This is a genomic window from Enterobacter cloacae complex sp. ECC445, assembly GCF_021892025.1.
GTDB classification, from domain to species: Bacteria; Pseudomonadota; Gammaproteobacteria; order Enterobacterales; family Enterobacteriaceae; genus Enterobacter; species Enterobacter chengduensis.
On the sequence record NZ_JAKLRZ010000011.1, the window covers coordinates 115343 to 173013 of the forward strand.

47 protein-coding genes and 5 pseudogenes (1 of these 52 cut by a window edge) are annotated in these 57671 nt (G+C 52.0%); 24 read left to right on the top strand and 28 right to left on the bottom strand.

Annotated elements, in window-relative coordinates:
* The first annotated feature begins 621 nt into the window (after window positions 1-621).
* From sopA to L6R44_RS11970, 3 genes are all read left to right on the top strand, one after another.
* Window positions 622-1788, top strand: coding sequence for a plasmid-partitioning protein SopA (gene sopA, locus L6R44_RS11960; RefSeq protein ID WP_237424331.1), 1167 nt, complete (start codon window positions 622-624; stop codon window positions 1786-1788).
* On the top strand, window positions 1788-2741 hold the full coding sequence (locus tag L6R44_RS11965; RefSeq protein ID WP_237424332.1) for a ParB/RepB/Spo0J family plasmid partition protein: 954 nt from the start codon (window positions 1788-1790) through the stop codon (window positions 2739-2741). The genes sopA and L6R44_RS11965 overlap by 1 nt, the downstream gene beginning before the upstream one ends.
* Window positions 2742-5382: 2641 nt before the next feature.
* Entirely contained in the window at window positions 5383-6204 is an 822-nt protein-coding gene (locus L6R44_RS11970) for a helix-turn-helix domain-containing protein (RefSeq protein ID WP_237424333.1), read from the top strand.
* A 588-nt stretch (window positions 6205-6792) separates the two neighbouring features.
* Here L6R44_RS11970 and L6R44_RS11975 read toward each other — a convergent pair.
* Window positions 6793-6972: an SHOCT domain-containing protein gene (locus L6R44_RS11975; RefSeq protein ID WP_237424334.1), complete on the bottom strand. Its 180-nt coding sequence runs from the start codon at window positions 6970-6972 to the stop codon at window positions 6793-6795.
* Between the two features lie 177 nt (window positions 6973-7149).
* Window positions 7150-7674, bottom strand: coding sequence for a phenolic acid decarboxylase (locus L6R44_RS11980; protein ID WP_237424335.1), 525 nt, complete (start codon window positions 7672-7674; stop codon window positions 7150-7152).
* Between the two features lie 586 nt (window positions 7675-8260).
* Between L6R44_RS11980 and L6R44_RS11985 the strand changes: the two genes are divergently transcribed.
* Both L6R44_RS11985 and L6R44_RS25015 read left to right on the top strand, forming a co-directional pair.
* Entirely contained in the window at window positions 8261-8872 is a 612-nt protein-coding gene (locus tag L6R44_RS11985) for a hypothetical protein (protein ID WP_237424336.1), read from the top strand.
* A 191-nt stretch (window positions 8873-9063) separates the two neighbouring features.
* Window positions 9064-9228: pseudogene (locus L6R44_RS25015) on the top strand (type II toxin-antitoxin system YafO family toxin); the annotation flags it as partial.
* Between the two features lie 212 nt (window positions 9229-9440).
* On the opposite strand, the pseudogene L6R44_RS11990 reads toward L6R44_RS25015, so the two are convergent.
* The 6 genes and pseudogenes from L6R44_RS11990 to L6R44_RS12015 form a co-directional block, all read right to left on the bottom strand.
* Window positions 9441-10584 (bottom strand): annotated as a pseudogene (locus L6R44_RS11990) (IS3 family transposase).
* A gap of 924 nt (window positions 10585-11508) precedes the next feature.
* Complete coding sequence (locus L6R44_RS11995; RefSeq protein WP_237424337.1) at window positions 11509-13506, bottom strand: heparinase II/III domain-containing protein; 1998 nt, start codon at window positions 13504-13506, stop codon at window positions 11509-11511.
* A gap of 20 nt (window positions 13507-13526) precedes the next feature.
* Window positions 13527-14798: an MFS transporter gene (locus tag L6R44_RS12000; protein ID WP_237424338.1), complete on the bottom strand. Its 1272-nt coding sequence runs from the start codon at window positions 14796-14798 to the stop codon at window positions 13527-13529.
* 281 nt (window positions 14799-15079) lie between these two features.
* Window positions 15080-16063 (bottom strand): annotated as a pseudogene (locus L6R44_RS12005) (PTS glucitol/sorbitol transporter subunit IIB).
* Complete coding sequence (locus tag L6R44_RS12010; RefSeq protein WP_237424339.1) at window positions 16054-16434, bottom strand: PTS glucitol/sorbitol transporter subunit IIA; 381 nt, start codon at window positions 16432-16434, stop codon at window positions 16054-16056. Before L6R44_RS12010 ends, L6R44_RS12005 begins: the two are co-directional and overlap by 10 nt.
* A complete protein-coding gene (locus L6R44_RS12015) occupies window positions 16434-16952 on the bottom strand; it encodes a PTS glucitol/sorbitol transporter subunit IIC (RefSeq protein WP_237424340.1) in 519 nt (172 codons plus the stop codon). The genes L6R44_RS12010 and L6R44_RS12015 overlap by 1 nt, the downstream gene beginning before the upstream one ends.
* Window positions 16953-17282: 330 nt before the next feature.
* On the opposite strand from L6R44_RS12015, the gene L6R44_RS12020 reads away from it, so the two are divergent.
* Window positions 17283-17798 carry a helix-turn-helix domain-containing protein gene (locus tag L6R44_RS12020; protein ID WP_237424341.1) on the top strand — a complete coding sequence of 172 codons (516 nt, stop codon included), beginning with the start codon at window positions 17283-17285 and terminating at the stop codon, window positions 17796-17798.
* 570 nt (window positions 17799-18368) lie between these two features.
* On the opposite strand, the gene L6R44_RS12025 is transcribed toward L6R44_RS12020, so the two are convergent.
* From L6R44_RS12025 to L6R44_RS12050, 6 genes are all read right to left on the bottom strand, one after another.
* Entirely contained in the window at window positions 18369-19151 is a 783-nt protein-coding gene (locus tag L6R44_RS12025) for a retron system putative HNH endonuclease (RefSeq protein ID WP_237424342.1), read from the bottom strand.
* A gap of 3 nt (window positions 19152-19154) precedes the next feature.
* Window positions 19155-20774 (bottom strand): AAA family ATPase, encoded by a 1620-nt coding sequence (locus L6R44_RS12030; protein ID WP_237424343.1) that lies wholly within the window; start codon window positions 20772-20774, stop codon window positions 19155-19157.
* A gap of 2 nt (window positions 20775-20776) precedes the next feature.
* Complete coding sequence (locus tag L6R44_RS12035) at window positions 20777-22363, bottom strand: restriction endonuclease subunit S (protein ID WP_237424344.1); 1587 nt, start codon at window positions 22361-22363, stop codon at window positions 20777-20779.
* 132 nt (window positions 22364-22495) lie between these two features.
* Window positions 22496-23914 carry a class I SAM-dependent DNA methyltransferase gene (locus tag L6R44_RS12040; protein WP_237424345.1) on the bottom strand — a complete coding sequence of 473 codons (1419 nt, stop codon included), beginning with the start codon at window positions 23912-23914 and terminating at the stop codon, window positions 22496-22498.
* Between the two features lie 75 nt (window positions 23915-23989).
* Entirely contained in the window at window positions 23990-24196 is a 207-nt protein-coding gene (locus tag L6R44_RS12045) for a hypothetical protein (RefSeq protein WP_237424346.1), read from the bottom strand.
* Window positions 24197-24298: 102 nt separating this feature from the next.
* The gene (locus tag L6R44_RS12050; RefSeq protein ID WP_237424347.1) at window positions 24299-24619 is read right to left on the bottom strand and encodes a YagK/YfjJ domain-containing protein; all 321 of its coding nucleotides are present in this window, start codon (window positions 24617-24619) and stop codon (window positions 24299-24301) included.
* Between the two features lie 565 nt (window positions 24620-25184).
* Here L6R44_RS12050 and L6R44_RS12055 point away from each other — a divergent pair.
* The 3 genes and pseudogenes from L6R44_RS12055 to L6R44_RS12065 all read left to right on the top strand — a co-directional run bounded on the left by L6R44_RS12055 (window position 25185) and on the right by L6R44_RS12065 (window position 27285).
* Window positions 25185-25595, top strand: coding sequence for a hypothetical protein (locus L6R44_RS12055; protein WP_237424348.1), 411 nt, complete (start codon window positions 25185-25187; stop codon window positions 25593-25595).
* Window positions 25586-25852: pseudogene (locus tag L6R44_RS12060) on the top strand (AAA family ATPase); the annotation flags it as partial. The gene L6R44_RS12055 and the pseudogene L6R44_RS12060, both read left to right, overlap by 10 nt.
* Before the next feature lie 530 nt (window positions 25853-26382).
* Window positions 26383-27285, top strand: coding sequence for an HNH endonuclease (locus tag L6R44_RS12065; RefSeq protein WP_237424349.1), 903 nt, complete (start codon window positions 26383-26385; stop codon window positions 27283-27285).
* Between the two features lie 75 nt (window positions 27286-27360).
* On the opposite strand, the gene L6R44_RS12070 is transcribed toward L6R44_RS12065, so the two are convergent.
* The gene (locus L6R44_RS12070) at window positions 27361-27522 is read right to left on the bottom strand and encodes a hypothetical protein (protein WP_237424350.1); all 162 of its coding nucleotides are present in this window, start codon (window positions 27520-27522) and stop codon (window positions 27361-27363) included.
* Between the two features lie 296 nt (window positions 27523-27818).
* On the opposite strand from L6R44_RS12070, the gene L6R44_RS12075 reads away from it, so the two are divergent.
* The 8 genes from L6R44_RS12075 to L6R44_RS12110 all read left to right on the top strand — a co-directional run bounded on the left by L6R44_RS12075 (window position 27819) and on the right by L6R44_RS12110 (window position 37086).
* Window positions 27819-29603, top strand: a complete 1785-nt coding sequence (locus L6R44_RS12075) for an ATP-dependent nuclease (RefSeq protein WP_237424351.1) — start codon at window positions 27819-27821, stop codon at window positions 29601-29603.
* Window positions 29596-31377 carry an ATP-dependent helicase gene (locus L6R44_RS12080; RefSeq protein WP_237424352.1) on the top strand — a complete coding sequence of 594 codons (1782 nt, stop codon included), beginning with the start codon at window positions 29596-29598 and terminating at the stop codon, window positions 31375-31377. The genes L6R44_RS12075 and L6R44_RS12080 overlap by 8 nt, the downstream gene beginning before the upstream one ends.
* A 287-nt stretch (window positions 31378-31664) precedes the next feature.
* The gene (locus L6R44_RS12085) at window positions 31665-31988 is read left to right on the top strand and encodes a type II toxin-antitoxin system RelE/ParE family toxin (RefSeq protein WP_117147622.1); all 324 of its coding nucleotides are present in this window, start codon (window positions 31665-31667) and stop codon (window positions 31986-31988) included.
* A gap of 45 nt (window positions 31989-32033) precedes the next feature.
* Window positions 32034-32336 carry a NadS family protein gene (gene nadS / locus L6R44_RS12090; protein ID WP_237424353.1) on the top strand — a complete coding sequence of 101 codons (303 nt, stop codon included), beginning with the start codon at window positions 32034-32036 and terminating at the stop codon, window positions 32334-32336.
* Between the two features lie 578 nt (window positions 32337-32914).
* Window positions 32915-33355, top strand: coding sequence for a hypothetical protein (locus L6R44_RS12095; RefSeq protein ID WP_237424354.1), 441 nt, complete (start codon window positions 32915-32917; stop codon window positions 33353-33355).
* 55 nt (window positions 33356-33410) lie between these two features.
* The gene (locus L6R44_RS12100) at window positions 33411-34301 is read left to right on the top strand and encodes an SIR2 family protein (protein WP_237424355.1); all 891 of its coding nucleotides are present in this window, start codon (window positions 33411-33413) and stop codon (window positions 34299-34301) included.
* 1094 nt (window positions 34302-35395) lie between these two features.
* Window positions 35396-35815 (top strand): translesion error-prone DNA polymerase V autoproteolytic subunit, encoded by a 420-nt coding sequence (locus L6R44_RS12105; RefSeq protein WP_237424356.1) that lies wholly within the window; start codon window positions 35396-35398, stop codon window positions 35813-35815.
* A 2-nt stretch (window positions 35816-35817) separates the two neighbouring features.
* Window positions 35818-37086, top strand: a complete 1269-nt coding sequence (locus tag L6R44_RS12110; RefSeq protein WP_237424357.1) for a Y-family DNA polymerase — start codon at window positions 35818-35820, stop codon at window positions 37084-37086.
* Between the two features lie 106 nt (window positions 37087-37192).
* Here L6R44_RS12110 and eamB read toward each other — a convergent pair whose 3' ends face one another.
* Window positions 37193-37780 carry a cysteine/O-acetylserine transporter gene (eamB, locus tag L6R44_RS12115; protein WP_237424358.1) on the bottom strand — a complete coding sequence of 196 codons (588 nt, stop codon included), beginning with the start codon at window positions 37778-37780 and terminating at the stop codon, window positions 37193-37195.
* Between the two features lie 111 nt (window positions 37781-37891).
* Between eamB and L6R44_RS12120 the strand changes: the two genes are divergently transcribed.
* A complete protein-coding gene (locus tag L6R44_RS12120; RefSeq protein WP_004120999.1) occupies window positions 37892-38770 on the top strand; it encodes a LysR family transcriptional regulator in 879 nt (292 codons plus the stop codon).
* A 186-nt stretch (window positions 38771-38956) separates the two neighbouring features.
* A pseudogene (locus L6R44_RS12125) lies at window positions 38957-39139 on the top strand (type II toxin-antitoxin system VapC family toxin); the annotation flags it as partial.
* 58 nt (window positions 39140-39197) lie between these two features.
* Here the strand turns inward: L6R44_RS12125 and L6R44_RS12130 are convergent.
* Window positions 39198-40118: a LysR substrate-binding domain-containing protein gene (locus L6R44_RS12130; protein WP_237424359.1), complete on the bottom strand. Its 921-nt coding sequence runs from the start codon at window positions 40116-40118 to the stop codon at window positions 39198-39200.
* 215 nt (window positions 40119-40333) lie between these two features.
* Between L6R44_RS12130 and L6R44_RS12135 the strand changes: the two genes are divergently transcribed.
* The 4 genes from L6R44_RS12135 to L6R44_RS12150 are packed head-to-tail and all read left to right on the top strand — an operon-like array spanning window position 40334 to window position 44307.
* The gene (locus L6R44_RS12135; RefSeq protein ID WP_237424360.1) at window positions 40334-41665 is read left to right on the top strand and encodes an MFS transporter; all 1332 of its coding nucleotides are present in this window, start codon (window positions 40334-40336) and stop codon (window positions 41663-41665) included.
* 36 nt (window positions 41666-41701) lie between these two features.
* The gene (locus L6R44_RS12140; RefSeq protein ID WP_089598166.1) at window positions 41702-42451 is read left to right on the top strand and encodes an SDR family NAD(P)-dependent oxidoreductase; all 750 of its coding nucleotides are present in this window, start codon (window positions 41702-41704) and stop codon (window positions 42449-42451) included.
* A 12-nt stretch (window positions 42452-42463) separates the two neighbouring features.
* Window positions 42464-43309 (top strand): transketolase, encoded by an 846-nt coding sequence (locus L6R44_RS12145; protein WP_237424361.1) that lies wholly within the window; start codon window positions 42464-42466, stop codon window positions 43307-43309.
* Window positions 43309-44307 carry a transketolase family protein gene (locus L6R44_RS12150; RefSeq protein ID WP_237424362.1) on the top strand — a complete coding sequence of 333 codons (999 nt, stop codon included), beginning with the start codon at window positions 43309-43311 and terminating at the stop codon, window positions 44305-44307. Before L6R44_RS12145 ends, L6R44_RS12150 begins: the two co-directional genes overlap by 1 nt.
* Before the next feature lie 941 nt (window positions 44308-45248).
* Here the strand turns inward: L6R44_RS12150 and nikR are convergent.
* From nikR to L6R44_RS12195, 9 genes are all read right to left on the bottom strand, one after another.
* Complete coding sequence (nikR, locus tag L6R44_RS12155; RefSeq protein WP_237424363.1) at window positions 45249-45650, bottom strand: nickel-responsive transcriptional regulator NikR; 402 nt, start codon at window positions 45648-45650, stop codon at window positions 45249-45251.
* A gap of 11 nt (window positions 45651-45661) precedes the next feature.
* Window positions 45662-46462, bottom strand: a complete 801-nt coding sequence (nikE, locus tag L6R44_RS12160; protein WP_237424364.1) for a nickel import ATP-binding protein NikE — start codon at window positions 46460-46462, stop codon at window positions 45662-45664.
* The gene (gene nikD, locus L6R44_RS12165; RefSeq protein ID WP_237424365.1) at window positions 46459-47223 is read right to left on the bottom strand and encodes a nickel import ATP-binding protein NikD; all 765 of its coding nucleotides are present in this window, start codon (window positions 47221-47223) and stop codon (window positions 46459-46461) included. Before nikD ends, nikE begins: the two co-directional genes overlap by 4 nt.
* Window positions 47223-48056: a nickel ABC transporter permease subunit NikC gene (nikC, locus tag L6R44_RS12170; RefSeq protein WP_237424366.1), complete on the bottom strand. Its 834-nt coding sequence runs from the start codon at window positions 48054-48056 to the stop codon at window positions 47223-47225. Before nikC ends, nikD begins: the two co-directional genes overlap by 1 nt.
* On the bottom strand, window positions 48053-48997 hold the full coding sequence (gene nikB / locus L6R44_RS12175) for a nickel ABC transporter permease subunit NikB (RefSeq protein ID WP_237424367.1): 945 nt from the start codon (window positions 48995-48997) through the stop codon (window positions 48053-48055). Before nikB ends, nikC begins: the two co-directional genes overlap by 4 nt.
* Window positions 48997-50568, bottom strand: coding sequence for a nickel ABC transporter substrate-binding protein (gene nikA, locus L6R44_RS12180; protein WP_425340228.1), 1572 nt, complete (start codon window positions 50566-50568; stop codon window positions 48997-48999). The genes nikB and nikA overlap by 1 nt, the downstream gene beginning before the upstream one ends.
* 173 nt (window positions 50569-50741) lie before the next feature.
* A protein-coding gene (locus L6R44_RS12185; RefSeq protein ID WP_237424368.1) for an IS3 family transposase occupies window positions 50742-51862 on the bottom strand; the annotation gives its coding sequence in 2 pieces (ribosomal slippage) (window positions 50742-51604 and window positions 51604-51862; 1122 coding nt in all).
* A gap of 95 nt (window positions 51863-51957) precedes the next feature.
* A complete protein-coding gene (locus L6R44_RS12190) occupies window positions 51958-52914 on the bottom strand; it encodes a D-2-hydroxyacid dehydrogenase family protein (protein WP_237424369.1) in 957 nt (318 codons plus the stop codon).
* A 1405-nt stretch (window positions 52915-54319) separates the two neighbouring features.
* Window positions 54320-54799, bottom strand: a complete 480-nt coding sequence (locus L6R44_RS12195; protein WP_337249843.1) for a DUF2778 domain-containing protein — start codon at window positions 54797-54799, stop codon at window positions 54320-54322.
* 215 nt (window positions 54800-55014) lie between these two features.
* On the opposite strand from L6R44_RS12195, the gene pagP reads away from it, so the two are divergent.
* Entirely contained in the window at window positions 55015-55590 is a 576-nt protein-coding gene (gene pagP, locus L6R44_RS12200; RefSeq protein ID WP_046889208.1) for a lipid IV(A) palmitoyltransferase PagP, read from the top strand.
* Here the strand turns inward: pagP and L6R44_RS12205 are convergent.
* Window positions 55587-56552, bottom strand: a complete 966-nt coding sequence (locus L6R44_RS12205) for an acyltransferase (RefSeq protein ID WP_237424370.1) — start codon at window positions 56550-56552, stop codon at window positions 55587-55589. The genes pagP and L6R44_RS12205 overlap by 4 nt on opposite strands.
* On the bottom strand, window positions 56549-57671 hold the final stretch of the coding sequence (locus L6R44_RS12210; protein ID WP_237424371.1) for an efflux RND transporter permease subunit. It continues 1940 nt past the right edge of the window; 1123 of the gene's 3063 nt are visible here — the last part of the coding sequence; its start codon lies off the right edge, out of view; the stop codon is at window positions 56549-56551. The genes L6R44_RS12205 and L6R44_RS12210 overlap by 4 nt, the downstream gene beginning before the upstream one ends.

Genomic DNA, 57671 nt, shown 5'->3' on the forward strand with positions numbered 1-57671 from the left:
TAACGAGCATAAACCAGTTCTCACCTGAAGATCCTATAGCGATCAACACTAAATGCGCAGATGCGAATCAGACCTTCTTCCTGAACACACTGCGCATCGCAGTCATCTCTCTTCCATACCGTAGTCAATAAAACCAACAGCGTTTTGCTAACCTCCTGTATTACCTGATATCACGAAATCAAATCATGACTGCGGTATGTAATAGAATGCTGGTATCGCAGCCTGCTTCCACCCGGAACGCATACCTCAGTCAATAAATCCATCGCCATTCTTATTTCCTATCCAATAAATTTTGCATATCGCAGTCATAACACGATGCGAGAATCGCCAGAATGCGCCCTTTATCCCCTCAACTCATACGTACCGCAGTCACTGAAGTGACCTTCTCCTCACTTCGCAGTAAAGAAGACATCATTTTTTCTTCACTACGGTATGCAAAATGATGACTCAGGCATGACGTACCGTTCTGGCAGATACGGTAAAGTGTATAAAACGCGATCAACTTTGCAGCTTTGAATGAACTTTGCAGTTTTATTGATGGTTTGCATATAAACTGATGCTTTGCATTAATATCCAAGATTTAATAAAATGGCGCAAAGCGATGATTAAAGGATGTTCACTATGGGACTGATGGATACTCTGAACCAGTGCATTTCTGCTGGACATGAAATGACAAAAGCGATTGCTGTTGCACAATTTAACGATGACAGCCCGGAAGCCAGAAAAATCACCCGACGCTGGCGTATCGGCGAAGCGGCCGATCTGGTGGGCGTCTCCTCCCAGGCCATCCGGGATGCGGAAAAAGCCGGGCGTCTCCCCCACCCTGATATGGAAACCCGCGGCCGCGTCGAACAGCGCGTCGGGTATACGATCGAACAGATCTACCACATGCGGGATGTGTTTGGCACCCGACTGCGACGCTCTGAAGATACCTTTCCCCCGGTGATCGGGGTCGCTGCCCATAAAGGCGGGGTCTACAAGACGTCGGTTTCCGTTCACCTTGCTCAGGATCTGGCGCTGAAAGGATTGCGGGTTCTGCTGGTGGAAGGAAACGATCCGCAGGGCACCGCCTCGATGTATCACGGATGGGTACCCGATCTTCATATTCATGCCGAAGATACCCTGTTGCCTTTTTATCTGGGCGAACGGGACGATGCCAGCTACGCCGTAAAACCCACCTGCTGGCCGGGTCTGGACATTATTCCTTCCTGCCTGGCGCTTCACCGTATCGAAACCGAGCTGATGGGCCGCTATGATGAAGGCAAACTGCCCACCGATCCTCACCTGATGCTGCGTCTGGCTATCGAAACAGTGGCCCACGATTACGATGTGATCGTGATTGACAGCGCCCCTAACCTGGGGATCGGGACCATCAACGTCGTCTGCGCCGCGGATGTCCTCATCGTCCCGACGCCGGCGGAGCTGTTCGACTACACCTCTGCCCTGCAGTTCTTCGACATGCTGCGCGATCTGCTGAAAAACGTGGATCTGAAAGGGTTCGAGCCGGATGTCCGTATTCTGCTGACCAAATACAGCAACAACAACGGATCCCAGTCTCCGTGGATGGAAGAGCAGATCCGCGATGCCTGGGGCGGCATGGTGCTGAAGAACGTTGTCCGGGAAACTGATGAAGTCGGTAAAGGCCAGATCCGAATGCGCACGGTCTTTGAACAGGCCATCGATCAGCGTTCTTCGACCGGAGCCTGGCGTAACGCGCTGGCCATCTGGGAGCCTGTCTGCAATGAAATTTTTGACCGTCTGATTAAGCCTCGCTGGGAGATGAGATAATGAAGCGTGCACCGGTGATCCGTAAAACAACCGTTCCTGCAACCCCTGTTGAAACGGAACAGGCGCCAGCAGCACCCATGGTGGATTCTCTGATTGCACGCGTCGGGGCGATGGCGCGTGGAAACTCCATTGTGATCCCCGTTTGTGGCCGTGATGTCAAATTTACGCTGGAAACGGTTCCGGGCAATGCCGTGGAACGTACCACCCGCGTCTGGGCAGGCAATGAGCGCGATCAGGATTTGCTTACCGAAGAATCTCTGGATGACCTGATCCCCTCCTTTCTGCTGACCGGCCAGCAAAATCCGGCCTTTGGTCGCCGGGTTGAGGAAGGCATTGAGGTCGCGGACGGCAGCCGTCGTCGCAAAACGGCGATCCTGACCGCCAGCGATTACCGGGTTCTGGTCGGCGATCTGGACGATGAGCAGATGGATGCGCTGTGCAAACTCGGGAATGATTATCGCCCGACCAGCGCATACGAACGCGGTAAACGCTATGCCACCCGTCTGAGCAGCGAGTTTGGCGGGAATATTTCATCCCTGGCGGCGGCAGAGAACATCTCGCGTAAAATCATTACGCGCTGCATCAACACCGCGAAACTGCCGAAAGAGCTGATCGCCCTCTTCTCTCATCCGGGTGAACTGTCTGCCCGTGCCGGGGATGCCCTGCAAAAAAGTTTCAGTGAGAAAGAGGACCTGCTCCAGGAGCAGGTACGCCAGCTTGCCGAACGGAAAACGGCCGGGGTGATTTTTGAAGCCGATGAGGTCATTCAGGCCCTGAATAACAGCCTGAAGGCGGAGCCCGTTAGGCGCCCTTCCGCCTCGACCCGTCAGGAGATTGTTAAAGGCGCAACGGCCATTTATAAAGGCAATAAGGTTGTGTTCCAGCTGGACCGCTCACTTCTGCCGGAGCATGTTATTGAGCAGATTGAGACGCTGCTCAAGACGCTGAAATGATTCCGTAAACCTTTATAAAGGGGCCCTGAGGGCCCCTTTTTTTCTGCCCTGAAAAGATGCTAATTTCTTTCTTCGCCCGATTGCCTGACAGGTTGGGACCGTGGTCCCACATGTTCCCTCCCCTACTACCCTTTGGATTTTTCAGAGACAGAAATGCTCACTCTCCAGGCAAGCCTGGCTATGCGATGCGTAATGCCTGTATAAAAATGCCATCCTCTTCATGGACTTGCCTGTCTCACGCCTGCACACGCTGAGAATATATGCCGTTGGGACCGTGGTCCCAGCGGCAACCTGATCTGTCTTCCTGGCAGGTGATTTCCACGGTGATTATGCGACGATAACCTTCACCTGGGGAAATTCTCAGGTCTCAAGGGTTACCCTCTTACACGTTGGCTGGAACCACCCAGAATTCAGATATCCGGAGAATGAACCGGGGCAATGTGCTGCACGCCCTTCTCTTCACCGTCTTAACAGTGAGTCGACTTTCACCCGATGGTGCCGGGACCACGGTCCCAACAGCCTGCCACATACTCTTTTATTATCAGAACGCCAGGGACAGCGAACCGGTGGCAAAGGCGAGCTTGCCTCATCCCTGACAGAACGGCAGAACGACGGTTATTGAGACCGGTGTCCACTATCCTGTCTGACGGCGAAACGGCAATCGGCTTATTCACACTTTCCCTGCCAGGCGATGCCGGTATCCGGGAATGCTGAAAAAAAAAGCAGATCCTTACCACCCAATTGGGACCGCGGTCCCACTCGATGTTGATGGCATATATACGCGCTTTGCGTTTCTGCTCGTCAGAAATTTCGGACTTGCGGTCGGTCATCCGCTTGAGATGAAAATGAACCAGAGCTAAATATCATTACGGGTGATGCGTAATTCAGCTTGTCCTGACAGTGGCATCTCATTTCTGTAAGAGTGACGCTGATGATTTTGTCAGATGCCTGGGACCATGGTCCCAGGTACTTCCGCTGACATTCCGGGATTCAAACGCGATTTGTGCGGAGGTGTCGCTAAACTGATTTCCGAGATCAACAAGGCGTGCGAATGGTAACCGTATAGTCAAGCCAGGGTTACCACACTTTTCCGGGGACTGGCGAGGGTAGCCAGTATCCTTTCACGGTCTTCCTCAACGTCGATTTCTTTGTCTCAACGTGACACATCAAAAAACACGGCGTGTCTTAATCCACTGGGACCACGGTCCCAGTTTTAGGCTCGGCTATTCTGGTGACGACTAGACCTTGTGAACATTCGGGATGAACGGTTTTACGGTCCAGGAAACACTTTTACCGTGTCCGCGTTATGAGCTGAACCTGGAACCAGAAGATATGTGAGGTGGTGTGAGAAACCATACCACCTGTAGAAAATGCTCACTACAGGTTTGCCTGCTGCCGGGACCATGGTCCCGGCCGTAAAACCGTGTTCAGAGTGGATTGGCTCTTCTGTCTGACGGCAACACTGGTCTGTCTGTGATGACTCGCGGGAGAGTCCCGCCTCTTTGAGAACGATTAGACACAGCACAACCGGGCTGGTTTTTGTCGTCACAAACTGGCCGCCATCTGTTATTTTCAGGCGACCTGCCCATACGGTATGAATCACGACCCATAGATTAACGCGAGATATCATTACCTCATGGTCATATGGGGGAAGGCTGGGACCGTGGTCCCACCTGAGAACCAAAGGTTCATTCCCTCTGAAAATCCGTCTGCTTTTGCCTGTATTGACCGCTGATTTGCTACGCTGATGCATATTATGCGAGCCAGCCGGTATCTATTGTACAGGGGGCACTCCTGAAAAGCGGAGACGTGAACAGCGATTTTGCTTCGGATAAGCGTCCGCATTTGCCGCTGACGAACGTGGCAGGATACGCCCGGAATGCGGTAAACGTAGAGGTTCATTCGCCAGGAGGGAGGTGAGGGGAGACCGGGTTCCAGCACTAAGTACAGGATATATTTTATATGGGCTAATGCAGTTCAGATGACCTTGTCAGGTCTCTTTAAAAGACAACACGTCGCTGGGACCGCGGTCCCACTTTTGGATTGTCTTCAACACAGCCGATGAACACTCACGCTGAGGAGCGTTGCCCGAAACAGGGGAGTCCAGTACGAGGGACTTTCAGAGCAGGATACCCCAGATATCGGTCAGGGAGGGGCAGCCGGAACGGGCTTTCGGGTTTGACCCGGTGTGTTGTACGGCCAGGAGTCAGGTCAGTAATGTCTTATCCCGTTCCCGCCTGAATTCTGGATAATTATGTTCCTTATCTTATTGAATTTCATAGTAATGATGTGCAATTTTTCATCAGGGTGCAGGGCGTAAGCTTCAGTTGCTGCCCTCAGCCGGATGACGGCCACGACACCGGCTCTCCGACGCGGACACGTCTGTGACCGTGCCGGTGCTCCTGCGTGTTGGCGGGATGCAGGGAAGGGGACTGAGCGCGATACCCGCGATGACACTGCACCATCATGACTGGTTACAACTTCCGGTCTCATGCCCCCTGACTGTTTAGAAAGGGTTTACCTGCGTTTTGCTATCTCTGGGACGTTTTTTGTTTCGTTAGAAATAAAAATTAGGCTAATGATTTCTGTCCCTGTTGGTCATTATGGTGAAGTTTGAGATGTCGATGTGAAGGGGATAACTGTGTTTATATCGAAGGCTATGGCCGCGTTCGTGACGGTCGCGCAGGAAAAGAGTCTCAAGCGGACGGCAGAGAAACTGTGTCTCACCGTGCCGCCTGTCTCCAGAATGCTGAAAAATACCGAAAACTGGTTCGGTGAAAAGCTGGTCATTATAGAACGTAACAGCGTGACGCTGACCCCGTTTGGCATCAACATCTACCGTCAGATATTGCCGCACTATCTGTCCCTGCAGAATCTTTCGAAGCGGAAAAGCCGTGCCCCCGTCACCATCTCCTCGCCGGTGGTGCATGCCGCATTTTTTGATGAAATCCTGCAGATCGTGGTGCCGGACATCCACGAATGCCCCGTCATCAAATACGCCGAGCACATTCATGAAGACGACGATCTCTTTATCCATCTGAATCCGGTGGTCTGTCCGGCCTGTTTTGAAGAGTCGGTTCGTTGTCTGGAGCTGTACCTGACCTGCCACAACGCCACCGAGACGCGCTGGCCGGAACTCAATCTGCTGGTCGGAAGTGAACTACTCTTTTCCGAGGCGTTCCATGATGCGCTTGAGAATTTACGGGCGCAGGGGTTTAAGGGAGAGGTGAGGTTACTGGATAATGCGAAAATACGGGCGCTGCTGCAGCAGAGTGGGGCGGGGTTAACCTTCCGCTGCAAACCTGATAAATGTGAAACGGTGCGTCGCGGGGATCCGGTCTGTTACCGGCAGCCCTTTTACGTCTACCGGAATAAATATTCACGTGTCGGACTCCCGGCAGCGGACAGGTGTCTGCCGGTCCGGATGGAACACCCTGTCGAAGGGGCCGGGAATAATAGCTGAAAAGATAAGGCGAAGTGCGCAGCCTGTCGTCAGGCCTGGTACACCCCTGTAACCCTGCCTTCTGACAGGCTGCGCAGTTTGTGAAATCAAAAGTTAATATCGTAATTTTATCATAGCCGATAAAAGATCCTGTGTGTTTTCTGATTGTTAAACATCAGAATTACTCTTAATTCCGCCTGCCTTCCGACACCAACGTCAATATCGGCCGGACCTTTATCGGGGCGCGGGCGTTGTCAGCAGGTGAGCGATTTTACGAACGGTTCGGGCGATACGACGATCAGGTCATCCGGGCAAAAAAATGGCGATGCTTAGAGGCATGATGGCGGTACGTTCACCGGAAAGCCACGCACGCATTGCTGTATGTACCGCTTTACTCCGCCGGAACATCCGCCTTCAGAATGGCAAGAAGCGTAGACCCTCTCGCAGAAGCAGCCAGCCGCTGCGCAGCGATGTGACTGCCCTCAGGATAACATTCTGCGCTAATGCGGGAGTGGAAGTGAAGCCCGTGTCAGGCGGGCTGTCAGAAGGATTACGCGATCCGGGCGGCGCAAATCCATAATGCTCCGCGGTTAACCCGGGGAAGGGACGTTAAATCAGCTCCATTAATTTGCTTTTTTTCGCCTGGAATTCTTCTTCCGAAATAATGCCGCTCTCTTTTAGCCTGGAGAGCTTTTTGAGCTGCTCATAAGGATCCAGATGAGCCCCAGCCGGTTCGGCTGCAGGCGCTTCTGCCTTTATCCCGCGCCCGGCTTCGATGACCTCATACATGGCCCGTTCCTTTTTTCATTCTTGAATAGAATGTGATGTACATCACAGATCTTACTCTATATACTCGCCGAAAAATTAAGCAGTAACCTTTGACGGCAGAGCGATGATGTCACTCTGCCGTTTTTTTATCCCTGAACCGACGACAGCCGTGCTGCTGTCTGCCGCTCCGGTTAAGCCTCATTTATTGTCAAAATAGTCCGCCGGAAGCTGCCCGGGCGGCATATTGATCACGGCATCATTGTCAGGCCCTTCGTTTTTCATGTAGGTGACGGTCGCAAACTCGGGGATCACCACATACGGGTAGGCCGGGCCTTCATCACGAAAACGGTGCATATCCTCAATGAACTCATTCTGGTAGCAGATGGTTTTCTCGGGATGCTGGCCTTCGCCCGCGATCCACTGCGGGAAGAAGATGGTGCCGTGGATCACCTTGCGGTGAAGATCAAAGAGGAGGCTGACGCAGGTACCTGTCGGCTCATGCCAGTCCACCTTGTAAATGCCCGGTGCAAACTGGACGGCGTGCATTTTCTGGTGGGTCACCCAGCGTCCGCCGACCAGGCCCTGATGGATCCGGTAATCACAGGTGGTGTCGTTCCGGGCGTACCATTCATACTTCCAGCCGTTATCATAGGTATAGACAAAGTGGGTGCCGGTGAAGGCGGAGAGATCGCTGGCAATGCTGAGATCCGGTTCGTGACTCATGGTCTTTCCTTTTTGGTGGTACAGGAAGCTTAACCATAAGAGACGGTGACGGTTATCGCCAGTATGCCCGGCGCAGATGTCTGGCCCAGTCGAACCGCTTCAGGGCGAGGATCTGTGTAATGTTCTGAATAGCTTCGTTTTGTGCAACCGTTCGACGCCAGACCGCCTGCATAACTAAATGATGACAGAGTGTTACCCGTCAGGCGACGTGTCGGCAACGGTATTCCTGTATCCGGGCATCTGAGTCAGATAGTTTTGGTACAGGGAGATAATCAGGCCGGATTAGTCGGTAGGCAGGATGATCGCAGATCGGGAGATATCGTCTGCTCTCGGGGAGTCTGTGGGTTGGTATCGCTATGACACGCAGGCGTGCCGGTTCGGACTAAACAGGGTGAGCCAGGCCTTAAAGTGAATGGGCAATAACTCGCGCAATCGCTCTTCAGAAGAGTAACGGTCGTGACGAAAGCGCTGCTTTTTTCAGCGGTCTGTTATACAACCCAGGTTCAGTCAGGGTTTGCTGAAAGTTGTCGCTTTTTCCGTCAGAGCGTATCCTTAGAGGCTCGGGGGATCGCCATTAAGAGGTTTTATGCGTTTGGATAATTGTTGTGAAGACTTAAGTCTTATCAGCAGAGTGATTGCTGGTGTGACTTGGGATGCTTCTCAGTATCTGAACAAACCCTCCAGACATGTACACTCTGCCGGGTACAGACTGCCGCGCCCTGGCGCACCTGTTAAGCAGGTGGCTAAGCTTTCAGGCTTCTCTGAGTGGGAAGCCCGCGAGCGACCTCATATCGATTCCTTGCCAGGTCGTCAGCCTGACCGGAATGAAATTCAAAAATTTCACCATTACGCGGAAAAACTTCATCAGATGATGGTCAGCCATATCTGGCTGATACACCAGATTTCTGATTACAGTGCCGAACAAATGCGTGGTTGCGTGGGTAGGTACCAATACCCTCAGCTGCAGAATATTAAACTTATGATCCTCGGGCTGGAGGGACTGGTTTCAAACATTTTACGCAACCAGGAGCGCCCTCACACCAGCTTTGTGAACCTTGCAAAGGCCATCACCGACTATCGTGTGGCGCTTTCCGATCTTCTGATGATCCTTGACCAGGCATTTGTTGAACGTGAAGTGGTGGAGTCACGTACAGAATGTGTTGATCAGGACATATTTGCCGGTTTTTCCTTTCACTAAGGATGAGCAATGAAGGCCAGCTGGAACACGGAAAGTTATGAGAAATTCCTGGCACCGACGTTCCGAATCAAGCCTGACTGGGAGCGTGACCTTCTGCATGACTTTATTACGCTGAAAAGCAGCACCTTTGGCGTGATACCGGCCATCTTTGGAAAGGATGGCCCCTATACCGAGGACAAAAAGGATCTAATCAGCGTAATAAAACCAGTAATAGCGCGCTGGTGTACACAAGGCATATACGTGTTCAGGATGTGTACAGTCTGTTAGCGATTTTCCCGGTCAATGCACATGCCTTTGGCAGGGATCCGGTCATCATGACGGAACTGGCGAGGTACGCAAAAGCTTCCAGACTCTGACGTGCCCCCGAGCATTCCGTTCTGAACTACCCCCATTTATCCAGTCTATTTTTCGTTAGCGAGTATCTCTTCAACTTCCTCAGTGCTATCAGATGCTAAACCTCATCATTTCATAACATCGGGTGAGCAGTTGTGTTCGGAGTCAATGCCGCTAAAGGAGAAAATACTCGAATTGAGTGGACTGACCCCACAACAGTAGACATTTCCTGTCCTCACGACGAGGCCTGTTCAAAGGCCTCCGGACTGACGCCGCCGAGGTGGTTGTGACGCCGGGCCCGGTTGTAGAACACTTCAATGTAATCGAAGATATCCGCCCGGGCCAGATCCCGGGTTTTTTTAGATCCTCTTCCAGATGCGTTCTTTTTTCAGCGAACTGAATAACGACTGGGCCACCGTATTATCCTGGCAGTTGCCACGCCGGCTCATGCGCGGCGCCAAGTTATTGGCCCGGCAGAAGTGCTGCCAGTCGTCACTGCCGTACTGGCTGCCCTGATCGCTATGTACGATAACCTCGCCGTCCGGTTTTCGACGCCACACGGCCATCATCAGCGCGTCCAGCGCGAGTTCGCGAGAGAGAGTGGGCTTCATCGACCAGCCAACCACGTTACGCGCGAAGAGATCGATAACCACCGCCAGATACAGCCAGCCCTGCCAGGTGCGGATATAAGTAATATCGGTGACCCAGACCTGATTGGCCCGGACAACGGTAAACTGCCGCTGCACACGATTAGGCGCAACCACTGAGGGTCGGCCAGCGATACGACGCGGAACTTTATAGCCGCGTACGGCTTTAATCCGGTTCAGTTGCATCATATGACCCACCCGGTTTTGCCGCAGGTTTCATCGATTTCATTCAGATCGCCATGAACCCGGCGAACCCGACGATAGCCATATACGCCACCACTCAGGGAATATAAATCGCGGATGAGGGTCAGAATACGCTGGTTATCTTTATCCCGCGTGGAGACCGGGTTATGCAGCCACGCATAAAACCCAGCCCGGGCAACGCACAACACCCGACACAGCGTCATGACACCCCATACAGTGCGGTGCTCATTGATAAAGCGGTGCTTCAGTCGGGTTCCCTTGAAAAGTACCACGCGGCCTTTTTCAGAATGTCCCGTTCTTCCTCAGGGAGCTTCAGCTGCACCCTGAGCTTCAGGATCTCGCTTTTGGCTTCCAGTAAATCCCGGGCATGCTGTTCGCTGTTATCAGGCTTGATAGCCCGTAACCACTTGTAGAGGCTGTGCGCAGAAATGCCCAGACGGTAGGATACTTCGGCAACGGAATAACTGCGCCCGTTATCTGACGGACGGCTTCTTCCTTAAATTCAGGTATAAATCGCGGTGTGCCAATACGCTCCTCCTGCGCTCAAACTATAGGGCAGGATCGTCTACAGGACTGGGGTCAGTCCACACAATCAATATCGTCGTCGCCCGGCAGACCATCCCGTATTTTTATCCTGGCTACAAAGACGCTTTCAAGGGTTGAGGTCACATCCTGTAGAAGCGGGTTTTCTGACTGAATCACTGCGGATGCTCCTGAAGAAAATGTTTTTTTCTTAGATTTTCATCATAGTTTATCTGTACAGCTACGAAAAACAAAAGCGCTAATACTTAGAGTAAATGCATTCCTTATCTGTTCAGATAAGGAATGCATAATGTATAAGGAATACACGCAACAAGAGAGGTTTCATCGCGACGGCCACGTATACCTTCCCGCCACGCCAGATTGTCGGGCTGGCATCGCAACCCGATAGCCGATGAAGGTTCAGGGGCCCGTCTTCTTTAGCTGCGGTTATGATGATGAAGTCGGCCGCGAGTACCCGCGTCTGCTTTTGGTTGTGAGCTCAACTGATGGACGCAACCCCCTTGTTGAAGGGACCTGCGGTCATTCATGGTCCATTGATGGGGCTCTCTCTCCGGGTAAAAAGTTAAAAATGCGCGATGTCTGTGACTTTTATAGAAGCGCCGGATGATGCCGTCATGACCCACCCGAACAGATAGACCCTTTTATTCCCTTCGGTGTTCCGGAGATGCTCTCTGATCAGGCCCTTCTTTGCCCTTGCGTCTGACGTCATAAAAGGCGCTTTGCGTCTTTCGGAAGGCAGTGCATTCATGACCACGCGTGTCCATATCGTTAACGTCATGCCAGTCTTCACTCTCATAAACCGGAGCCGCAGAGAACAGCGCTCGCAACAAAGACCGCGGGAGCCATATGTTTCCGGGCCGGTATTTCCCCCTGTTCTGTTACCTCCGGCCCGGACGTCGTGCTTCGGAATCAGATAGGGTGGGTGATGATGTTCTCCTGCAGATCGGAGGCAATGTTGACGGTATTCTGGCGCAGGGAGATAAAGACGTTACGCATCCGCTCCTCCTCAGGATGGAGATCGATCACGTACACGCTGACGACCGTCCGGGCCCGGGAACGGATTTTCAGGTAGCTCAGGGAGCCGATGGGCGGGTTAGCCGGGCCAATCAGCTGATGGAGCTCCGCATACGGATCGCTGCAGGCACAGTGGATCTGGATTTTCTTTTCCGTCAGGGTACGGAACGGCACGCTCACGGTGCGCCCCATCCGGCTGACAAAACACTCCCTGAAGTAGTGCATCGGATCGTGCGGGTCACAATTGTGCAGGGGCGTGTACGCCCCGGTGGTCAGGAGCCGCTCTCCGTCAACGTGCAGACTGTTATCCAGCTGGCGGTCGTGCGGGTTGGTCACCCGGGTAATATCAATCACCATGTGCTCATACACCACCACCTTTCGCCGGTAGACGATATCCCGGTAGGCATCGGCATTCCACTCCACGCGGGTGAGACTCGGGACGTCGGCCGGGGGTTCACGCCAGTCCACCTCGACCGTGACTTCTGTGTACTCATCCGTTTCCGTGAAGCTCAGGGTCTGGGGATTGACGGGGGGCTGATTAAACCCTTCCACGCACAGCACGTTGTGGGTGAGCGTGTTTTTGTAATAGCTGTAGTGCATCGGCGCACCGTAGCCGGTGGTCCCCATGTCCGGGAGGATCGGCACATGATGGTCGTAGATAATGAGCCCGGGTTTGTCGTAGTGGTCGTGTTCGCCCCCGTACGGCGTGTGCTTGAGCACCACGGCACGGCCGTGTTCCGGGCGGCGGATGATGGTGATGCCGTTGTCCGGATCGTGATAGTTCCCGGTCTCCCGGACCGGCTCCGTGAGGCGCAGGCGCGGGTCGCCGTAGAGGAACGCCGCCAGGCCGGTGCGCGGCTCCCGGTCATAGATGATGGAGAGCATTCGGGCGCAGGTCTCGTCCCCGGTACAGGCGTAGGCAAATTCATACAGGTCCGGGTACCTCACGGTGTCCTTGAGCGGGATACAGTCGTTAAAGGCAGGCTCGGTGTCATCGGGCATGAGCAGGTGCAAGGGCAGGGTGAGCATCTTCCGGTACTGCGGCATGCCCATCAGGCTGTACTCCTGATGGGCATAGCGGATCATGCGCTCAAACTCGAAGAAGCCCTGCAGGGCATAGTGGTGGTAGTGCAGGGAGCCTTCGAACCACAGGCCGCCCTTCAGCACGCCGCAGCGGAGCTGGTCCCGCAGCCCCCATCCCTCGTTCACCCCGACCTCGAGATAGTGCGCGTCGTCCAGGACTGCGCCTGCCATGGCCAGCGCGCTGTTGATCCGCACCTCATGGTTATGGAGCTGCTCCCAGCGCTTGCTGATAAGAAACTCGGCGCAGGCGCGAAGCAGATCCCGCTCGATAACCAGCCGCTCGTTCTCCGTCAGTTCGTCGAAAATCAGATCGTACCCCTTCACAAACTCGCACAGACACAGCGCGTCGCAGAGGGTCTGGGCGTTCATCTTGCCGGGGCCGTTGTAGGGGATCCCCCCGTGTTCGGCGTAGCCGGGGTAGTACCGGGCGTACTGCATGAGGATCTCCCGCACCCGGTTAAAGTAGGTTTTGTCGCCGGTGAGCATCCAGGCGATGCCGAGCTGGTAGCAGGCCCGGGCGTTGAGATCGTTGAGCCTGCGCCACCATCCTCCCCGGAACGGCTCGCCCGTCAGGACCTCGTCACCGACCGGGCAGCGGTAGTGCTCGGAGGCGTGCCGGTCCCAGATAAGCGGCACGCCGTGCGTGGGGCAGAAGTAGAAGAGCTCCCAGCTGGCGCAGCCGGTTTCCGGCACCAGGACCGGATTGTTCAGGACCACGTCATTGTCCTCGCGGATTTTCGTGAGGATGCGGGGATCGTCCTGATACGCCTGTCTCAGGCGCTGGATATCGGCTTCACTGAACTGTTTCATGGTGGTTTCTCCCTGTGGGGTTACAGACCTGGAATAAACGCGCTGTCGCGCGCGGGGGCGGGACGGGGCTGCCGGAGCAGCGTCCAGAGCAGGGCGGCCCCGATGAGATCGAGGAAGCCCAGCACGTCAAAGACGAGGTTGTAGCCGATGCTGGCCACGGCCGCGCCGATGAGCAGCGTGCCGGTAAAGCCGCCCACGCCGCCGATGAGCCCGGCAAAGCCGGTGACGGTCCCGACCTCGCTCTCGTCGAAGTAGTCCCCGGACATGCTGATGACGGTGATGGAGGCGCTCTGGTGGGCGAACCCGGCGACGCAGAAAAGGGTGATGGCCATCCCGGCGCTGGTCACGTGGTTAATGAGCGGCACCAGGGTCATCAGGAGGGCCGCAAAGGTGAAGGTGATCCGCTTGGCGTTGACCAGGGTTACCCCCCAGCGGTTGAGCATTTCCGCGCAGAACCCGGCGAAGAGGCAGCCCACGTCGGCGGTGAGGAACGGCAGCCAGGCGAAGAGGGCAATCTGCTTCAGGTCAAGATGGCGGACGCTGACGAGATAGAGCGGCATCCAGAACCCCAGCGCCGCCCAGGTGGGGTCGGCAAACATCCGGGGCAGCGAGATGGCCCAGAGGTCACGGCGGGGCAGCAGGCTTCTGATCGAGACGCGGCGGCGGACCACCGGTGACGTGTCCCGGCCGATCAGGGCGAGCTCAGCGCCCGACATCAGGGGATGCTTCTCCGGGGAGCGGTAGGCCACAAACCAGAGGACGGCCCAGAGGATGCCGAAGACGCTGGCAATGACGAAGGCGACCCGCCAGTTGTAGTGCAGGATGGACCAGGCGACGACGGGCGGGGCGAGCATGGCCCCTGCCGAGGTGCCGACGCTGTAGACCCCGCAGGCGAGCCCGCGCTCCCGGGCGGGGAACCACTGGGTGGAGACCTTCATCCCGGCGGGGTTGAAGGTGGATTCGGTGAGGCCGATGCCGAGGCGCAGTATCATCATGGGGATCCAGGAGCTGAAGAACCCGGTCAGGGCGTTAAACACTGACCAGAGGATAGCCATGAGGGAGAAGACCGCGCGCACCCCGAACCGGTCCATGATATAGCCGGCGAAGACCCCGCCGACCGGATAGGCAAAATTGAAGGCGGCGGTGATCCAGGAATACTGCTGCTCGGTAAAGCCGATGTCCTTGAGCATCGTCGGGGCGGCAATCCCGAGCGTGTTGCGGGACAGGTAGTTGGTGATGGTGCCCAGCATGACCAGGACAATAATGTACCATCGCAGATTCTTGATTTTCATGGTGTAGGGCCTCCTTATCTGAGGGGTAAGGAACAGATTTTGTTGTTATTTCCGGGCGCGAGCGGCACCCGGCATATGCCGGGGGACCGCCAGACACCGGCGTCGGTAAACACAGGCCAATCGTGAGAATCAGGTTCCTCCCTGTTGTCGGGTGAGCTGAATTCAGGCAACAGTCATCCCCACCCGGTGAAGGATGTTGTCAACGCGTGCTGTCAGGCCCTCGCGGGCACCCGCTTCGGCGACGTCCGGTCCGTCAGGCCCGAACCGTCACCTGCCCGGCGTCAGGTGAAGAGCCCCGTGGCGCAGGCCCAGCCGATGACCACTGCCAGGGGGCCGGTCAGCTGGCGGGAGAGCAGGAAGGCCGGGACCCCGGCGGCAATCGTGGCCCGGGTGGCCCCCTGGGTGGCGAGCCCGACGGGGATGAAGTCGCACCCGACCTAGACGTTGATGGCGAACAGCGCGGGCAGGGCCAGGGCAGGGGGCAGCGTCCCGGCTCCGATCTGCGTCCCGATGACGACCCCCACCACCTGGGTAAAGGCCGCACCGGGGCCGAGCAGGGGCGAGAGAAAGGGAAAGCTGCAGATGACCGAGAGCAGCACCAGCCCCCAAACCGAGCTCACCAGGGGGGTGAGCAGGTGCGCGAGGGCGGTTCCGACCGTGGAGTCCTCGGCGAACGCCATCAGCAGGGCAATGAGGGCCATAAAAGGGAGAATATCCCGGAGGGCCACCTGGATCGCATCCCGGGCGGCGTCGCGCAGCAGGGGCAGCATCTCCCCGAGCAGGGCGGCGAGACGCACTTCGGTGGCCACCACGCGCCGCACGCCCCGGAGGGGTTCCGGCTCCTGATGCACCACCGCGTCGTTCACCGGGAGGGTGAGCGGCTCCGGGTCGGGAAGGGTCTGCCAGTCCGCCTGGGCCAGCTCGGTGAGGGTGACGCCGGAAACGAAGGTGTCATCGTCGATGAAGCAGGCGAGGCGGCCCCGGTAGCTGCCCGGCCGGACGTTGATGACCGGGATATGCTTCTGCGGATACAGGCCGCAGAGGAACGACCCCGGATCGTCCAGGACCACGCAGAGGACCTGCTCGTCCGGGGGCAGGATGGCGTAGCCGTTGACCAGCTCAGACTCGGTTAGGGCGGCGAGCTCGATGGCCACCGGGTGAAAATCACCTCCGGTGAGGCTGAGAATGACGCGCCCGCTGCGCACCGGCAGCCAGAGGCCGGTGCCGGTTCCGCCGGGGCCGGGCCGGACGTGGATCAGTTCCATGGGTATCCCTCCTCGATGATAAAGTCGCCCCGCAGGTCGCGCATGTCCGGGGCTGGGCCGCCCAGGTGCAGGGCGGCGTCATGCAGGGGTGTCAGGGCGTGGTCGAAGCACATCACCAGCAGCCCGGTACTAAAAAGTGACTCCCGGACCCGGTCTCCGGTGGCGGTGATGAGAAACAGCCGGTGGCCGAGGCGCAGCGCGTCGCCGGGCCCGAAGGGCTGCTGCTCGTCCCGGAAGGTGCACTCCAGCGGCAGGGCGTACGCCCGCAGCCGCCCGGTCATGCTGTCCGGACAGGCAATCAGGATCCCCCGGGTGAGCCAGCGTTCGACATACGTTCCCGGCTTGCGAATGCGCGCGCGATAGAGCTGCATCAGGCTTTCCTCCTTGCCGAGAGCCGGAGGAAAATCCGCTCGGTGACGATGCCCCGGATGAGCCCCACCACCACGGCCGTGAGTACGTAGCGCAGGGCCAGCTGGGTAACGGAGAGCCCGTGGGCCCGGAGCCCGGCGCAGATGCTGAGCCAGGCGACCAGCTCGGGCGTAACCACCCCCGGAAAGGCGGTGGACATCGGATGGGCCAGGGTGGTAAGCGCATCCTCAAAGCCGGGTTTGCTCTTCTCGGGCAGCACGAACCCGAGCGCCAGCGCGCCGGGGGCCCGGAGCAGCAGCCAGCCGATGACGGGCAACAGCCCGTAGGTCAGGATGCGCGAGCGCCCGAAGGTTCTGGCCAGCGCTTCGGTCCGGGCGGTCCCGGCGAGGCGCAGGGTGACCGTCAGGAGGATGCGCAGCAGCACAAAGGCGGGCAGGACGGTCACCGCCAGGGTGATCAAATGGCCGTAGGCGCAGTGGATAAAGCCAAACACGCCCCCGGTCAGGCTGAGCAGTGTCATGTTCAGTCCTCTCTGGATGAAAAAAAATCCGGGGTGCCCGGGCTAACCGGACGGGAGGAGCGAGCATTGACGGCTACAACAGTCAGAGCCCCCGGGAACAGTGGCGGTACAGACTTCGCCTGCTTAGTTTTTTCAGGGCGAGCGCAGGCGTGGCATTTCAGCCCTGTTTATGCGATTCTCAGGAGTTAAATTTGCAGAGTTTAAGTGCCTGCATTTTATACAAGACAGTTTATCGAAAAATAATACGATTTAAAACCATGAATCGCATCATTTTTCGATTCATTGGCATTCAATTGTTGAAATCTATTCAAAAACAAAAGGTTGTTGATAATGGATATGACGAAGAAAAACACTCAGGAACTGCCAAGCGGTAGTGAGGACTCTTTCGGAGTGAGATTATCAATAGCTATGAAACTTTCAGGTGATACTAAAAGTTCTTTAGCTCGAAAGTCTGGTCTTTCAGAAGCTGCTATTAGGGGTTATTTAAAAAACGAATCATCTCCAAGTATTGCCCAACTTCTTAAGTTATCTAAAGCTTTGGGTATTAGAGCTTCTTGGTTAATAGGCGAGGGTGAAGACCTTCAATCAAAACCCGATCTAGAACAAGATGTATCTTTACTGGTAATGTTGTTCAGGCATTTGTCAGGAATGCATCGGCGTATGACCTTAAAGCTAGTGTTATCGGCATTAGCAAATCAATATCATGATGTGAGCGAGAAAGATTTAGAAAACCTCACATCTCCGGTTATTGACATGGCAGTAAAGATCAATACTCTGAACCAAGCTGATAAAGAAAAACTCATACAAAATCTCGGAATTGATCTTAATTTTGATACAAAGTCATAAATAGTACTACTAATGCTATTAAAAAATAGTTTCTAGATCGGCTTATATTTCATGATGATGATGGAGGACTATTCCAGCATGTCGATAAAAATAAGATGGTATTTTGAATTACTTAACAGCATGTCATCTCGGTGACATTATGACAGTGCACAAGAGTATTAAAACGTGTACTTGACGGCGTATCTGCTCAGCTGGAAAGCGATGTGCGAGAGTGGGGAAGGGGTATTGCTTAGACTTCAAGAATCTTAGGTTCAATTCCGGCCTTCGGCACCAAAAGCATGTAAATGGACCTCAACTGAGGTCTTTTTTTATGTCTAAAATCCAGCATTATTCATGACTTTCTTAATAAAATATATTATTTCCCGTATTTTTCAGATAATAAGAGCCAATGGCTCTGTCATTAAATGAAGATATGAATCTGTTTTATCTGCAATGATTCTCCCATTTATTATATCTAATATTTTATCCATAGCCTATAACCCAAGCCGGTGTTTCATCCGGCAGATACTTATGCTTGCGCAGTGTATGGCGTGCCAGAATACGCAACTGTGCGCGGATAGAAGAGCATTTTCAGGCCGAGCGAAGCAAATTATCAACCCACAAAATATCTCGGTGACCGGCCACAATTCTTCGAGCAAAGGCCGACAACTCCGCACTCTCAGAAATATAATCAGCAAGAGCACGCACATGTTCTGAAAACGAATTATCGATATCCACATTTCCAGATTCTGTTAGCGGGAATAACCTATCGGCGGCATCAATCTTTCGCGTTATTGAAACAGCGAGCGTCTTGCGTTTGTCAACAAGATCAGAGTGATCCAAGTGGTAAAGCCTGATTGATTCAACTGCTCGCCGATTTCGACCGCCATGTTTTTCCTCCGAATATGTCGGTATGGGCCTTCCAGTTTCGTCAAAATCTATAAGGCCAGGTTCGTCTGGCTTGCATGGGTCCAATAGAATTGGTGCCTCATTTGCTTCATCTGCACAGCAAGTTGCCCGCTTATTCTCATCATGGAGGGGGAAATTATCTCCTTTTCCCCCTGTCTTCTCGCTTTCTTTATCCGAGCGCACACTGTTGCAGAATGTACATGCGAATCTATAATTGGAATGGTTAAAAGCCGACCACGGATATTTGCTCTTTGGACGAAAGTGATCTACTGCTCCATCAGACCGTTCCTGCACAATCTCGCAATAAAAACATTTATTATGAGAAAGCTTCATTAATGGTCGCTTTAGATCGCGCCATATATCTGAATGATCTTTAATTTTTCCAGGCCCATTTGCGATAGCGGCGTTTGCACGTACCTGCCAGCCATCTGGTAATTCCAATAGCTCCAGATTAATATAGCGCACGTATCAATCCCCCTTCTTATTCAAGGCATTCTGAACTAGACGGCGAGCTTTCTCAGCTTCGTCAGGCAGCTCTTCCCTTTCACTTACTGGCATCTCCTCCTGATCTAACCTTCGCAATGCCTCTTTAATTTCGGGATCGCGCACTTCATAGCGGAACCCATAAGTTTTGAGCTCTTCGTTGATTTCCTTCAGCGTTTTCCTGTCATCTTTACTTAACACATCCTGTCCACTGAGATGTCTCTTCCTCGCAAGCAGATCTTGGGTATGGGTGTCTAGGGCCGCGCTCAGTCCAAACATTTCACTTGTCATCACACCCGCATAGCCCATTCCACGCGGGTGCGTGTCCGGCTCTGCGGCCGAAATCGCCTGAGTATCCTTATCACGCGTAAGAATCTGAACTTGCTCCTTCTCAAGCTCAGCTACGGCAACTGGATTGTGCGTTGCCAGAAGAACATGACTACTCTGCTTTTCTGTCCCATTCACATTCAAAAAATTGCGGATATGTTGAAGATATTCGACGCTCCATCTTGGGTTAAGGTGCGTATCGGGCTCGTCGAGCAGAAACAGGCTTTCCTCTTCCGCTGTGAAGCGAAGCAAGCCTAGTACAGTTAGAAGTTGCTGTTCGCCTTCGCTCAATTCTCGGAATGTAACAGACCCATCATTTTTCCGCAGCTTGATCCTGATTCGTACCTCGTCGATTAACTCAGAAACATAGGTACTTTCCAAATCTTGAAAGAACTGTGCGGTGCTCTTACCCCCAGCAAGCTTGCGCAGTGCACCAAGATCTTTCACAAAAAGATACAAGAACTCCAGTTTTCGCCAGTTCCACAGGCTGACCTTTTCCTTGCGGGTGATCCGCAATGGCGCAAGAGATATATCGTAAAGCGTCGTCAAGAAATCGGCTACGACGCCACGTGCATTCCAGAAGCGTGGATCGCCGTCATTGGATGTCCATGATGGCTGTCTAAGAACAAAGAGAACGGATTCGATTCCCCCCTCTTCAAGGCCGAGCTGTTCTTGCAAAAATTTGTCTGTCAACTCGGCGTTATTCACTATGAAAGACAGCAAAACAAAATTGCTATGAACTGGAAGCGCATAGAACAGACGCTTCAAACCAGGATTTTTTCCAGCCCGCAGGTCTCTATCGTACCGTTCGAGATATTTGTGAAAAACCTTTTCCATCCTTTCACTTTGGCCTGAATAATAGCCAAATACAAACCTCGGTAGATAGCCGTCATCTGGATCTCGCAGCTTGGAAAGAGCCAAGGCCTCGCCGGGGGATTTATCAAAGCTGAGGGAAGCAGGCGGAGATTTAGCATCAGTATTATAGTTTGCGAGCTTAATGCGATATGCTTCCTTGCCCGCTGGATCTGCATCAATCCGAACCCATTTGTCCTTGATCTGATAGCAAATACGATAAGCAAAGGACGGTTTGTTTTTATTCCCCTTCCCATCCTCACCCATGATCAGGTCCCGGAATAGAACTGTAGCTGCCTCCAGAACATTTGACTTGCCAGTCCCGTTTCTGCCAATCAATACAGTAATCAGGTGCCCCTGAGCGAAGTCAATAGTCAGGTTTTTCAGGTTTTTATATTCGCCAATCCATAGCCAATCGATACGCATGATCACTCCTCACTGATCGGCATCAGCCTTAACCAATCTTCATTTCCCCGGCGCTCGACCTCAAGGACTCCATTTTGCAGGTGTATTCGCAGCTCGTTGTAGAACTCCTCAACCGCATCAGATGTCGCGCCATCGCCAATGCCCAACGCTTGTGCTGCGTGACTAGCTGAAACCCAACCTTTTTTGGATTTCATAACCTCAATCAAATTCGCCATTTTCGCCCCTTTCTTAATTGGCTTGTTGGGATGCGCTGCCGCCTTGCGTCCTGAGCTTGTTTTTTCCTTTATTGCCGTGTTTTCTGTCTTTATCCTCTCGATCAGGATTGAGGCGGGCTCATCATTCAGATTTTGTGGAACAAGCTTTCCACTGAATGCTGTTTTAAGAATAGACGCGTCAAGTCTAGTAAGCTGATTTGATGCTGCAGAGTATTCGTCAGATATACGGTCTAGCCAAGCAAAAGCGATTTCAATCCGACGGACAATTTCTGCTTGTTGCTCTTTTGGTGGCAACGGCAACGGCGTGCTGTTGAGCTCTTTTTTATTGATTTTTGGTAGTACAGTACGTCCTTCACGCAAGGCAGAGAACTGTGCGAAATCCTCGCTAACAAGCCAATAAAGCAAAAATTTTGCTTCTAATTGCGAACCAACATTTATTGGGTACATGTCTGCGCTGCAAGCGCCGTCAAAGTCGACAAGAACCGCTTTTCGGAGATAAGGTCGAATTTTTGAATACAAAATCTGCCCCGGATAAAATCGTTGTTTGGCGCTTGTGACGCCGTCCTCTCCAATCGTCTGATATGACAGAAGCTTCGCCGTGCCGCTTTGGATGTTGTTAGGTGCAATATGTGGCAAATCAAGAATGCTATCCGGGCGGACCAAACTCGCAGCAACAGTAGCAACCTCTTCAAATCTTACCCAGCGCCAGTCTGCTGGTAAGTTCCAGCATCGGCTTTCGGGTAGGGTTGTTTCGCTCTCTATCTTTCCGATCAATCTGCCGTTAAAAGAGAGAGCCAAAAAACGCGCCCTGAATTTTTCAATCAATGCTGGGATATGATCGAGTGCATCGCGAGCAGAGGCAGTTCGAGAATTCAACTCATCAAGCTTGGCAACTATCCTTTTTTGTTCCGCGAGGGGGGGAACAAAGACCTTTGCGTCTAAAATGTGCGTTTCCAATACCGCAGGATAAAGCGTTCCACTTTGAGATTTTGAAATAGATGCGATAAAGCGTTCACAACGAACCCAATTGAACAGATATTTTGGTGTTATCGCGTTATTGGCACGAAGTGGTACAATTCCAGTGCTCGTTAATTCGCCATCTAAATCCTCAGTTACTAGAGCGATATTTTTAAGATATGTTCTTACCGTTGCGAATAGAACATCGTCAGTTTTGATTAATCTACGTGCACGGGAGGGAGCCTCCCGCCCGAGGAATTCCTTTGGCTCTGTTATCTTCTGTATCCGATTATCAATGGCGCCGATATCGACATATCGAAATTGCCTCTCAGGTTGCCGCTTGGGATCAATACTCTCATATGGTTCGACAACCATTTTCAGGGTCGTAGACGCCCACCCCTTTGGTAAATCACTCATGCCCACCACCCATGTTGCGGCACGAACATGTTGCCAGTCGTAGCTGCGCTGTTTTGAACCCTTTAATTTCCAGTACGGCTGCTCCAACAACCAAAACCGAATGGATAATTTGCGTAAATTTTCCCCCCATCGTCATTCGTTAACCTCAGAAGGTTCAATGAGCTCTCCGACGACGGCTTCAATTTCATTCATTGCCGATTGAAGATGAGAAAGGATCAAAGCGGCAATCTCCTCTGGAGTTTCCGCAGCATCCTCGGCATCACCGCTTTCATCGCGCAGCCAAGAAATAGCCAAACTATCATCTCGGTCAGCAATTTCCTGTCGTGAAAAACAACGGAACCGTCCACTTTCTCCTTGATCTACGCGCTTTGACTTACCTTGCGGATCATTTCCGAAGCATTTCTCAAATTCAGAGAAGTGCGCATCGAGCAACGGTGTAGTTTTCCCGAATACAGGCATGTTTGAACGCAAGTCATAAAGCCAAATAGACTTCGTATTACTATCCTTCTTATTTCCACGGCTAAAAAACAGAACATTTGTCTTGACGCCCGCACTTGCGAAAATTCCCGTTGGGAGCCGCAGAACTGTGTGTAGATCGCACTTATCCATTAGATCGCGCCGCACTATTCTGCCAACTCCGTCATCTGACAGCACATTGTCCGGCAAAACGACCGCAGCGCGTCCACCCGGTTTCAAGCCAAGATATATGTGCTGAAGGAAGGCCAATTGTTTGTTGGCATTGTTGTGTGGGAGATCGGTGCGAAGCGATCGTCTGCTCCCGGCCTTGCTCCCAAATGGCGGGTTCGCAAGAATAAGATCGGCGGGCTTGAGCCCATTAGCGTCGTCCGTCAGCGCATCACCGTATATGACCTCGGCATCGAGGCCATTAAGAAACGTATTCATCAAACAAATCCGACGGGTATTTTTTTCAATTTCAACGCCTTGATATTTCGGGGGCGTTTTCTCATATTCCTGTTTCGTATTATCCGAACGAACAAACCGGTCCGCTGCAATTAGAAATCCGCCACTTCCAACCGCTGGGTCCTGAATTATCTCGCCCAATTTTGGTTTCATGGCTCGCACCATGGAATTAACCAATGCCCTTGGAGTGAAATATTGACCTGCTCCAGAACGCACATCCTGCGAGCTCTTTTCGATAAGCCCCTCGTAGATGTGTCCAAATTTATCACCCGAGAGATCATTCCAATCAATTTTATCTATGCCATGCACTACGGCGTGAAGATTCTCGTCATGCGAAAAAACCGTAGTGGGAAAGGCGTATATTGCCTGGATCGTTTCACTTTCTGCGCTAGTACCAAGGTGGGTCAGCATCTCCTGATAGAAGCCCAGCAACCCATCTTTAGGATGACACAGGAGGTCTTTCCAGCGGTTGCCAGATGGCAGAAGACGTTCAACACCATTCTCTTCTGCAATTTTGAGGAAAAGGAGATACGTTAATTCAGACACGTATTGGTGATAGCTGATCCCATCACCACGAAGAATGTGGCAAAGGTTCCAAATTTTCTGAACTATATTATTCTCATTTTTCATATGTTGCTTCTTTCACTCTAACTACCTGAATGCAAAAATAAACTTGTCCGCCGAGAACGGCTCTCTCTACGGTATTCATCCTTGGCCCTCTGGAACAACTGGCCTGCCGCTGGCATTCTTAGTTTGACCAGCATGCTTTGCTTTCGTCGCCGCTATGTATTCCCGCATGAACTCTCGAATGACCTGCGCGGCGGGACGATCCTGCTCGCGGCATATCTTGAGAAATTCTTCGCGAAGCTCCCGCTCGACACGGATTCGCATTCCAGCATCTTTTTCTTTCATGGCTCCAAGTGTAGCCTTTGGATACACATCAAGCCAAGTCGAAAGTCCGCAAGGACCCGAAATCATACGGACTTTCGCTAGCGGGCGTTTTGCCGGGGGGGATCACAATAGAACATTGTAAAGGATCTGAGTTCTGTCAAAATCGGGCGGAATGTCTCCATACAGTGTAGAACTGGTTCTCCTGATACTTTCCCCAAATGAGCGTTCTTCTTTTCTGTATGCCTTGGTGCGTTCTTTGGCAAAGTATTCCAGGTGGCGCCGTAACTTCAGAAACTGTTGTCCAAAGCGGTCCACCCGAATACGCTCCAGATAGTGCGGAACATTGGTGAGGTTAACCAGCGTCCTGTATTCCTGAAATTGGAGCAGGCCTAATGCACTTAACTGGCCTGCTCCCTGTCGATCAGTATATCGTGAAGGTAGCATTGTTTTGTCAGCTTCCGCCTCTTACTGAAAAGGCCATATCAAATGAATGCAGGACAGAACAGGACTGGCTAGCAGCAAGAAGAGGACTGTTGGGCATCTGATCTGCATGAACGGCTGATCTCTGAACAGAATATTCGCTCATAGGGCTCTCGCCTTTGAAATGCAGCGTGAACCACAAAAAGGCCTGTCATTGTATACCTGGAGCCGGAATAAACTTAAGCTGGCTCGGCCTGGCGGAAGAGGGCAGGATCAAGTTATGACAAGTGACTATATACAACCCTGATACAGCGGCAACCAAATAATACCGCATGTGTAATCCAAGGATCCTCCCTCTTATCTTCGAGATAGTGCCATCATCCACGCTAGCTGGGTGTTGGCCATCACATGATTCTCTTGCTACGAAAAGCGATAAGTTACGCTCGTTACTGACGGCAGGAATCGTGTAAAAATCACTTTTGCTGAATGCGAGTCACCGCGAGTCTGCGCTGAGGTCAGTGACGCTCTGATTCATCCGCTCAGTAAGACAGTGACTATTCCTCCGATTCGTCATAAACAAGGAAAGACCATGTTCGGATTCTTTAAAAAGAAAAAACCTGACGCTGAGACCGGGCAAGGTCCACGACTGACGGCAAACCAGTTTATCGCGCTGACGCTGAGTGATGAAAAGCTGTCGATGCCTGTTTACCTGCCGGGGATCCGCAGTGAGGCCGAATGTGACGATCTGGGGTTATGGCCTCTCATCTACATCTGGAATGTGGATCGTACTGCTGGCACGTTCAGCCTTTCTGTTAACGGTAAAGCCATTGCCCACCTCCTGGAGCCTTTCGTCTCCCGTGAAGATCCTGCGTATGTTGAAATTCGCGATCAGGCAATGAGGGTTATCTCCGAGGCTTCAACGCAGTCTGTGCTGGCAACCATAGAGAAAACCGGGCTCATGCCCGATGTTTTGTTCGCCTATGACGCTGAGAACGAATGATTGCTATCACGGCGGCGACAGAAGGATGGGAAAATCATGAGAGAGCATGTCAGCTTACGAGCCGGCATTCCCGGGATGTGACTCTTGCTTTTTCAACGTTAGTGGACAGGGGATTTCTTGTTGCCAGCGGTTAAAAGCGGGATAAGTCATATTGCCTGCCAGGCATGGAGTTACCCTCTCCGGAAAAGGTCTTTGCTAATGCGTTAAGCTCAACAACAAACTTTACGCATAGCATCCAGGACTTAACGCATAGTGAGATTGGCCTGTTCCCCATTGTTTAATACACCCCACACAAGAAATGTCTTTCTGAAGCCACTGTCTACTCCTCGCACAATAAATCTCGCGGCAAGACTACATCCGGGCCAGAGGGGGGGGATTTTGATGAGGTTCAGATTAAAACGCATCACTTTTTTCAGGACGTCATTCGATCTGACTGGCGATGAGCGTATCCACTTAGCTCTGTACCGGCGTCAGCAGCTCAACATCGGTTTCGGTCAATGAACGGGGACAATTAGGTAAGCAGTCGGGCCCGGTAAACACTGACCTCAGCGGAAGACACAATCTGTCTCTCACATTAATTCCATATGACACCTTGAGATGCGACTCCGCAGATTTTGCGAAGGAAGTGATAAGCCTTGTCTGACCTATTCATCCTCTGAAACAGATGGATGCACGACCAAATTGCTTCCTGTAACCTAAGGACGAAGACCGCGGCTTTACCCCGTTTAATCACCTCATCGCCTTTCGCATAATGGACTTCGACGCGCCTCGACAAAAGGATTTCTTCATGGATCTCTTCCCTGATATTGAACAGGCTATACCCTTACCCCATGAAGAAGTGCTCCGTTACATGGTATGTAAAATCCGTGATAACCGGTCGGAAGAGTGGCTTGCTGAGATATGCAGGAAAAACAACCTTTCTTATATCTACCAGGAGTATCTTCAGAAGGGAGTGCTGAAGGCTCTGGAGGGTGAACCTGATGTGAGCTTTTATCCACCAAGGCTAACGATAGAGCTGGTGCCCCGGTCATGCTGGTTCGATAATGTCAGAAGTGCGGTCTCTTCATCGGACTGGAAACGGTTACGCCAACAAACGGCCAGAACAGCAGGGTGGAAATGCCAGATCTGCGGCGGAAAGGGACCCCGATGGCCTGTGGAGTGCCATGAAATCTGGCATTACGATGATGACAGGCAGTGTCAGACCCTCACCGGACTCATCGCATTATGCCCATCCTGCCATGAAGTCAAACACATGGGGTTCAGCGAGCTCCGGGGTAAAAAGGACGAAGCGGTGGCGCATCTGGCTCTCGTCAACGGCTGGTCCCTTCAGGGGGCATTTGATTATGTGGATGAGGCCTTTGACGTATGGCGCGAACGCTCTCGTCACGCCTGGCAACTGGATATCACGTGGCTCGAAACGCAGGGGATTAAACTCCGGGATGAGACAGCATCAGAGGGCGACAACATCCCGGCTGAGGATCCGCTTTCGCTGGCGCCTGAGGTTCCGCCTGTCGCGGTGGAGAGCACTGCGGTGCCTGTTGTAGGGGAACAAGAAAACATTTCCGGCGATGTGCGGCCAATCCTGAAGGACAACCCTCTCTCCCGCTCATCCCCCGTAGGGTCAACGTTCTGGTCAGTCTGCCAGCGCGTGTTCTGCCAGGTGAAAAAGGTGATACGGAAGCAGTGGTGATTAAACCTGTGGCGACGCATTCCCGGTGAGAGAGCCGAATGCGTTTAGCGCCGGATGAAAACGCATCACTTTTTTTCAGGATGTAATTTCGATCTGGCTGGCGATGAGCGCATCCACTTTGAGCTGTACCGGCGTCAGCAGATCGACATTGGTCTCCGGTACATGCAGGAAGACGATGAGGCTGTAGCGCGCTTCAGAATCATAGCGCTTCAGAGCGCGTCGTGTTTTTCCAACCACACTGCCGCCAGGCAAGCGGTTTGGTTGTGGGCAAGGGAAGGGCATAGCTTTCCCAGGTGGTATGTCATTGATATTTGCGTTTGGGTACTGTCGTCCGCTTTGTGCCAAAAACAGGCGTAGTGAGCTGCCCCCACTACAGTAAGTTTTAAATGCAAGTGTTGAACTCTTGCAATTAACGGCCGATGATAAGAAAAGAATAAAGTAAAATTGCTCAGAACCTTCGCTGTTAAATTTTAAGAGCTTTTTACTAGAAGACGTCTTTCCAAAGTCTATGTAATGCATTTAGAGGGAGTTTTATGTATTTATCAAAACTCGGAATCCGTAACTTCAGAAATTTTGAGGCGGTTGATATTCCCCTTGCAGGTAATGTTGTGTTATTGGGGGAAAATCGTGTCGGTAAAAGTAATCTGCTTTTCGCAATTCGACTGGTTATTGATCCCACTCTGCCTGATTCATCCAGGCAGCTTAAGCTATCAGATTTCTGGGATGGCTGTGGCCTTGAATCAAACCCTCAAATTGAGGTGCACCTTGAATTCGCCGATTTCGACAGTGACCCTTCCCTCGCAGCTCTGTTGACCGATTTTCGTATAGCAGAGGATCCTACCGTAGCAAGGTTGAGCTACATTTTTCGTAAAAAGGAAGAAGTCGATGGGGCTCCACGTTCGGGTGAGGACTGTGAATTTATTGTTTTTGGCGGAGGTCAGGAATCGCGAACCATTCCTGGACGTGTAAGGCGACGCATCTCCATTGATATGCTGGACGCGTTACGCGATGCAGAAGCACAACTTGCTTCCTGGCGAAACTCCCCGCTACGCCCCTTATTGGAAGATGCATTCTCTTCACTAAGCCGAGCCGATTTGGATCGGGTAGCCACTGAGCTTCAGACAGCAACGGAAACCATGGAGAAGTTCCCATCAATTAAGGAGCTCGAAGATTCTCTGCGCGATGGTATTCTTGACCTGGCTGGAACTGCTCACGATTTAGATGCCCGCCTCCGTTTTGCACCTGCTGACCCGCTCAGATTGATGCGTTCTATCTCTATGTTCATTGATGATGGAAAGAGAGGCATTATTGAAGCGAGCCTAGGTTCTGCGAACGTGGCTCTGATATCACTCAAGCTAGCAGAGTTTGCATGGCGACGTGAAAAAAACGAACGTAATTTCTCCCTGCTTTGTATTGAAGAACCCGAAGCACACCTTCACCCACAGCTTCAGCGCGCTGTTTTTGACAAACTCTTCCATAATGCCGACAAAGATCAGTCTTTGATTGTAACGAGCCATTCTCCCACGCTGGCAACCATTGCTCCTCTTCGTTCTATCGTTCGCATTTGCAGGGATCCCGGAGGGCGATCGCGAGCTTTTTCCCTAGCTGAACTGCCAGTAACCAGTGAAGAACTCGACGACATTGAACGGTATCTAACAGCAACCAGATCGGAGCTGCTTTTTGCTAACGGAGTAATATTTGTTGAAGGTGATGCTGAGGAGGTTTTACTTCCGGGTTTCGCACAGGCCATGGGGATCAATCTCGACCAGCTTGGGATTACGATATGTAACGTAGCGGGAGTAAATTTTGAACCATACGTGAAGCTGGCAGCCAGCCTCGGACTACCCTTTTCCGTTATAACCGACTGGGACCCACTGGATGGCACGAAACAACCGATGGGTAAAACACGTTCAATTGGTATCTGGCAGGCATTTAGCGAGGTATCGGGAAAACTGAAAAAACTGCTCCCTGAAAATATTAATTGGTTGAATAACAATTCTTATGAAGCTTGTAAGGCTGTATTTGGAAGGATAGGCATTTTTTTAAACGATCAGACGTTTGAAGTCGCCGTGGCCAATACGACTGGCCTCAAAGAAGCGCTGCTGGATATCCTCGATGAACAGGGATTTGGTCAGTTACGTTCATCAAGGATAGCTTCTTGGCGTGCCGGTATGGTTCCAGACCCGACGCAACTTCTCGCGATGATATCTGACATAGGTAAAGGACGATTGGCTGCCAAGCTGAAGCAAAAAGCACCTGGGCTTGCGCCGCCGGAGTATATTGCTTCAGCTATTCAGTATGTGGTGTCGAATGTCTGACCGGCGCGCACTTTCAGAGGCTCTGAATGAGCTATTGCCAAACAGAGAGCAGTACGCTGCGGCCACATACTCCGGCCACTGCGTAGTTATTGCTGGGCCAGGCAGCGGGAAAACCAAAACACTTACGACTGCCATGGCACGTGCCCTGATTGAAGACGTCGCTGAACCCCGAGGCGTGGCCTGTATTACTTACAACAATGAATGCGCTTCTGAACTTGAAGGACGTCTGGCATGCTTTAACGTCATTGGCGATGATCGGAACTTTATTGGTACTGTGCATAGCTTTGCATTAAATCAGGTTTTAATTCCCTACTCACGATGTATACCTGGTTTGCTGCCGGATGATTTTCGTGTGGCGACCAGAGATGAGAGTCGCGCGGCTGTTGAAGTGGCTTACCAGGCTAGATTCGGAGCTGTCGGAGATCCTCATGCACGGTGGAAATTTGCAGAAGAGAAACGACGCCGGGATGTGAACCGACTCCTACCGGCTTGGAGGAATAACAATCCGGAGCTGGCAGATTTTATTGAGGGTTATGAGGCAGAACTTCGGCGTTTAGGACTGATTGACTTTGATGATATGCCACTCATCGCTTTTCGTATTATTAGCGAGCATGAATGGGTTCGTAATGCTATCCGGTCACGCTATCCTGTTTTGTTTGTCGATGAATACCAGGATCTGGGGCACGCTCTTCATGAGTTGGTTCTGCTGCTTTGCTTCAATGGTGGAATACGATTATTTGCGGTCGGTGATGCAGATCAGTCCATTTACGGATTTAATGGTGCAAATCCAGGGCTACTGGATAGTCTTGTCTCACGGGCAGATGTAAGACCGTTCCGTCTTCGCTTCAACTATCGATCTGGCGCGAAAATTATCAGGGCATCACTAGGGGCGCTGGGAGAAGACCGCGATTATATTGGCCGCGATGGTAATCCTGAAGGAGAGTTAGGGTTCCATGGAATTAACGGCGATTATGACGCACAGGCGCATTTTATCGCTCATGATCTTATTCCCTCGTTGTTTGAAAGAGGGTTTCAGCCTGAACGCATCGGGGTTCTTTACCGGGCAGCCTGGCTTGGCGATAAAGTTGCGGATGAGTTCAAGGCCAGAAATATTGCCATAATACGTGCTGACAGTAATGCTCTTATCAAGCGCAATTCTCGTCTTGCCCGTTTCATCGAAGCCTGCAGTCAGTGGGTAACTGGGGGATGGAAAGAAGCCTCTCCACCATTTAACCTCTTACTGAGTCAGGCGCTCTTTCTTGTTTATGGCCGCCGCGCAAGCCGTGCTGAAGAGCAATTACTGACGGTACAGCTGATCACTTTTTTACGAAACGGAATTGATAAAGCGGAAAGTGCTCACGAGTGGCTGAGACGTTTAAATGATGAGATCATCACCGCCTGGATGGCTATTTCACAGAACACTCAGCAGGAATGGGATGTCATCTCTGAGTTACTGAAACGAACCGATCCCCTTAGGGGACTGGATGTGGCTCTGGTTATATTCGCTGGGAAAGTAGAGGGAACTGGACGCATCACCCTTAGCACTCTTCATAGTGCAAAAGGCCGAGAATTTGATGTAGCCATAATGTTTGGGGTAAATAAATATGACTTCCCGAGTAAGCGAGATCTAGCTTCAGATAATGCCCTTCGCGAGGCCCGTCGGCTCTTTTATGTAGGCGTCACCCGTCCCCGAAAAGAGCTGCACATGGTCTATGAAAAGGGTAAACATTCACCTTGGATTGCCGAATTGTATCATCGCAGCCAGCAGATATAGATCCTTATGCAACTGACCTGTTCCCCGTTGATTGACATACGGCGTTGTTAGCGCCATCCATGGCACCGTAATTATGAACGTCAGCAGGACGCTCATTACTGAACTGGCGATACGTATCTGCAAAGTTAAGTGTTGTTATCTCAAGACGTTCAGAGGCTCCTGGTGCGACAGGCACCGGTTAGACAACACCTTATGGCAGATTCTTTTCGTACAGGGTACTAAAAGCATATTGCTTGTAGTACGTAGTACGAGTATTCTATCTTCAGAAAACATAAGGAGCCTGTGGGATGAACTATCTGGAGTTTATCGAAACCAGCGCTTTCAGTATGTTGCGTAAGGATCTCATGGATGATGATGAATTCCGGGAGTTGCAGACATATTTGCTGGAAGCTCATGAGCGTGGAGACACAATCAGTCATACCGGGGGATGCAGAAAGATACGCTGGAGTCGCCCGGGAATGGGCAAGCGGGGTGGGGTAAGGGTTATTTACTACCTTCGCCTTGCCAGCGGCAGGTTATACCTGTTGCTGATATATTCAAAGAACGCTAAAGACGATCTTAGCGAGAATGAAAAAGCTGCGATGAAGGCACTAACGCAGCAACTGAAATAGTCGTAACTCTGCGATGGCAGGCCTCTCCGTAACGAGGGTAAATTTATGGAAAAGAAACTTTTTGACGCCTTGATCAACAGCATGGAGGAAATGGTGGCCATAGAAAGCGGCCAGATCCAGCCTGCAGCTGAAAATGTTCACCGTCACCCCCTGCCGGACGTGAAGGCCATCCGCAAACATGCGGGAATGAAGCAGGCAGAATTTGCTGAGGTTGTGGGCACCAGTGTCGATTTGGTTCGTAGCTGGGAACAACAGCGGCGCGTACCTTCGGGTATTGCATTAAAAATGCTGTGGCTTATTGAGCGTGAGCCTGCGCTCCTTAATGTCCTTCGTGGTATTCGCGTTTGAATTTTTCGGTAGCGAATCATTCAGGCATGTGCACACCGATTTTTTTCAGATGGAAACATAGGTTGCTTTACTAAGAGCAGATATGCATGAAGTGATGCGTCTGTAACGCGCTTCAGAATCATACCGGTTCAGAGCACGTCGTGTCTTCCACCAGCCCTGGCTCCAGGCAAGCGGTTTGGTTGTGGGAAAGGGAAACTGCCTTTGCAAGGGCGTCCAATACAGACGCGATCGTTTCAGTGGTCGATTTGTATAGCTATAGTGAAACCGAGATAAAATTTTGCTATACCTATTCGCTATCTATGTGAAAAACCCACTGACTAGTAGGATGCGTATCGTTAACCAGGGACAAATCCTTGCCCGCAAAGAGCCGAAATTTATAGTCTTCTGGCTTTCAATTGGTAGCAAAGAGGCCCGTCTTGCTCGATGTCATCGAGTGTAAAGCCATAATAGATGATAAATTAGGACGGTTCTGGAGTCGTCATAATTGTTTTCACATGTGGGTTATTGATACAGATTAAGCCATCCTGAGTAGCACCCTAACTGCAGAAGGGCCGTAGAGTGGAGCACGTGAAATTTTCATGAAAAAAACGCCTACATATGAAGAATATCTGAACCACACAGGACTCCATTATCATAAACTCTGGAAAGCAACGGGAGACTCTTGGATCTGCCCAGGATGTGGACGCAGCAAATTTCAGATCATGAGATGGACCCTCCGGTTCCCGAATACGCCTGACGCCTTTATGGATTGGGTTGCTGCATTGCACAAACATCATGACCATTCTAATGATTACATGAACTTAGGAGAGCCTCGGTTTCCTGAAACACTAATTTGTGGTCAGTGTAATTCTGCGGATGGAACAGTAAAAAGAAAGCTTAAACTGCCGAGGAAATTCTCGTTCTCTCCTCAGGAGATGCGGATGTTCATCGAGGCGACACCACACGGAAAACATAAAATTAATTACGAACGAGCACTAGATCTCTTCACTCTACAAATGAGCAACAATGATCGTGAATGATTTTTAGCACAAAAAATCAACAATATATTTTACGAGTTAAAATCAAATGATACATATGACAAACACTCTTTTTTTTGGTAATGGAATAAACAGACTTTCTGAAAATCACGTCACCTGGAGTAATTTACTCGATAACATTAAAGGTATCAATAAGTTCGAAAGCGGGCAGTTGCCAAACACTATGGTGTATGAGCGAATCTATCTAGAAAAACATGTGGCAGATAGAAGCGAAAAAAAAGATGAGCTTGAAATAAAAAATGTTATAGCTAACGAACTACGAGAGCAAGGATCAAATGATGTTCTTGAGGAGTTAGCATCGCTACCTTTTAAGCATTATCTTACTACTAATTATGATTACGCCTTAGAAAAGGCGCTTGATATTTCGCCAGTGAAACTAAGTTCAGAGGATATTTATAGCTTGAGAAGAAAACGAATGTATGAATCACAGAATAATACAAAATTTCTGTGGAACATACATGGTGAAATAGACAACCCCAAATCTATTATGCTTGGTTTAGATCATTATTGTGGTTCAGTGAGCAAAATCGATGCCTATGTTAAAGGCAACTACTCACATAAAATTAATGGTGCTGAAGTTTCTGTTAAACCCATGTTAGAAAAACTTAGAGATGCTTCATTTTGTCACACATCATGGGTGGATCTATTTTTCTCAAGTAATGTACACATTATCGGCTTTTCATTAGATTATAGCGAGACTGACATATGGTGGTTGCTAAATAAGCGAGCCCGTTTTTCATCTGAAACAACAATTAATAACAAAATATATTTTTACACTCATGCCATCAGTGATGAAAAAAAAGGACTACTTGAGGCATTCGGTGTTGAGGTTATTACAATTGATGTGATTGATGATAACTTCGAGGGTATGTATTGGTCTGCTATAAAGAAAATAAGTACTAACCTCAATCGAGATATAGAAAACTGACTAAACGTATTGTATTGAAAGGAACTAAATAATGAAATATTCACTTATTATAGCAAAAATAACATAGAGCGTCTGACCTGTTCTCCGTTGATTGACACACGGCGCTGTTAGCGACATTCATGGCGACCTAATTATGAAAGTTTTCTGGACGCTCATTACTGAACTGACGATGCGTATCTGCAAAGTTAGGCGTTGTTATCTCAAAACGTTCAGAATCTACTGGTGCGACAGGCACCGGTTAGAGAACACGGTATGGCGGATTAAGCCGCCCTGAGGCGGCTTGTCATTATTTGCGTGGCTTCCCAGCATCCGAGCGTTTTTCTCGAACTCTACCATCATTGTTACGATCACGGGGCTGCGTTCCACCGCCGGGTTTAGGAACAACAACGCCTGGATTAAGTGGTCTTCTGTCCGCCATATTTCTGTTTCCTTAAAGAATGGCAATGTTGCCGTCTCTTTTGATACGCCTGGTATCGTTACCTTTCAATCATGATGGGATGATATGTTGCGCAGCATCAACTTTTCCCTCATCCCACTTATAGTGAACATTCCACATATGTCCATCCGCTTGGTGCCAGAAGCTGATGTTCTAACTCTATACTGTGTCAATCTAGGGGGGGCAGATCAGAAGCTATAGCCATTCGCCCCACCATTATCGTTGTTATCAGGTCTCAGGCGCATTGAGCCATCCTTGCCAGCATAGATAACCCAGCGTGATGCATTCTCTCCGGCACCGTAAAACCACATGTGCGCGTTCTGCGTATCGCTGGAGGCCCATACTTTCGATGGAGTTGCGGCTTTTAGTGAGCCACCTCCGTTAACGCTGCCTGAAGCATTTATGCTGTTCTGGCAGTTGACAGGATGTCGAAACTCAAAACTGTCACTGATAAAAGTGTATTTTCCCGCTTCAAAGTCGTCTTAATTCTGCTCATTTAGACCCAGTATTGTAAAATTTACAAAAGCCACAAATCGAATCGGGAGAGAAACTTAGAAACGAAGCGGTGAAGTTTTGTACAGCCATAAGGAATCCGGTGTATTGCGAACCCTTAAAAACAAAACTACTGTATATAAAAACAGTATTTGAGGTACGCGTAATGGAGTTTATCAGGCCTGCAGAACTGCGAGAAATTATCGCGCTCCCACTTTTCAGCGACTTAGTCCAGTGTGGTTTTCCCAGCCCAGCGGCTGACTACGTCGAACAGCGCATCGATCTGAATGAGTTACTGGTGTCACACCCGAGCTCAACGTATTTCGTTAAAGCTGCGGGCGACTCGATGATTGAGGCCGGGATTAGCGACGGGGATCTGCTGGTGGTGGATAGCTCCCGAAATGCTGAACACGGGGATATCGTAATCGCCGCAGTAGAAGGGGAGTTCACAGTCAAATGTCTGCAGCTCCGCCCGACCGTTCAACTCAATCCGATGAACAGCGCTTATTCGCCGATTATCGTCGGCAGCGAGGACACGCTTGATGTGTTCGGCGTCGTGACTTTCATCGTTAAATCTGCGAGCTGAATATGTTTGCGCTCTGTGATGTGAATTCTTTCTACGCATCATGCGAGACGGTGTTTCGTCCTGATTTGAGGGGGCGGCCGGTCGTGGTGCTCTCAAATAACGATGGGTGTGTCATTGCACGCAGCGCTGAGGCGAAAGCAGCCGGAATTACCATGGGGGATCCGTTTTTTAAGCAAAAGGACCTGTTCCGGCGCGCCGGGGTTGTGTGCTTCAGCAGTAATTATGAGCTCTACGCCGACATGTCGAACCGGGTGATGACCACGCTGGAGGAAATGAGCCCTCGCGTCGAAATTTACAGTATCGATGAAGCTTTTTGCGACCTGACAGGAGTGCGTAACTGCCGGGACCTGACTGACTTTGGTAAAGAAATTCGCGCTACTGTTCTGAAGCGAACTCATTTGACTGTCGGTGTTGGGATAGCTCAGACAAAGACACTGGCGAAGCTGGCTAACCACGCCGCGAAGAAATGGCAGCGGCAAACTGGCGGAGTGGTTGATTTGTCCAATATCGATCGCCAGCGTCGGTTGTTGGCTATCGTGCCTGTAGAGGATGTGTGGGGGGTCGGCAGACGTATCAGCAAGAAGCTCAATGCTATGGGCATCAAGACAGCTCTGGACCTCTCAGAGCAAAGCACCTGGATTATCCGTAAACACTTTAACGTGGTACTCGAGCGCACTGTCCGTGAGCTGCGCGGCGAACCCTGCCTTGATCTGGAAGAGTTTGCCCCCGCAAAACAGGAAATCGTCTGCAGCCGGTCATTCGGCGAACGCGTTACTGAGTACGAACAGATGCGTCAGGCCATTTGCAGCTATGCGGCCCGTGGCGCTGAAAAGCTTCGTGGTGAACACCAGTACTGCCGTTTTATCTCGGCGTTCGTTAAGACCTCTCCCTTTGCGCTTAACGAGCCGTATTACGCCAACAGTGCATCCATGAAGCTTCTCACCCCTACTCAGGATTCCCGCGACATTATCAACGCGGCAGTAAAGTGCCTGGACAGAATCTGGAAGGACGGTCATCGGTACCAGAAGGCAGGAATCATGCTCGGGGACTTCTTCAGCCAGGGTGTGGCCCAGCTTAATTTGTTCGACGAGAATGCACCGCGCGCCGGAAGCGACCGTTTAATGACGGTACTGGATCATCTTAACGCCAAAGATGGAAAGGGAACACTTTACTTTGCAGGACAGGGAATACAGCAGCATTGGCAGATGAAACGCGAAATGCTGTCGCCGCGGTATACGACAAGATATTCAGATCTGCTAAGGGTTCGATGATTTTCGCTATGACTTGGTACGATTTGTGCCAAGAGAGGACATTGTCCGCACGAATATATCCATTAATGAGGGCAATTTTGCAGTAGTTTTGCTTCATTCAGACTTGTCAGAAGAACATCTTGACAGCGCAATAAACCAGTAAAAGCGCCAGAATGCGATTAACTAACCGGCCATGTTTGTGAAACAGTGACTGGAACATATGACCAGCCAGAGCCCAGACCATATTCCCTAAGCAACCTATGATGGCAAGTAGGATACTAACGGCAGTAACCCATAAAACATTTTGCGTATACGGCAAAACAAATGCAGACAGGGCGGTAATGCCATAAAGAATAATTTTAACGTTGGCAAACTGAAGCCAGAAACTCACCCAAAAACTGAGTGGTTGAGTTGCGTTCTCAGAGCTGTCTGATGAACTGTTAGCAATGCGCCATGCGAGCCAAAGGATATACGCAGCACCAGCCCACACCAGCCAGCGGGTTGCTGACGGCAGTATGCTGATCAAACTAAAGGTAAAGGCGCCGCAGACCAGCATAAGCGCCAAAAAACCTGCACTCATTCCTGCCAATGTACGAAGGCTATTCCGAAAACCATATTGATTCACTGAGCTAAGCGCCAGGATGTTATTCGGTCCGGGTGTTAACGCGGTAATCAATGTATATGTCAAAAAACCACTAATGATTGTTGGTGTCACTTGTCTTCTCCTTGTTACCGGAGCATAGTAGCCAGGCAAAAACATTCAAAAAAGCGAATGTTTTTAAAGTTACAGTTTCAATATTTAGATGTTTACGTTTGAGGAAGCTTTATGGATCTGCGTCGATTCATTACGTTTAAAACGATTGTTGAAGAGGGATCTTTCGCTCAAGCCGCACGTAAGCTATGCTGCACTCAGTCAACCGTGACCTTTCAGATTCAACAGCTTGAACAGGAACTCTCTTACCCAGTCTTTGAAAAAGTGGGCAGGCGGATGGCGCTCACACCGGCTGGAAAATTACTCTTACCGCAAGTACGCGAGCTGACGCGCGTACTGGAAGGAATACGCCAGATTTCCACCAGTGAAGAGATCGTTGCTGGTGACTTGCGAGTGATGGTTGGAGAGACATTACTGGCATACAAAATGCCCGAGGTTTTAAGACTGTTCAGGTTAAAAGCGCCGAAGGTACGCTTGTCACTGCAATCTGTTAATTGCTATGTGATCAGAGATTCGCTGCTTAACGATAATACCGATCTGGGCGTGTTTTACCGTGTGGGACATGATGAAGCATTACAGATGGAGTATTTCGGACAACAGGAATTAGTACTTGTTGCATCCCCGCAATTCCCTGATTTCGATTTTACCCAGATTGAACAGCATATTCCGGTAAGCTTCATTATCAATGAGCCTCAGTGCGTTTTCAGGCAGATTTTCGAATCCACCCTTCGTGAAAGAAAGATCACATTAGACAACACGATTGAACTGTGGAGTATTGAGAGCATAAAAAAATGCGTAGCCGGAAATCTTGGCATTTCATTTTTGCCGCGATTTAGCGTGTTGCGCGAACTCGAATCCGGTGAACTGAAAGAGCTTCCTTTCTCAACTCCCTCATTGTCAATTACTGCTCTTTGCGCTCACCATGCTGGCAGAACATTAAGCCCGGCGATGAAAATTTTCATTGACTGTATGCGGGAATGTCTGGGTCGTTAGGTTCACTTATCATCTTTGTAGACGTGTTCTGATGCTCGTCAGCAAAAATACGTCCTCAAAGGCGGAGCAATTGCGAACTTCCGCTCCTCGCTCATAGCAGACCTTGACGTTCCTGCCGCTTTTTGATTTGATACCATTGAGCTGGCTAACGCGTTCTGAGTCAGCCTCGATGACATCCTGCCCTGAGACCGCGCAGCGGTTGATGCCTCCACAGACATCCGGGTCGCGCAACGCCTCACGGGAACGCCGATAGGCCCGAATGACATGGTGATTGCTGGTCACGCTATCGCCGTCGTGCTGGTGACGAACAATGTGAGGGACTATGAGCGGGTGCCAGGGTGGTATTCGAGGGCTGTGTCGACAACGTAAGCTGTATTTAAGAGAATGTATATCATCCTGCAGTCACAGGCACAGCAGCTCCCCGACATTACAAATGATACCCAGATAATTGCAGCTCTTTGTCGATCCACTCGACGAACTGCTGGATCTTCCTGGCGCGTTCATTCATGTGCGGCATTACCAGATGATGTGCATTAATAGCGATTCCCATGTTATCCGGCAGCACTTGTACCAGGGAGCCATCGTTCAGATAATCGGTTGCCATCATTTTGCTCTCCAGAATAAACCCCAGCCCCATGCGCGCTGCTTCAAAGCTCATATAGGAGCGGTCAAAGCTCAGGCTAAAGTTCAGCCACGGTCGGTCAATATTGTGCCATGCAAACCATTTTTCCCAGTTTACCAGGGTGCTGGTGGAGGAGATGAGCGACTGTTGTAGTAGATCGGCGGGCGCGACGATGGGATGTTTTTCCGCATATTCCGGTGAGGCCAGCACCACCAGCGTGTCGTTTTTAATGGTCATCACCCGATAGGCATCCCAGTCCGGAATGCCGTGGCGGATATCAATGTCGATATTGTCTCTGGCGAACTGCAGGTTTTCATATGAGCACGTTAGATTGATGGTGATATCAGGATACTCGGCGCGAAACTTACCCAGACGACGCAACAGCCATGACAACCCGAAGGTAGGAGAGGAGTGCACGCGAAGCACGGCGTTATCTTTCTCTTTGACAATCTGATCGGTGGCACGGCCGATGGCGCTCATTGCCGCTGAGACTTCCCGAAGATATTTTTCTCCCGTCGGCGTTAGCTGAACGCCTTTGCCACTGCGGATGAACAATTTCTTGCCCATCCAGGACTCCAGGGACGCAATCTGATGGCTTACCGCCGAGGGGGTGACGTTGAGCTGTTCAGCGGCCTGATGGATGCTCAATGCGTTAGCGACAGCGATGAAAGCCTGCAGATTTCTGAGCGAGGGCAGAGATAACGTCTGGGGGGCTGGCGCGGACATGGCCTACTCCTAATGTGATTACTGATAAAAAACATAACATTGAGCCTACCCACTGGCAATTTTATCCCGATGGTATTTTTTTGAGCTGTATCGCGAATCAAATTTATCTCAGCAATAAATGAGTTTTATTGCATGGTGTTTCATTCGTGAGCCGATATATTGACGTTGAACATATAAATAAAACGACTCATGTTGTTCGAATGATGAGGTAAAATATGTCTCGTATAGAACAAGCTGTCCCCTACATAAACACTAAAAAGACCAATTATCGTTTCGTTGTGCTGGCACTGATTTTTATTGTCTATGCCATTAACTATGCCGACAGAACAAATATTGGTGCGGTATTGCCGTTTATCATTGCCGAATTTCATATCAATAATTTCGAAGCCGGTGCCATTGCCAGTATGTTCTTTTTAGGTTATGCCCTGAGCCAAATTCCGGCGGGCTTTTTTATCGCCAAAAAGGGTATTCGCGGCATGGTGGCACTGTCAATATTCGGCTTCTCCGCGTTTACCTGGCTGATGGGCACGGCGACCTCTGTTCTGGGTCTTAAGTGCATTCGTCTGGGGCTGGGGTTGACGGAAGGGCCGTGTCCCGTCGGACTGGCCTCCACCATCAATAACTGGTTTCCGCCAAAGGAGAAGGCCACCGCCACGGGCGTCTACATCGCGGCCACCATGTTTGCGCCCATCCTCGTACCGCCGCTGGCGGTGTGGATCGCCATGACATGGGGCTGGCGCTGGGTATTCTTCTCCTTCGCGATCCCCGGTCTGGTCATCGCCGTCCTGTGGTATCTGCTGGTGCGTACAAAGCCTTCCGAGAGTGCTTTCGTCTCGAAGGCGGAGCTGGAGACCATTACCGCCGGTCAGGAGACACCGGATGCCAGACGGGAAAATATCGTTATTTCACCAGGCTTTGCGCGCCTGGACCGCCTGATCCGCGTACGGGAGTTAGCTCCGGTAAGCACGGTTAAAGGCCTGTTTACCTCAAAGAATATTCTCGGTGATTGTCTGGCCTATTTCATGATGGTCAGCGTGCTGTACGGCCTGTTGACCTGGATCCCGCTCTATCTGGTGAAAGAGAAAGGCTTTACGTTTATGAGCATGGGGCTGGTCGCCAGTATGCCGTGCATTGGCGGATTTATCGGGGCCATTTTTGGCGGTTACGTCTCCGATAAATTGCTCGGCCGTCGTCGCAAACCGACCATGATGTTTACCGCTGTCAGCACCGTCTTAATGATGGTCATTATGCTGAATATTCCGCAAAGCACCGTTGCGGTTTGTGTGGGGCTTTTTTTTGTCGGCCTCTGTCTGAATATCGGCTGGCCTGCTTTTACGGCTTACGGTATGGCGGTTGCAGACAGTAAAACCTATCCCATTGCCGCGTCAATTATCAATAGCGGCGGGAACCTCGGCGGATTTGTTTCACCGATGCTGGCGGGGTATCTGCTGGATAAAACAGGCAGTTTTAATTCTGTCTTTATTTATTTCGGTATTTGTGCAGCGATTGGCTTGGTTCTGATTATGCTTCTGGAAGAACCGAAATAATAAATTAAATCCCTCTTAAAAGAATGGAGTAACGATATGCTTCTGAAAGATAAAGTCGCCGTTATTACCGGCGCGGCTTCCGTACGCGGGTTGGGTTTCGCTACGGCAAAATTATATGCCGGGCAGGGCGCGAAGGTGGTAATTATTGATTTAGATGCCGAAGCCAGCCGTGCTGCGGCGGCGAGCCTGGGGGACGAACATCTGGGCCTTGCGGCAAACGTCAGTAACGAGCTTCAGGTCAACGCCGCCATTGAGCAGGTGCTGGGAAAATACGGGCGTATCGACATTCTGGTGAATAACGCCGGTATTACTCAGCCGATCAAACTGATGGAGATAAAGCGCGAGAATTACGATGCGGTGCTGGACGTGAGCCTGCGCGGTACGCTGCTGATGTCCCAGGCGGTAATCCCGACGATGCGCGCGCAGAAGTCGGGCAGCATTGTCTGCATCTCTTCGGTGTCCGCCCAGCGCGGCGGCGGTATTTTCGGTGGCCCCCATTACAGCGCCGCTAAAGCCGGTGTGCTGGGCCTGGCGAAAGCGATGGCTCGCGAGCTGGGACCGGATAACGTACGCGTAAACTGCATCACGCCGGGCCTTATCCAGACGGACATCACCGCAGGCAAGCTCAGCGATGAGATGAAAACCGCCATCCTGGCGGGCATTCCGCTTAACCGCCTTGGCGACGCGCAGGATATTGCCCGCGCCGCGCTGTTTCTCGGCAGCGAACTCTCGTCTTACTCCACCGGCATCACGCTCGACGTGAACGGCGGCATGCTGATCCATTAAGGAGACACGAAGATGACGGATACGACAGTTCAACAGGTCGCCGCAGCCGCATGGCGCATTCGCCGCTACGCGTTGCGAATGGGCGAAGTGCAGGGACAGGGCTACATCGGTCAGGCGCTGGGCTATGCCGACGTGCTGGCCACCGCGTTTGCCCACGGTATGAACGTCAAACCGGGCGAGCCGGAGTGGGAAGGGCGAGACCGCTTTCTGCTCTCCCATGGCCACTACGCCATTGCCTGTTATGCCGCGCTGATCGAAGCGGGAATTATTCCGGAAGAGGAACTCGAAACCTACGGTTCGGATGACAGTCGCCTGCCGATGTCCGGTATGGCGACCTACACGCCGGGCATGGAGATATCCGGCGGTTCGCTGGGGCAGGGGTTAAGCATTGGTGTCGGCATGGCGCTGGGGCTGAAGCACAAGCAGAGCGCGGCATGGGTCGTCAACTCCATGTCGGACGGTGAGCTTGACGAAGGGTCCACCTGGGAAGCGGCAATGTCTGCGGCGCACCATGGCCTGTCGAACCTGATCGTACTGGTAGATATCAACCGCCAGCAGGCTGACGGCAATTCGCACACCATCCTCGGCTTTGAGCCACTGGAAGATAAATGGACCTCCTTCGGCTGGTACGTGCAGCGCGTAAACGGCAACGATGTCCCTGCGCTGGTGACGGCGTTTGACAACGCCAAACGCTACCCGGAAAACCAGCCGCGCGTCATTTTGTGTGACACCCTGATGGGCAAAGGCGTGCCTTTCCTCGAACAGCGAGATAAAAACCATTTTATTCGCGTGGACGCTGACGAGTGGCAAAAGGCTCTCGCCGTGCTGGATGCGAACAAACCAGAAGGAGTGCAGTAATGAGCCAGACCACGGAGAAAAAACCGCGTTTGACCACGTCGGCCATGATTGCCTCTATTGCGGAAGAAGGGCAGGAGACGCGCGCCGCGCCGTTTGGCCACGCGCTGGTAAAACTGGCGGAACAGCGCCCGGAGGTGGTTGGCATGACGGCGGATCTGTCGAAATATACCGATCTGCATATCTTTGCTCAGGCTTACCCGGAACGCTTCTTCCAGATGGGCATGGCTGAGCAACTGCTGATGGGGGCCGCGGGCGGCATGGCGAAAGAGGGCTTTATTCCTTTCGCCACCACCTATGCCGTCTTCGCCACTCGCCGCGCCTACGATTTTATCCATCAGGTGATTGCTGAAGAGCACCTCAACGTGAAGATCTGCGCGGCGCTGCCAGGACTGACCACCGGCTACGGGCCGAGCCATCAGGCAACGGAAGATGTTGCGATTATGCGCGGTATTCCGGGCATGACGATTATCGATCCCTGTGACGCGATAGACACCGAGCAGGCGGTACCGGCGATGGCGGCGCACGCTGGCCCGGTCTATATGCGCCTGCTGCGCGGCAAGGTGCCGGTGGTGCTGGATCGGTACAACTATCAGTTCAGGATTGGCAAAGCCGCGCTGCTGGAAGAGGGGCGCGACGTGCTGATCATCGCCTCAGGATTGATGACTATGCGCGCGCTGGAGGCGGCGAAACAGCTGCGTAAGGATAATGTCAGCGTGGCGGTACTGCACTCGCCCACGATTAAGCCGCTGGATGAAGAGACGATCCTGGCGCAGGCCGCGAAGCCGGGACGGCTGGTCATTGTGGCGGAAAACCACAGCAGTGTTGGTGGGCTGTGTGAGGCTGTCGCGTCGCTGCTAATGCGCAACCGCGTGAACGTGGATTTCGATACCGTCGCACTGCCGGACGCATTCCTTGATGCGGGGGCGCTGCCCACCCTGCATGACCGCTACGGGATTTCAACTGCCGCCATGGTGGAGAAGGTCAGGCGCAGGCTCTGATTCCTTCGGGGCGAGGATCTGCTCGCCCCTTTACTGCCTCCGGGCATATCCACCCCTTCCGGGCTGCGACGGTAGGTCAGCGAAACGCTCTCAAAGCTACTATGCTATAAGCGAGCGTTAATTATCAACGCTAATGCTTAATGAACCTGGTTCCCCCTACTCAGAGTATTGTTCCACTAATTCAGAATCATAGTAAAAAGCCTGCTTGCAGGCTCATTTTCCACATCATAAATATCTCGCGCATACTGGAGTCCAGTGGACTGACCCCACCACAGGAGACGATCCTGCACTGTAGCCCTGAATGGCGTCGTCTGGTACGACAGTTAAGGCTTAGGTTTGTAAAATCGCTTTGGCAGTCGAGCCTGCTTGAGTGACCTGCTCCCGTTGGTTAACGCACCGCAATATTAGCAATGTTTTTATGAGAAGCGTGTGGCTACCTCAGCAGAAGAAACGCTCTTCTGAAGCCACTATCTATTCCTCGCACATGAAATCTCGCAGCAAGGCTAAGTCCGGGCCAGAGGGGGGATTTTGATGAGGTTCAGATTAAAACGCACCACTGTTTTCAGGACGGAATTTCGATCTGGCTGGCGATGAGCGCATTCACTTTGAGCTGTACCGCCGACACCAGATCGACATCGGTCTCCAGTACATGCAGGGACGATGAGTCTATGGCGCGCTTCAGAGCGCGTAGTGTTTTCCACTAGCGCTGCCTTCAGGTAAGCGGTTTGGCTTAGGCATGTAGGCAAGGTAAGGGCCAGAATTCGTGTGAGATATACCATATATGTTCATGCGTGAGAATGGACGTCCGCTTTGTGCCATTAGCGGACATTAATACCTTACGATCCATAAATTCCCTGAGAAACGGGCCCGGCGTTTCCATTTAACAGAAAATATCCTTGAGGCTATTTCATCCACAGAATCTTTACTACATATTCTGAAACTCATTTTATATCAGGTAAACACTGCAGATGGCCGTGGCGCACACCGCGCTGGGAGATGACATCATCGGCAAAGTGCTGAACCTCGCCCATATCACCCTTCAGTACGGTGATTTCCAGGCAGTCGTCATGGTTGATGTGTACGTGCAGCGTGGCGACAGACAAATCATGATGATGGTGCTGGGTGGAGACAATCCGGCTGGCCAGGTCACGTTTCTCATGCTCGTAGACATAAGACAGCACCGCAAAACCCTGAACATCGTGTTCCTGCGTTGTTTCCTGCGCCAGGGCGTCGCGCAGAATATCGCGGATGGCTTCGGAGCGGTTATTGTAGCCACGGCGCTGGCTCAGGCTGTCCAGCGTTTCCAGTAAATCGTCATCGAGGGTGATGGTGACACGTTGCATCTGATTTGACCTCACACTATGGCGCGACGGTGCCCGGGAAATGCGGGAAGTACCGCGTTTTGTAATACACGTCCGGCGTCTGACGAAAAGGTTAATGTCTCGCCCACGCTTTGCGTCTCCACGATTTGTCCTTCTTCCATAACCATTACCCGGTGGCAAAAGCGCTCGACCAGGCGTAAATCGTGGGTGATAAACAGACATGCGGTGCCAGACTGCTGTTGCAGTTTTTTAAGCAGACGGATGACACCAGCCTGGAGCACCAGATCGAGGTTCGACACCGCTTCATCCAGAATCAGGAGCTTCGGCTCCACGACCAGCGCGCGCGCCAGACAGACGCGCTGAAGTTGCCCGCCGCTCAGTTGCTGTGGTCGCTTGTCGAGCACGCTGTCGTCGAGATCCACCGCCTGGAGTATCTCGCTGGCCCGCGCCAGTTGCTCTGTTTTCGTCAGCGACAGCAAATGGCGCATGGGCTCCCGTAAAATGTCACGCACAGTTTTACGTGGATTTACCGCGCTGACTGAATCCTGAAATACCATCTGGATTTCCCTGCGAAACGCTTTCTGCTTTGCGCCGTTTAGTTGCGAGAGCGGCTCACCCCGCCAATGGACGCTTCCCTCCGTTGGGGATTCGAGCCCCACAAGCAGGCGTGCCAGGGTGCTTTTCCCGCAGCCGCTGCGTCCCAGCAGGGCAACGGTTTCGCCTCTTTTCAACTCCAGAGAAACGGCTTTCAGTACCGCCTGATGCGGATGTCTGCCGCGAAGCCCTGAGTGGGCATATTGATGTGAAAGGTCGGATACGCTGAGTAATGTCATGATGCCATCTCCATACCGTACAGGGCGAGATGGGCACTGACCAGATTACGGGTAACGGTATGCAGTGGCGCACTGAACAATGTGTCGACATCTCCCTGTTCCACAATTCTGCCGTTATCCATCACTGCCACTTCATCTGCCAGTCGGGCGACCACGCCCATATCATGTGTCACCAACAGCATGCCCGGGGCTCGGTTTTGCATGATGTCTGCCAGCAGATCAAGAATGCGCGCCTGGGCTACCGCGTCCAGATCGGTGGTGGGCTCATCGGCAACGATAAAAGGTGCATCGCACAGCAGCGTCATGGCAATCATCATCCGTTGCAGCATGCCGCCGCTCATCTCAAACGGGTAAAGCTCAAGGATGCGTTCTGCATGCTCCAGTCCGACGGCCTCAAGCGTGGCGATAAGCGTTGTATCGTCTGCAGGTTTGCCCAATGCCCGGCAGGTTTCACGTGCGTGGGTCGCCATGGTATGCAGCGGGTTAAAGGCGCTGCGCGGGTTCTGCATGATGGTGGCAACCTTGATGCCACGTAGTTCACAGGGGGTGACCGGCTGGCCATCGGCGAGGATCACCCCTGCGGTTTGCCTTACGCCTGGAGGCAGAACGCCAAGGGCCGCAGCACAGGTCAGTGATTTACCGCTTCCGCTGCTGCCCACCAGGGCCAGCACGCGTCCGCGTTTAAGTGTTAAAGAGACGCTATTAACCAGCGGCCCCCCGGCCCGTAAAGTCATGTTTTGCAGTTCAATCTGTTGTGGCATCAGTGGGCATGCTCCGTAACCAGATGAGGATCCAGGCGATCGCGCAGCGCATCACCCACCATATTGAAGGCCATCACGGTAATAAACAGCGCCAGCCCCGGCCAGAACATCTGCATCGGCTGAGTCCAGATATACTGGCGCGCGTCGTTAATCATTACCCCCCATTCAGCAGTTGGCGCCGTCACGCCGAGGCCAAGGAACGACATTCCGGCGACGTGCAGCATCATGTGACCGATATCCAGCGTCGCCAGTACCAGCAGCGACGGGATCGCCGCACCGGCCAGATGGTCAATAAACACCCGGACATGCCCCGCCCCGGAAAGCCGCGAGGCAAGTATGAACTCACGCTGACGCAGCGACATCACCATGCTCCTGACCATGCGCGCATACCACGCCCAGTGTGAGAGAGCGATAGCAATAATCACATTGGTGAGTCCGGTTCCCAGAACGCCGACCATAAAGAAAGAGAGGATTGAGGTCGGGAAGGTCATAAACATGTCTGCCACACGCATGATGGCCTGATCGACCCGGCCACCGATAAGACCCGCACTGCCGCCTGCAATGAGCCCCAGAGTGAGTACCAGTAGCAGGCAGAGCATGACCGAACCGAGCGAGACGCGGGTTGCCGCCAGCAGACGTGAAAAGATATCGCGCCCCAGATGGTCAGTACCCAGCCAGTGCTGGCTGTCGGGCGCAAGCAGGCGTGACGGTAAATCAATAGCCTGCGGATCATAAGGGAGCCACCACTGGCTGGTGAGCGCAATCACCGCCAGCAGGACGATAATGATCAAAGCGATACGCACAGACCAGCGTGAAGCGAGGAAAAATCTCACTGATGTGCTCCTTCATGACGACGGATACGCGGATCCAGCGCGGCGCTTAACAGGTCAACAATCAGGTTACAGACCACAAAAACGATAACCATCATCAGGGTAAAGCACTGAATCACCGGGTAGTCGCGGTTAAATATCGCCGAGACGGCATAGCGGCCCACGCCGGGCCAGGCAAAGATGTTCTCGATAATCATCGTGCCGCCAATCAGTTCGCCGATATGCATCCCCATGGCGGTGATCATCGGCAGCAGGGCGTTACGTAAAATATGGCGACGTTCGGTTTGCTTCTCGTTCAGGCCACGAAGCCGCGCCCAGGTCACATGGCGCTGTCCGGCGACGTCCAGCATGCTTGCGCGCAGCAGACGGGCGTTAATCGCCAGCGACATAAAAGCGATTGATACCGCAGGCAGAAGAATGTGTTGCCAGCCGCCATAACCCATCGCGGGCAGCCATTGCTGGTAAACAGAGAAAAACATCACCAGCAGGAAAGCGAGCCAGAAGTTAGGCATCGATACGCCGAGGAAAGCAATAATGCGTACGACGAAATCCGGCAGGCGATCGCGGTGACGCGCCGCCTGGATGCCGAGCGGGACAGAAGTGAGCAGGATCAGTACCAGCGCAGCCCCTGCCAGCTGTAGCGTGGCGGGCAGAAAGTTCAGTATGTCATCCAGCACCGGGCGCTGGGTGGCAAATGAGATACCAAAATCCAGATTCAGTGCCTTCCACAGCCAGCTGCCGTACTGCATAACAAGGGGCTGATCCAGCCCCAGCATCACACGGGTGGAGGCGACCATCTCCGGCGTGGGTGGCAGGTCAGACAGGCGCAAGTAGTCGAGCGCCGGGTCGCCGGTTCCCATGCGTAACATCAGAAATATAATAACCGAGGCGGCGAAAATCATCGGGATCAGCAGCGCTAAGCGCCGCAACGCGTAACGTACCATCAGGGTTGCACCGGTGTGATCTGTTCAAACGGAATGTCAGATGCAACAGGCGCGTAAGGGATCGCACCCAGTTCCGGTCTGGCCACTACCATCATCGAGACATAGCTTATGGGCAGATAAACCGCGTCGTTATGCAGACGCGTCAGAATGTCCCGGTACAGTGCCTGACGCTGTGTTTCGTCAGTGGTCTGCAGCACTTTGCCAATCTCTTTATCGATTAACTTCTTATCGGCCAGCCCCTGTTGCGCCTGAAAATCGGCGTGCGACGGCACGCGCATCGAACTCATAAAGGCATGAGGGTCGTATGGCGCCCCCCAGGTACGGTTGAAAATCATGCCAAAGCGGCCGTCACGCTGGCGGGCGTAAATGCTGCTTTCTTCCTCGCCGACGAGCACGACATCCACGCCTGTCTGGCGCATATCAGCCTGAATGATTTCCGCCATCGATTTACTCAGTGCGTCGGTGCCAATAAACGACAGTTCAATGCGCAGCGGCTGACCATTTTTCTCCCGAATTGCTTTGCCGGCAGGTAACGTCCAGCCGGCCTTGTCCAGTAATGCCTTCGCCTGCTGAGGATCGTACTGGCGCGGTTTCAGGCCAATACTGGCGTAGGGAACGGTGGGAGCGAACAGCGTATCGGCAACCTGTTGCGTGCCGTACAGGGCGTGATCGATCAGTGATTTTTTATTGACCGCATAGTTCAGCGCTTCACGCACCAGTATCTCGTTGGTCGGTGCCTTAGCTGAGTTCAGTGCCAGCATCACCGTTTCTATGGGCTGGGAAAGCTGAGTACGGTATCCCGGGTTCTGACTGAAACGTGCGAAGGTGTCGAGCGGTAGTAGCCCCTCATTGCCGTACAGCAGGTCAATGTCACCCGTTTCAAAGGCGACGGCGCGGGTGGTAGGGTCCGGGATGACTTTGACCGTAATCTTCTGAAGCTGCGGCTTTTCACCCCAGTAACGGTCGTTTCGCACCAGCACATCGTACTGATTAAGTTTCGACTCCTTCAGCAGCCATGGCCCGGTGCCAACCGGCGCTTTAATACCGTGCATGGTCTCATTGTCTTTAAACTGCGAGGGCGCGATAAAGCGGAACGGCCTCGGTAGCGCCAGCTCCTGGAGGAACGGGTAATAGGCGCTTTTCAGGGTGATTTGCAGTCGGCTATCGTCGACTATGTTAACGTCAGCGATCTGATTAACCAGCTCCAGCCAGGCGTGACGCTGGCGATTATCCAGCACGACGCGGAAGTTCTCCGCTGCGACATGGGCATCAAATTTTTCACCGTTAGAAAACGTCACATCGTCGCGCAGGGTAAAGGTCCAGGTTTTACCGTCCGCCGAGTGAGTCCAGCTTTTTGCCAGCCAGGGCTTAACCGAGCCGTCCACCTGGTATTTCACCAGTGGCTCATAAACCATACTCTGGGCGAACATCTGGTTTGGCGTGTAGAGATGGGGATTAAGCGGTCCCACGTTAACCGGCCATGCGGTAGTAATTTCAGTTATGGGGCGGGCATTTGCAAAAAAAGAGGCAAGCGTAAACAGCACCACAAACGAGCGGCTTAGTATGGACAAGGTAGTAGCCTTATGAAGGATAGATACAACCAATGAGTATGATGATTTTATAAATTCATCATATTTATCAGTTGAGGGAGATCAAATAGCATTAAGATCTGATAGCTTCAGGAACAATAATGAATACGTATTGAGCGCAGGTTCTGACCTGCCCCCAGGATTAGATACAACCTTCAGTTAGTAATGTCGGTTGGTTTTTCTTCATATTTCCTGTTTCGCCAGTCCGTTGCGAATTCAGCTGGTGTCTGGTAATCCAGCGATGAATGGGGACGGCACTCGTTATAATCCTGCCGCCGGTCATTAATCGTTTTCCGGGCATGAAGAATATCGCTGAACCAGTGTTCATTCAGACACTCATCGCGAAAGCGTCCGTTAAAACTCTCAATAAATCCGTTCTGCGTTGGCTTACCTGGCTGGATAAGCCGTAGTTCCACACCATGCTCAAAGGCCCATTGATCGAGCGCGCGGCAGGTAAATTCCGGGCCCTGATCGGTTCTTATTGTCGCCGGATAGCCCCTAAACAGCGCGATGCTGTCCAGAATACGCGTGACCTGAACGCCTGAAATACCGAAAGCAGCGGTGATCGTCAGACACTCCTTCGTGAAATCATCCACACAGGTCAGGCACTTGATTCTCCGACCGTTGGCCAGTGCGTCCATAACGAAATCCATCGACCATGTCAGGTTCGGCGCATCCGGGCGCAGAAGCGGAAACCGTTCGGTTGCCAGCCCTTTACGGCGTCGTCTGCGTTTTACGCTCAGTCCATTAAGGTGGTAAATACGGTATACCCGCTTGTGATTGACGTGAAGGCCCTCCCGACGCAGCAGCTGCCAGATGCGGCGGTAGCCAAAACGCCTGCGCTCCAGTGCCAGCTCAGTGATGCGCCCTGATAAATGCGCATCAGCCGCCGGACGCTGAGCCTCGTAGCGGCAGGTCGACAGAGACAAAGCAGTAAGCCTGCAGGCACGACGTTGCGACAGACCGGTCGCATCACACATAAACTTAACGGCTTCCCGCTTGTGGTCTGTCGTCAGTACTTTCGCCCCAGAGCCACCTGAAGCGCCTCCTTATCCAGCATGGCTTCGGCAAGCAGCTTCTTGAGGCGGGCGTTCTCCTCTTCAAGAGATTTAAGCCGCTTCACCTCAGGAACTTCCATGCCACCAAACTTCTTGCGCCAGGTGTAGAAAGTGGCATCGGAAATGGCGTGCTTACGGCAGAGCTCACGGGCAGAAACCCCGGCTTCCGCTTCGCGAAGAATACTGATGATCTGTTCGTCGGAAAAACGCTTCTTCATGGGTATGTCCTCATGTGGCTTATGAAGACATTACTAACATCGGGGTGTGTTAATCAACGGGGAGCAGGTCAATAGGATTTCCTCTTTTTTTTTGGTCAGAGATTTATAACGTGTGTGGTATCACCTTCAAAGAAACGAACCACATTATCAAAGGCTGCTTTGAAATATAATTCATAGCTCGCCTTTTCTACATAACCCAGATGGGGTGTACACAGAACGTTCGGCATTTTTAAGAAAGGGTTATCAGTATCATAGACGGGTTCTTGCTCGTAGACATCCAGAGCCGCATATCCGGGACGGCCTTGCCGCAAAGCCTCATAAAGCGCGCCGTCTGACACAAGCTCAGCACGACTTGTGTTCACAAATAAAGCATCCCCTTTCATTTTAGAAAGATCACTGAGGGTAATATTTCCTTCAGTTTGCGCCACCAGGCGTTGATGTACTGTGATGATGTCAGAGGTGGAAAAAAACTGCTCTCGATTTTCCGGCACATGCAATCCAACGGAACGAGCTTCTTCTTGCGCACGCTGACTCCCCCATATTTGCACCCGCATCCCGAATGTCTGAGCATAATTTACGATCTTCTTGCCTATTTTCCCGTAACCCAGTATTCCGATAAGTTGATTATTTACCGCAGAACCAATGTCTGTTTGCCACAACCCTTTTTTCATGGCGTCCACTGACGCAATTAATTTTCTTCTGGAAGCCATAATTAACAACCATGTTAATTCAGCGGGAGCAACAGGGGAACCAACACCTTCCACTATGGCCACCCCGGCCCGGGTACATGCATCAATATCAACAATTCTGGCTAACTTGCCAGTTTGACTGATCAGTTTAAGATTAGGAGTTCGTCTTAAAAAAGCTTCGTCAATTACCGTTCTTTCTCTGATTAATATTAACGCCTGTGCAGTAGAAAGCTGATTTTCAAGATGGGCTGCTTTACTCAAATCACCAACGGAAACACAGGTGTATTTATCATTGTTTTGCAGAAAGTTGAGCTGGGTCGTTGCTAACTGATAATCATCTGGAATAAGAACTTGAATAGACATTATTCACCCTGATTCTTGATTGGTTTCACTTTGATATTATTGAAGGTTAGGAAATATAATATATAGCTTTTCCCGCCACTAATAACATTTAATATAATGAACGAAATTAAGTGTATCAGGAAGGCCTTTCTTGTAAAGATTACATTAACAGAGCTTATTCATTTATTTTATAGCAGCATTTAAAATTGCAAAATCATACATAGACAATATAAAACTTTTTCGACGACAGCCCGATGTATCATTTCACCGCTTGGGGGACCTGTGTACGCCAGGTCTCGAAGCGTATCATCGACGCCGGTATACCGTTGACCCCTGAGCGCATGAGCTCCGGGCTGGACGTTGGATCCTGGACAAATCTGCTTACGGCTGAATATGAAGAGTCAAGGAAGCTTTCTCTGCTGTGGCCACATCTGACCACCGAAACGGTCTGGCTCATCACGAGGCGGTGTGGAAGTTTCAGGCGCTAACGCCCGGGGAGCCCCCGTTTATGGGCTGAACGCGTCGCTGCATCTTCTGCGCCGGGCCTGGTAAGATAGTCTTGAGGCGCTTTACTGGGTCAGCCCTTTGCGACACGCCGTTTTTATGTCGGAAGGTCATTAAGTGAAATGTGAAAGGCTGGCAACGTTATGGCCTCTCATCTACCTCTGGAATGTGGATCGCAACGATGGCACTGACGGGGCAAGTTCAGGGGCAACCACGCCGGTGACGGTCGTAACGAAAGCTGTTAAGGAAGAGTCGGTATATCGTCATAACTCTTCTGAATCCGCTGAATCCGCTGAATCCGCTGAAGCCGGAGAGAAGGCGCAAGCCGAAGTGCGGGATCGTATCGGATTGTGAGAAATGGCAATCAAAGACAGTCTTTCAGTGGAAGGTATCGGTGCCGTACCGATGGCCACAGAGTCACGACCGGAAGGTCAGGACCTGGGCGAACTCACAGTACCAGGCGATGACCTTCAGAGCGTAAGCCGCTACGCCACAGACGAAAACAACTATCCGGAGAAAACCGCGGGGGCAGTGCGTATGGTCGTAACGGGTGTGAGTAAGGGGGTTTGACGTCAGTTTTACTGGCCTTACAGCTCAACTAAGGAAGATCGGCATTGCGGGTAGGGTGAGCCTCTGATGTTCAGTGAGTGGGAGGTGTTTTAAGGGTAAGAAGTGAGGCCTGATTTATGCCACGGCCTCACGGCGTTATCTTTTAAAAAGCCTGGGAAGCGATAGCAATACAAACGCTGCTACCGCTGAAATGCCCAGTCTGATGAGTATCGCTGTAAATTCATAATTATTCATGGCCTCTTCACCATCGCCTGATACCTGAAGATGTGACATGACGACGCTCTCTATCCATCGGGCAGGGATGATCATAAAACATGCGATTAGGAGTGCAATATAAAGTATGGTTTTCCTCTCACGTCACATTTACTAAAGTCTGGTATTCCACGAACATCAATACGGCCATAAGCCGATAAGCCTTTTCCACCGGGCACCCTGATTTTTTTCTCCCCAGTAGTGCATTTTGTAAAATCTGGAAGTCAGCGGATCGGTATAAAGTGATGCATCCCCATGAAACGCCGGTTCCATCGGTGTCAAGGGGATGAAGCCTGAAGCTTCCTCGCTGAGCACCGTTTAAATAGACATGATCGCTCATAGTTTGTGAACTGTATAATCCGAACCATTCGGAATGGTGATTTTTATACAGGTGGACCATATCAATAAACTCCGCCCTAATTTGATTAGCCAGGCTTCCAGCTGGTCGATCGACAATCCAGTAGGTTCCAGGAGGGATAGCGGCCTTTTCAATATCTGAGCAGTTTGGATTGTTAATATATCGCTCGATCCCTGACAGAACATCGAACGAGCCAATTCCGTAACAATCCAGCTTTAGCATACTTCCATCTGACGACAGCCGCCCATAATCCATCATGCAAATCTGCAAGCTCTTACTCCAGTTACGAATTTCCACTGGCAGGAATGATAATAGATAATAGACAACAGGTTATCCCACTATATTTTTTTGTATAGGGCAGGAAAGCTTTGGTGCAGGTCAGCTGAATAGTTTTTGGTTATAGTATTTGCTGAGATACTCAAGCTGAGGGAATAAAGATGCAACGCACCTTTTTGGCAATCTGGATTGTCCTTTTTTTGTTCGTCGTACCACTTCATGCTCAGCCCAACGTCTATGGTGAACAGCGTATCAGCGGCTGGTGGGACGCGCTGACGGACGATATTTCGCAAACCTGGGAGCAGCCTCAGCGTTACGATCTGTACCTGCCGTTTCTGAGCTGGCACGCTCGCTTTATGTATGACAAAGAAAAAACCGACAATTACAACGAAATGCCGTGGGGCGGTGGCCTGGGCGTCTCCCGCTATAACGAAGAGGGCAACTGGAGCGCGCTTTTCGCGATGATGTTCAAGGACTCGCACAACGAATGGCAGCCCGCGATGGGCTATGGCTGGGAGAAGGGCTGGTATCTGGATAATGCCAGAGATTTCCGCCTTGGGCTCGGTGCCGCCGCGGGCATCACGGCGCGAGATGATTTTGCGAACTATGTCCCGCTACCGTTCATCTTCCCGCTGTTTTCGGCCGGGTATAAGCGTGTTACCGTCCAGTTCACCTATATTCCAGGTACCTACAATAACGGCAACGTGCTCTTTGCCTGGCTGCGCTTAGGCTTTTAAAGGGTGATCACCTTTTTGGCCACGGCGTTAGACATTACCAGCATGGAGAAGAGAACAGAGGTGACGAACGTGAGCACAATCAGCGAGAGTTTTATGCCGAGGGAGGTCACCGGTATCAGCGCCGTCAGCAGGTGAAACACCGAGTAGTGCACAATATACACGCCGGTCATCGTTTTGCTGATGGCGGCCAGAACGGACTCTTTGAATTCGGCGTTGCGGCGAAAGCGCACGCCGTTCGCCGCAACCACCAGGGCAATAATCAGGATGTAGATCTGCGAGCCGGTGAGAATAAAGGCGTTTCTGTCGGCCTTAAACAGGGCAAAAAAGAAGTGGCGCTCGTAAAACCAGGTGAAGAGATAGATAAACGGGATGGCGACAACCGCCGCCCGGACCACATTTTTGCGGCTTATCCACTCGGCGATTTTCGGGTCGCAGAAGAGTTGCCCCGTCAGATAAAACAGCAGCCATGTCCACAGCCGATACTGCGGTGACAGGGAAAGGACGTGCGTTTCAGGATAGAGCGCCGAGAGCAGATCGTATCCGTAGGAAAAAAGCAGCAGAGCAGCAATCGCGCCGCAGAACAGCGCTCGCCGCTGGCTAAGCCATTCTACCGCAGGGTGGAAGGTGTAAATCACGACAAAGGCGAACACGAACCACGGCTGGATTAAATACCCGCGCTGATAAGGCTCCCACAGGTAGTAGATCGTTATCCAGAACAGAAAAACAATCACCAGACTTTTAATTTTACCCAGCTGCCAGCGCGTGCCGTGCCGGGACTGTCCGTCGAGATAGCCCGACACCACAAAAAACAGCGGCGTGGCGATGGTCGAGATAAAGGTTAAAAACCCCAGGATCCAGTGATAGTCATAATCATAATGATCCCAGGTATTGTAGATGGTGAAGAAGGTGACCGCCGTCATACAGCCCAGCGTCTTGATAATGTTCAGCCCTGTCGCATTCATTGTTGTCTGGCTTCGTCCTTACGATGGAAACACGCATAGATCACGGGGAGTACCAGCAGCGTCAGGATTGTAGCAAACCCCAGTCCAAACATAATCACAACGGCCATGCTCTGGAAGAAAACATCCAGCAGCAGCGGTGCCAGGCCAAGTACGGTCGTGAACGCGGTGAGCAGGATAGGGCGAAGTCGCGAGGTGGCGGCATAAACGATCGCGCTGTGCTGATCCTTTTGCGTTTTCTGCTGTTCAATCTCCTCCACCAGCACGATGCCGTTGCGGATCAGCATGCCGCTCAGGCTCAGCAGGCCAATCAGCGCCATAAAGCCAAAGGGAATGCCGGTAATTAAAAATCCCGGCGTGACGCCAATCAGCGCCAGCGGTACGGTCAGCCAGATGGCGACGGCATTTTTTACCGAGCTGAACATCAGCACCGTAATGACAAACATCACCAGATACCCGAGAGGCAGCGTTGTGAACAGCCCTTGCTGCGCTTCGCTGGAGTTTTCCGCGTCGCCCCCCCACTCGATGCTGTAGCCGTGTGGCAGGGGAAGGGCATCCACCTGCGGCTTCACGCGGGCGAGAATATCACCGGAGGTTTGCTGGCTCAGCGGGTCCGGGTCCGTCTGAACCGTCAGTACCCGCGAGCGGTCGCGTCGAAGGATGAGCGGATCTTCCCACTCCAGCGAGAAGCGGCTGACGACGTTACTTAGCGGGATATACTGCTGCCGCGTCTGGCTCCACACCAGCACGTTGTTCAGGTGGCTGGCGTCCAGCCTTTCGCTTTCCGGGGGCCTCACCACCACGGGCAGCAGGTCACTGCCTTCCCGATACAACCCCGCCCGGCTGCCGGAGAAATTCATCTCCAGCGCGTTGTCGACGTCCTGCTTATCCACGCCAAGCTCGCGTCCCAGCGCGGCGACGTACTGTGGGCGGATCACCTTGCTACGGTTTTGCCAGTCGTTCCTGACGCTGCCCGTGGCCGGGTCGCGGGTGAGGATGTCGTCTACCTGGCTGGCAATCAGGCGCAGCCTGTCAGGATCCGGGCCTTTAATGCGCACTTCAATGGCGCTGTCGCCGGAGGGCCCAAACATCACCCGTTTCGTGCTGGCGTTGACCTGCGGG

What these genes read in the sequence shown, in the direction of transcription:
- L6R44_RS12110 (WP_237424357.1), top strand. Translation starts at nt 35,818, where the DNA reads ATGTTTGCGCTCTGTGATGTGAATTCTTTCTACGCATCATGCGAGACG.
- L6R44_RS12100 (WP_237424355.1), top strand. Translation starts at nt 33,411, where the DNA reads ATGACAAACACTCTTTTTTTTGGTAATGGAATAAACAGACTTTCTGAA.
- L6R44_RS12150 (WP_237424362.1), top strand. Translation starts at nt 43,309, where the DNA reads ATGAGCCAGACCACGGAGAAAAAACCGCGTTTGACCACGTCGGCCATG.
- L6R44_RS12190 (WP_237424369.1), bottom strand. Translation starts at nt 52,914, where the DNA reads ATGTCTATTCAAGTTCTTATTCCAGATGATTATCAGTTAGCAACGACC.
- L6R44_RS12120 (WP_004120999.1), top strand. Translation starts at nt 37,892, where the DNA reads ATGGATCTGCGTCGATTCATTACGTTTAAAACGATTGTTGAAGAGGGA.
- L6R44_RS12040 (WP_237424345.1), bottom strand. Translation starts at nt 23,914, where the DNA reads ATGAAAAATGAGAATAATATAGTTCAGAAAATTTGGAACCTTTGCCAC.
- L6R44_RS12015 (WP_237424340.1), bottom strand. Translation starts at nt 16,952, where the DNA reads ATGACACTGCTCAGCCTGACCGGGGGCGTGTTTGGCTTTATCCACTGC.
- L6R44_RS11995 (WP_237424337.1), bottom strand. Translation starts at nt 13,506, where the DNA reads ATGAAACAGTTCAGTGAAGCCGATATCCAGCGCCTGAGACAGGCGTAT.
- L6R44_RS12050 (WP_237424347.1), bottom strand. Translation starts at nt 24,619, where the DNA reads ATGCTACCTTCACGATATACTGATCGACAGGGAGCAGGCCAGTTAAGT.
- L6R44_RS12080 (WP_237424352.1), top strand. Translation starts at nt 29,596, where the DNA reads ATGTCTGACCGGCGCGCACTTTCAGAGGCTCTGAATGAGCTATTGCCA.
- L6R44_RS12010 (WP_237424339.1), bottom strand. Translation starts at nt 16,434, where the DNA reads ATGCAGCTCTATCGCGCGCGCATTCGCAAGCCGGGAACGTATGTCGAA.
- L6R44_RS11985 (WP_237424336.1), top strand. Translation starts at nt 8,261, where the DNA reads ATGCGTTTGGATAATTGTTGTGAAGACTTAAGTCTTATCAGCAGAGTG.
- L6R44_RS12030 (WP_237424343.1), bottom strand. Translation starts at nt 20,774, where the DNA reads ATGCGTATCGATTGGCTATGGATTGGCGAATATAAAAACCTGAAAAAC.
- L6R44_RS12105 (WP_237424356.1), top strand. Translation starts at nt 35,396, where the DNA reads ATGGAGTTTATCAGGCCTGCAGAACTGCGAGAAATTATCGCGCTCCCA.
- L6R44_RS12055 (WP_237424348.1), top strand. Translation starts at nt 25,185, where the DNA reads ATGTTCGGATTCTTTAAAAAGAAAAAACCTGACGCTGAGACCGGGCAA.
- L6R44_RS12140 (WP_089598166.1), top strand. Translation starts at nt 41,702, where the DNA reads ATGCTTCTGAAAGATAAAGTCGCCGTTATTACCGGCGCGGCTTCCGTA.
- nikD (WP_237424365.1), bottom strand. Translation starts at nt 47,223, where the DNA reads ATGCCACAACAGATTGAACTGCAAAACATGACTTTACGGGCCGGGGGG.
- L6R44_RS12205 (WP_237424370.1), bottom strand. Translation starts at nt 56,552, where the DNA reads ATGAATGCGACAGGGCTGAACATTATCAAGACGCTGGGCTGTATGACG.
- nadS (WP_237424353.1), top strand. Translation starts at nt 32,034, where the DNA reads ATGGAAAAGAAACTTTTTGACGCCTTGATCAACAGCATGGAGGAAATG.
- pagP (WP_046889208.1), top strand. Translation starts at nt 55,015, where the DNA reads ATGCAACGCACCTTTTTGGCAATCTGGATTGTCCTTTTTTTGTTCGTC.
- nikB (WP_237424367.1), bottom strand. Translation starts at nt 48,997, where the DNA reads ATGGTACGTTACGCGTTGCGGCGCTTAGCGCTGCTGATCCCGATGATT.
- nikR (WP_237424363.1), bottom strand. Translation starts at nt 45,650, where the DNA reads ATGCAACGTGTCACCATCACCCTCGATGACGATTTACTGGAAACGCTG.
- L6R44_RS12195 (WP_337249843.1), bottom strand. Translation starts at nt 54,799, where the DNA reads ATGCTAAAGCTGGATTGTTACGGAATTGGCTCGTTCGATGTTCTGTCA.
- L6R44_RS12130 (WP_237424359.1), bottom strand. Translation starts at nt 40,118, where the DNA reads ATGTCCGCGCCAGCCCCCCAGACGTTATCTCTGCCCTCGCTCAGAAAT.
- L6R44_RS12085 (WP_117147622.1), top strand. Translation starts at nt 31,665, where the DNA reads ATGAACTATCTGGAGTTTATCGAAACCAGCGCTTTCAGTATGTTGCGT.
- L6R44_RS12020 (WP_237424341.1), top strand. Translation starts at nt 17,283, where the DNA reads ATGGATATGACGAAGAAAAACACTCAGGAACTGCCAAGCGGTAGTGAG.
- L6R44_RS12135 (WP_237424360.1), top strand. Translation starts at nt 40,334, where the DNA reads ATGTCTCGTATAGAACAAGCTGTCCCCTACATAAACACTAAAAAGACC.
- L6R44_RS12145 (WP_237424361.1), top strand. Translation starts at nt 42,464, where the DNA reads ATGACGGATACGACAGTTCAACAGGTCGCCGCAGCCGCATGGCGCATT.
- L6R44_RS12075 (WP_237424351.1), top strand. Translation starts at nt 27,819, where the DNA reads ATGTATTTATCAAAACTCGGAATCCGTAACTTCAGAAATTTTGAGGCG.
- L6R44_RS12035 (WP_237424344.1), bottom strand. Translation starts at nt 22,363, where the DNA reads ATGAGTGATTTACCAAAGGGGTGGGCGTCTACGACCCTGAAAATGGTT.
- sopA (WP_237424331.1), top strand. Translation starts at nt 622, where the DNA reads ATGGGACTGATGGATACTCTGAACCAGTGCATTTCTGCTGGACATGAA.
- L6R44_RS12045 (WP_237424346.1), bottom strand. Translation starts at nt 24,196, where the DNA reads ATGAAAGAAAAAGATGCTGGAATGCGAATCCGTGTCGAGCGGGAGCTT.
- L6R44_RS11965 (WP_237424332.1), top strand. Translation starts at nt 1,788, where the DNA reads ATGAAGCGTGCACCGGTGATCCGTAAAACAACCGTTCCTGCAACCCCT.
- L6R44_RS12065 (WP_237424349.1), top strand. Translation starts at nt 26,383, where the DNA reads ATGGATCTCTTCCCTGATATTGAACAGGCTATACCCTTACCCCATGAA.
- L6R44_RS12095 (WP_237424354.1), top strand. Translation starts at nt 32,915, where the DNA reads ATGAAAAAAACGCCTACATATGAAGAATATCTGAACCACACAGGACTC.
- nikE (WP_237424364.1), bottom strand. Translation starts at nt 46,462, where the DNA reads ATGACATTACTCAGCGTATCCGACCTTTCACATCAATATGCCCACTCA.
- L6R44_RS11980 (WP_237424335.1), bottom strand. Translation starts at nt 7,674, where the DNA reads ATGAGTCACGAACCGGATCTCAGCATTGCCAGCGATCTCTCCGCCTTC.
- L6R44_RS11975 (WP_237424334.1), bottom strand. Translation starts at nt 6,972, where the DNA reads ATGTATGAGGTCATCGAAGCCGGGCGCGGGATAAAGGCAGAAGCGCCT.
- L6R44_RS12000 (WP_237424338.1), bottom strand. Translation starts at nt 14,798, where the DNA reads ATGAAAATCAAGAATCTGCGATGGTACATTATTGTCCTGGTCATGCTG.